Origin of the sequence: Roseovarius marisflavi, assembly GCF_900142625.1 — a bacterium.
GTDB classification, from domain to species: domain Bacteria; phylum Pseudomonadota; class Alphaproteobacteria; order Rhodobacterales; family Rhodobacteraceae; genus Roseovarius; species Roseovarius marisflavi.
On the sequence record NZ_FRBN01000006.1, the window covers coordinates 113,998 to 170,156 of the forward strand.

Here is a 56,159-nt window from a genome sequence, read left to right on the forward strand (position 1 = left end):
GTTTTTTGGGGTGGCGCTTGCCGATCATCCCGAGATGCGAGGGCCCCATGAGGCGGAGCTGGCGATGTATGTGCAGGGCATGACCAGCGGTGATTATCACCTTGCGGCAGAGGGGTTCATCCGGGTCTGGGGCGACGGGCGGGCCTGGTCGGATATACCTGCCGAGGCGCGCGCGGCCATGGCGGTGCAGATGCCGCTTATCGAGGCCGCAGCGCCTGCGCTTTATGATGACGCGGGCGGGATGCTTGCCAGCGGCGCGCTGGAGCGGATCAGCGCCCCGGCGCTCTTGCTGGAAGGCAGCCAGTCACCGGCGATCATCGCGGCGATCAACGAGGGGCTCGCGGCGCGCCTTGGGCGCGTCGAGAGGTCGGTGGTCATCGGCGCCGGGCATATGGGGCCGATGACCCATCCCAAGCAGGTGAGTTCTGAGGTGTTGCGCTTTCTGGCCTGGACCTGAGCGGCGCCTTAGCCGCGCGCGAGGTCGAGGAAGGTCGCGATATGGTCTTCGGTGATCGACCAGTCGCAGACCAGCCGCATCATCAGAGGTTCGTCATCGGGGCCATTGTCAAGCGGACCATCATAGAGACCATAGGCCGCCCCAGCCGCCTTGAGCCGCTGATGGGTGGCGCGGGGCAGGGTGGCGAAGATCATGTTGACCTCTGGTTCGACCACGATCCCGGCCTCTGGCAGATCGCGCAGCCCCGCCACCAGCGTCGCGGCGCGGGCATTGGCGGTGCGCGCCAGATCAAGCCATAGATCGTCCTTGAGGTACTCAAGCATCTGCGCCGACAAGAAGCGGTGCTTGGAGAACAGATGCGCCGAGCGTTTGCGCCGCAGCTCGAACTCCCAGGCGTTTTCGGGGTTGAAAAAGATCACCGCCTCGACCCCGAGACAGCCGTTCTTGGTGCCGCCCATGCTGACCGCGTCAATTCCGGCTTTCCAGGTCATGTCGGCAGGTGTGCACCCAAGCGCGGCCACAGCATTGGCAAAGCGCGCACCGTCAAGGTAGGTCGGCAAGCCGTGATCGCGCGCCACGCGGGTCAGCGCCGCCAGCTCCTCACAGCTATAGATCCGGCCGCGTTCGGTGGCCTGCGTCAGCGCGAGAGGCCCGTGCTGCGCCACATGCACGTCGCCCTTGGGCCACTCGGCAATCGCGGCCCTCAGATCGGCGGGCGTCATCTTGTCGGCCGCGCCTGTCAGGCTAAGCTTGGCGCCGCCTGTAAAGAACTCGGGCGCGTTGCATTCATCGGTGTGGATATGCGCCAGCGGGGTGCAAAACACAGTCTGCCAGGGCTGTGACAGCGTGGCCAGAGCAAGCGCATTGGCCGCCGTGCCGGTCGCCACGAGGTAAACGCTGGCCTGGGGCGCCTCGAACAGGGTGCGGATCTGGTCGCGCACTCGCTCCATCAAGGCATCATCGCCGTAAGAGGGCTGAAACCCGGTGTTGGCCTCGGCCATGGCGGCCATCACCGAAGGGTGTGCAGGGCCGGTATTGTCAGAGCCAAAAAACATCAGCGCGGTTCCTCGATGATATGATCTTCCCAGTCGTCCTCGGAAATCTCGAATTCGGGCAGGGTGCGCGATTGCATCGACACGCGCGCGTCATGCACGCTTTGCGGATCGCCCGAGATCAGCGGGTGCCAGCCGTAAAGCGGCTTACCCTGACGCAACAGCTTGTAGGCGCAGGTTTCGGGCATCCAGTAGAGGTGACTGTCAAGGTTCCTGGGGCTGAGCGAGATGCATTCGGGTACGAATTGATGGCGGATAGGGTATTGCCCGCATTTACAGGTGGTGTCGTCAAACAGCCGACAGGCGATCCGGGTCATGACCACTTCGCCGCTGTCTTCATCCTCAAGCTTGTTCATGCAGCATTTGCCACAACCGTCGCAAAGCGCCTCCCATTCGGGTTGGGTCATCCGCTCAAGCGGGGTGGTTTTCCAGAACTCGGGGCGCAGGCCGCTGCGCTCAATCGGGTCGCTCATAGGGCGGCCAGAATCTGGCGGGCACGCAGGCAATCGGTATCCATCTGGGCGATGAACGCCTCAAGGCCGTCAAAGGTCTCTTCGGGGCGCAGATATTCGACAAGCCCGACCGAGAGATCGGTGCCGTAAAGATCGCCGGAGAAATCGAAGAGGAAGGTTTCCAGATTGGCAATCTCGCCGTTGAACATCGGGCGCACCCCAAGCGAGGCGGCGCCGTGATAGGTGCCCTTGTGCGGCCCATCAAGCACATCAACCAGAACCGCATACACCCCGAATTTCGGCGGGTGTAGCCCGGCAATCGACATATTCGCGGTCGGGTATCCAAGCTCGCGACCGCGTTGCTCGCCGCCTATGACGGGGCCTTCGATACGGTGCCAGTGACCCAGCATATTGGCGGCGCTCTTTGGTTTGCCCTCGGTCAGGGCGCGGCGGATCGCGGTCGATGACACCTGTCCGGCATCGCCTTCCAGAAGCCGGGCGATGGTCACGCCAAAACCCATCTCGGCGCCAAAGGCCTCAAGATCGGCGGCGGTGCCCGCGCGCCCCTTGCCAAAGCAGAAATCGGCACCAACGACCACATGGCGCAGGCCAAGCCCGCCGCTCAGGACCGTGCGGGCAAACCCCTCTGGCGTCAGCGCGCTGAGGGCGGCGTTGAAGTTAAGCTCGTAAAGCCGCTCGACCCCGAGCTTCTCAAGCCGGTGCGCGCGCGCCTCTGGCCCCATCAGGCGAAAGGGCGGCGCGTCGGGCGCAAAATATTCGCGCGGATGCGGCTCGAATGTCAGAATGCCAAGCGGGGCGTTGATTGCTTTCCCCGCCTTGCGGGCGATGTCGATCACCGAACGGTGGCCAAGATGAACGCCATCGAAATTACCGATGGCGGCGCTGGCACCGCGATCGGCCTCGGTGACATATTGGAAATCCCGGATGATACGCATGGCGCTAGGCCTAGCGCCGCCGGGCCGCGCGTGCAAGTCAGAACACGCGTTCAATGCGCCGTGGCGCGCCCGAGGCGATGCGCGATGGCCATGGCGATATAGATCACCATCAAAAGCGCAAATGTTCCGGCCAGAAACAACAGCAGCGCGGCCATCATTGGCGACAGGGTGGCGAGCATCGGCAGGGGCTGCGCGATCGCGCCGGGCAATGCGCCGGTTGCCAGCGTCACGCCCATGGTCGCGCCCAGCCAGGCCAGCATCGCCCCAAGCCCGAGCCAAAGTGTTACCCCAAGTGGCCCGCGCCGCACCTTGAGGCCCCGGCGCAGCGCCGCGATCTGGCGCGCAAGGTCATGTTGCATAGCGATCAGAGCGGGCACCACAAGCAGCACCAGAAGCATGCCAAAGCCAAGCCCATAGACCAGCGTGATCACTGTGGGTTTCAAAAACTGCGCCTGCGTCGAGCGCTCAAACAGCAGCGGCGTAAGGCCCAGAACAGTGGTCAGCGTGGTCAAAAGCACCGGGCGAAGCCGGTCGGCAACCCCGTCGATGATCGCCGGAATAATGCCGCGCTCGCTGGCGTATTCGTCAATCGCCGTCACCAGGACGATGGAATCGTTGATGATGATCCCGGTCATCCCCAACAGGCCGACCACCGTGAACATGCTCAGCGGCACATCCCATTGTGCATGGCCATAGATCGTGCCGACAAGGCCGAAAGGGATGATCGCCATGACCACCAAGGGCCGGGTCCAGCTTGCAAAGACAAGCGACAGTACAAGGTAAATCCCCAGCAATGTCAGGATCAGACCAAGCCGGGCATCGGCCATGAATTCATCCTCTTGTTCCGAGAGGCCGGCCAGGCGCCATTCGACCTGGTATTCGCTGGCCACGGCAGGCAGGATTTCGGTCTTGAGAAGCGCGCCGATCTCGCTGGCGCGGGCCGGGTCATCCTCGGAGATATCGCCGGTGACACTGATCAGGCGCAGACCGTTTTCGCGCCGCACGGTGGAAAAGCCGGTGCGCTGCGTGACACTGACGATATCGGCCAGCAGAACATATTCACCGCCCGGCGTGCGAAGCTGCATCCGCTCGATGAAATCCGCCGTAAGCTCGCCCTCGGGCAGCTCGACGCGCACCTCGGCAGAGCGCGACCCGTCGGGATAGGTCGCCGCCTCAATGCCGCCGACCCGGTGGCGCAGCACGCGGCCAAGATCGTCGATCGCAAAGCCAAGCGCCTGCCCCTGCGGGGTCAGCTCAAGGATCAGCTCTTCCTTGTCATAGGCAAGGTTGTCCTCGACCGCCGACACCTCTGGGAACCGCGTCAGGGCGGTCTTGAGCGCCTCGGCGGCGGATTTGAGGATATCGGCGCTGGCGCCATAAAACTGCACATCAAGCGCGTCACCGCCGGGGCCGGATCGCCCGCCGCGAAAGCTCAGGGTTTCGACCAGCGGGTGACGCTCGACACGGTCCTGAAGGTCGGCGACAAAGGCAAAGCTCGAATAGGGGCGCAGGTCGGCGTCGATCAGCTCGATCGTGATGCCACCCAGCAAATCGGCGTCCTTGCTGTCGGCCCCGGCAAGGCCCCGCCCCGCCGTGCCGCCGATCTGGGCGATCACGTAATCAAGCGGATTGGTGCCGTGCTCGGCCTCGTATTCTGCGCCAAGGGCTTCGGTGGCGCGCTGCATTTCGCGCATCATGGCAAGGGTATTGTCGCGGGTGGCGCCGGGGCTCATGGCGAAATTGCCGCTGACGCTGCCGCGTTCGGGGGCGTTGAAAAAGCGCCATGTGACATCGCCGCGAATGAAGGCCGCCGCCTGAACCGCGAGCAGCAGGATTGTGGCGGCAAGCACCACGTAACGGCCCCGGATCACAAGCGCGATCAGCGGGCGAAAGGCGCGGTCGCGAAACCAGCCAAAGCCGCGATTGACCACCCGGCTTGGCCAGTCATACCAATGCAACTGCCCCGAATGGGCCAGGGCATGCGCCATGTGGTTGGGCAGGATCAGGAAACACTCGATCAGGCTTGCGATCAGCACGGCGATCACCGTGAAGGGGATGTCATAGATCAGATCGCCAAACCGCCCGCCGATCACCGCCAGCCCAAAGAACGCGATCAGCGTGGTCAGCGTGGCGGAAAACACCGGAAGCGCCATGCGTGCCGCGGCGCGCTCGGCCGCGACCATCGGCGGCTCGCCGAGCTTGCGCAGGCGCGCATCGGCATGTTCGCCCACCACGATGGCGTCATCGACCACAATGCCAAGCGTGATGATCAGTGCGAAAAGCGAGATCATGTTGATCGTAAGACCAGCGGCAAACATAAGCGCCATCGCCGCCAAAAGGGCCACGGGAATGCCCGCCGCCACCCAGAATGCGGTGCGCGCGTTGAGGAACAGGAACAACAGCCCGACCACCATCGCCAGCCCGGTCAGGGCGTTGTCGAGCAGCATAGAGATGCGCCCCGAGATCGCCTCGGCGCGGGTGCGGATCAGGCCGATGCTGACACCCTCGGGCAGGGTCTCTGTCATCTGGTCGGCGAGGGTTTGAACCTTGGCCTGAATATCAAGCGCGTCGCCGCGCGCAGAGCGGTCGACGCGCACGGTAATGGCGGGCTTGTCACCGACGAAATAGGCGACATCGCGGGTCACGCCCTTAACGCGCACGCGCGCCACATCGCCCACGGTCAGCGACGAGCCGTCGGGGTTGGAGCGCAGTACCACATCGGCAAGTTGATCGGGGCTTCGCTTTTCGACGCCGGTGCGAATGCGGGTGTTGGCGCCGCTCATGTCGCCCGCCGGATCGGCGGTGATTTCGGCGGCAAGGGCGGCGGCGATCTCGGCCATGGTGATGTCATTGGCGATCAGGCTGGTTGAAGGCACTTCAATGATGGTTTCGGGCGCGGCGACGCCCTGGATCGTGGTGCGGGTAACGCCCTCGTCAAACAGGCGGATCACGAATTCATCCGCCAGAAGCGCAAGTTGCTGCGTGCCGACCGGGCCGGTGATCACCACATCGGTCACCTGATCGCGCCAGACCCCACGCCGCACGACCGGCTCGTCGGCCTCTTCGGGCAGGGTGGTGATGATATCAAGCGCTGCCTGCACCTCGTCCGCGGCGCGCCCCATATCCCAGCCGGGTTCGAATTCGAGGCTGAGTGTGGCACTGTTTTCGCGGCTGCTCGCGCTTGAGCTTTCGACGCCTTCGACCGCCAGAAGGGCGGGTTCGAGAAGCTGGACAATGGCGTTGTCGACATCCTCGGCGCTGGCGCCCTCCCAGGTGACCGAGACGCTTACGTTGTCGATCACCACATCGGGAAAGAACTGCGCGCGCATGCGCGGCAGGGCCATCAGGCCAAGCGCGATCATCACCACAAGCAAGAGGTTCGCCGCCGTGCGATGGCGGGTGAAATAGGACAGGATGCCCTGCAATGGCCCGGCGGGCGCGCCCTGCATGGCTTAGCCTCCGATCCGGCGTTCGAGGCGTTCGACCATGGCGGTGGGCACGCGGGGCTTGTCGAGCTGACCCAGGAGACGCTCTTTCACGGCGGCGGGCATGTCATTGTTTGACTGCACGAAGGACACCAGTCGCGCGCGCCGGTCCGGGGTCAATTCAACCAGATCGGCGGGTTTGGCGGCGGCCTCGTCGCCCCCTTGCGGGACCGCCTCGGGGGAGAGCGTGCGCACCTTGATGCCGGGGCCAAGCACCGGGGTGCGCTGATCAACCACCGCGCGCCCGGCAAGCCCCGGCGCGCGCACCAGGATTTCGTTGCCCTGACGACGCAGGAGCGTCACGGGCAGCGCCTCAAGCCGGTCGTCCTCTGCCAGCACCAGCACCGCGCCATCCGGCCCAAGCGCCGAGGCGGGCAGGGCGATCACGCGTTCAAGCGGCGGCTCGTCGATCTGCACGGTGACGAAATCGCCGGGCTTCATCGCCGGGGCCATATCAAGCGTCGCAAAGATAAGCCGCCCGGTGCGCCCTTCGCCGACGGCGGCGCTATCGCGAGAGATTTCCCCCGTCGCGGAGAGTTCGAGACCGAAGACATCAAGGCTTACCCGTACCGGGGCGCCGATCAGGGCGCCCTGATCGTCCAGAAGCCGGGCATATTGCGGGGTCGAAACGCGAAACGCCACCTCAAGCGAGCTGGCATCGACCAGCTGCGCAAGTTGTTCATTGGCCGAGACAAGCCGCCCTGCCACGACGCTCACATCGCTGAGCGTGCCGCTGAAATCGGCGGTGATGCGGGTCTCGTCAAGGCGGCGCTCGGCCTCGGAGAGCAGCAGTTCGGCGCGCGCCAGATCGGTCGCAGCGCGGTCAATCCGGGCCTCGGCCAGGGCAAGCGCCTGGCGGCTGCCAAGCACCGCTTGGCGGGCCTGTGCGGCGGCAAGCTCGGCGGTCTCGACGATAGCGGTGGTGCCGACGCCGCGCGATTGCAGGTCACGCTGGCGGGTCAGGGCACGCTCTTGCAGTGCGTATTGATCGCGCGCCGCCTCAAGCTCGTCGCGGGCCAGATCAAGGGCACGAGCGGCTTCGCGGGTTTCGGCCTCGGCGTCCATCCGGTCGGCGCGGGCGCGATCACGTGCGGTTTGCGCATCGGCCGGGTCGATGCGCGCCAGAAACTGCCCGGCGCGCACCTGTCCGCCCTCGACGAAATCGGGCGACAGCTCGGTGATGACTCCGCTGGCCTGGGTGCGCAGCTCAAGCGTGCGGCGGCTCTGGACCTGACCAAAGGCGGTCAGGACGGGGGTTATGTCGGCCTCTTGCGCAAGGGTTGTGCGCACCGCAAAGACGCGCTCGCGGCGATCCGGCTGGCGGGGTTCTTTTGCCATGCGCTCTGACACCGCGCTGACCACGGTTTGCCCGGCATAGGCCAAGAGCCCCAAGGTGAGCGATAAAAGGAACAGCCCCGTCAGGCACTGGCGCAAAAACCGCATGAAACGCAACCCTTTGATATGGCCCGAAGCGCGTGTGGACCCCTTGCGAATGTAACCCGGACAGGAAAAATGCCAAGGGTATTGCGCGTTATACGCGGCCCGGCGCTATTTCCGTCGCTGGTGCTCGTCTAGACGCGGCATGATCTCGACGAAGTTGCAGGGGCGGTGGCGGTAATCAAGCTGAAGCTTGAGGATTTCATCCCAGGCATCGCGACAGGCACCGGGGCTTCCGGGCAGGGCAAAGAGGTAGGTGCCGCCCGCAACGCCCCCGGTGGCGCGGCTTTGCACGGCGCTGGTGCCGATCTTGGCCATGCTGACCATGGTAAAGACCGTGCCGAAGGCGTCGATTTCCTTTTCATAGACATCGCGATGCGCCTCGACGGTGACATCGCGCCCGGTCAGGCCGGTGCCGCCGGTCGAGATCACCACGTCAACGTCATCCTGCGCGATCCAGTCACGCAGATGAGCGGCGATCTGATCGCGTTCATCGCGCACGACCATGCGGTCAGCAAGGATGTGACCGGCGGCCTCGATCCGCTCGACAAGGAGTGCGCCGGATTTATCCTCGGTGATATCGCGGGTGTCGCTCACGGTAAGAACGGCAATGCGCACGGGGATGAAGTCTTTGGTGTCGTCAATTCGAGACATAGGGTGTTAACTCCGTTCAAGAAGGGCAAGGCGGGCGGCAAGGGCGGTAAAGATAGCCGCCGATATCGCGCCAAGCCCGCGCGAAAAGCGCGCAGAGGTGGCCATGCGGCGGCCAAGCGAGCCGGCAAAGACGCCCACCGCGCCGTTGATAAAGAACCCGCCAATCGCAAGCACAAGCCCGAAGATCAGGAATTGTGGCAGGATCGCGCCGCGCGCGGGATCAACGAATTGCGGCACAAAGGCCAGCACGAAAAGGATCACCTTGGGGTTGGTGAGGTTGACCAGCATGCCCGCCCGAAAGGCACGCGCGGCGCCAAGCGCGGGGGCATCGGGGCGCAGCGCGCGCGTGCGCAAGGCGCCGACCGCCAGCCACAAAAGATAGGCCACGCCGATCCAGCGGATCACGTCAAACAGCCCCGGCATCGCGGCCACCATGGCACCAAGCCCAAGCCCTGCCAGCGTGACGTGCACGAAGCCACCTGCCGAGATGCCAGCACTTGCCGCCATCGCCGCCCGCGATCCCGAGCGCAGGCCTAGCCCGAGGCAAAACATCATATCCGCCCCCGGTGCCAGGTTGAGGGCAAGCCCCGCCGGGATGAAGGCCAGAAGAACAAGCGGGTCGATGATCATGGGGTGATCTCGAACCAGTTGATGGTCGGGCCAAGGTTGACGACGCGGGTGGCGCCGATCAGGCCGCCTTTGCCCCAGCTGTCATGGATATGGCCGCAAAAGGCATAGGTCGGCTGAAGCCGTTCGATCGCGTCGCGGATCGCGGTCGAGCCGACCGATTGCCCGACCGAGGTGACATCGGCCACGCCCTTGGGGGGCGAATGCAGGATCAGGATATCGGCGGCTGCGCAGGCGGCAAGCATATCGTGCGCGCGCTCTTCGGAAAGGTCACAGGACCAGGCGCCAAAGGGCGTTTCCGGAACGCCATAGCCGAGCCCGAAGAGGCGTGTATTGCCGATCTGCGTGCTGTTGCCGTGCAGGACCGTCATGTTGGGAAGGGCGGCGGCGCGCAGCTCTGGTGCGCTTTCGGCATTGCCGGGCACCACAACCATCGGCGCCGTGATCGCGCGCAAAAGGTCTATCGCCTCGGCGAGCCCCTGGCGCCTGTTACAAAAATCACCGGCGCCGATCACAAGATCAGCCTCTGCGCTGGCCGTGACAAGATCGGCGGCGCGGGCGCGCGCGAGATGCAGGTCGGAAAAGGCGAGGATCTTCATGCCCCGCCCCGAAGCCGCGCCTGAAGCGACAAAAGATCTGCCCAGGCCTCGCGCTTGGCCGAGGGGGTGCGCAAGAGATAGGCCGGATGCACCATCGGCAGCGCCGGTTTGCCATAGGCGGTCGTCCAAGCGCCACGCAGCCGGGTGATGCTGCGTTTTTCAAGGCCCGCATCACAGCTTATGTTGCCCATCAGCACCACGAAATCGGGATTGGCAAGCTCTACATGGCGCGCCACAAAGGGGCGCATCATCGCGATCTCATCCGCTGTGGGGTCACGGTTTTGCGGCGGCCGCCAGGGCAGGACATTGGTGATGTAAATCCCGTCCTCGGGGCGATCCGGGGTGCGGCCAAGGCCGATGGCGGCGAACATCCGGTCCAAAAGCTGACCGGCGCGGCCCACGAAGGGGCGGCCTTCGCGATCCTCGTCACGCCCCGGCGCCTCGCCGATGATCATGACGCGCGCACCCGGCGTGCCGTCGCTGAACACCAGGTTGCGCGCCCCGCGTTGCAGATCGCAATGCGGAAAGGCGGCAAGCGCATCGCGCAGGCTCTCAAGCGAGCCCGCGTTGGCGGCGGCGGATTTGGCGACCGCGACAGGATCTACCGTCGGTTCTGGGCTTGGCGTGACCGAGGGCGCGGCGCGTGCGGGCGTTGTTTCGGCGGCGGGCTTGGCGGATTTATCCGGCAGTTCATAGCGGTTGACCGGCGCATCGCCAATCGCCTCGGTCGCGCCGAGTTCGATTTGCCAGGCCAGAAGCGCCTTTGCGTCATGATATCCGAGGACCGATTCCATGCCTGCAAGCTACCTCGGGCGGGCGCCGCGCGAAAGCCGCGAAAGCTGTTGTTTGAAACCGGCGGGATTTGCGGGTGCGAAAGATGCCCTGCGAGACCGCCACGCAAGGGGCGAATGAGCCGCCCTCAGAGGCGGGTCCAGCTATCCGGGATCAGATCGGGGTTCGAAAGCTTGCCTGTCCCGAACCAGTTTTGCGGCGCGATCACGCGCTTCTCGGCGGAAGGGTTTAGCCAGGCCCCCCACCAGGAAAACGTTGAATTGGCAATCACGTGATGGGCACAGCGCGACATCAGGGCAAGATCGAAATGCCCCCCCTCTTCGTCATTGATATCCACGACGGTCTGATCCTGCCCAAGGTCAAGATTGGCGCGCGCCCAAGCGGGGTCGTTCGAAAAGATAAAGCACGCGGGGGGGTGCCCAAGATCGCGTTCCAGCCGCTCGATCGCCTGGCGATAATAGGCCGAGGTGCAGGCGGCATAGCGTCCGGTGGCAAGGTAATCGCCGCGCCGCACATGCACCGATACCGGCAGTTTTGCCGCCTTGATCCGGGCGGCCATGTCGGCATTGGCGCCCGTCAGCGGGCTGGTCATCACCAGATCATCGCGCAACTGCGTGGCAATCGGGGCGAAATAGCGCTCTGACTGCCAATAGCCATGCAGATAGGTGCCGGGGGCAAGGTTGAAAAACCCCGGTTCAAGCCCAAGGCCCGCTTCGCGGTGAAAGCGCGGGTTTCGCCCGAACGCCCGCCACAGACCATAGCGCAACGCCCCGTCCGACTTGGCCGGTGGCAAGGCAACGTCTCGGGCAAAGCGCGCCGCGCTAAAATGCTCGAAACAATCGTTCCGGGTTTTGCCGCTGTCGACATAGCGGCTGTCAAGCGCCAGATCACAGCCCAGATGATCTGCAAGCGCGCGACCGGCCGCATATTGGAAAAGCTGATTGCCAGCCCCGCCAAACAACCGGCTGATGATCATTCGGCATCCCCCGGTGCAAAACCGCCCTCGGCGGGCGCCCTGCTGTGACGCGAGGCCTTGGCCACGCCCCGGCGATAGCGACAGCGCGCCCATTCGCGACCCAGCTTGGCCAGCGGCGGCCTGGCTGCGCCGCCCTGAATGGTCGAGCCGTCAAGCTGATCCGCGATATCGCTGACCCCCGAGGGCAGGATCGTGGCAGGGCGAAGCCCGGTATGCCAATGGCTTTGCACGAAGGTATCGACAGGCCGGTCAAACCGATCGCTCAGCGCCAAAAGCTGGCGCGCCGCCGCATTGCCTACCATTTGCGCAGTGGTGCGCAGCCCGCCACGTTCGGGCACGCTAAGTGCGCAGGTGCCTGCCATGTCGATCAGCGTCGAAGGGCCTTGCCGGGCGCGCGTCTGAAACTGGATATATCCGAGGGTCTCGATATGCGCGCGCGCAAGGCCAAGGGCGGCGCGATAGACCTCGGGGGTGATGGCGGCGTCATCCTCGATGATCATGGCCGCGGGCAGGTCGCGGCGCACGATCTCGGCCCAGATCTGGCGATGGCTGAGAAAACAGCCGATTTCGCCGCTCTTGAGAGCAAACGGATAGGCAGGGGCGAAAAGCCCCGCGCCGATGGTTGCGGAAAGCTCGGTCGACGACAGTGTCGTGCCGTCGACCGCCTCCCAGATTTCGCCCGGAAGCGCGCAGTTGTCCAGCAGATCGCGCGAGTTGTCCCGACGTGCCGTGGCACGCAAAAGATGCAGGACAAACGCGCGGATCTGCATGGCCTCAGGCGCCCGGCGTCCAGCCCGAGACAGATTTGACCTCGAGGAAATCCTCGATGCCCCATTTGCCGCCTTCGCGTCCGTGGCCCGATTGTTTCATGCCACCAAACGGCGATCCGGCGCCGCGTGACTGGCCGTTCATTTCCACCATGCCAGAGCGCAGCGCGCGCGCGCAGCGGTTGGCGCGGGCCGGATCGCCCGTCTGGACATAATTGGTCAGGCCATAGGGCGTGTCATTGGCAATCGCGATGCCGTCTTCCTCGCTGTCAAACGGGATGATCGCCAGAACCGGCCCGAAGATTTCTTCACGCGCGATGGTCATGTCGTTGTTCACATCGGCAAAGACCGTGGGCTTTACGAAGAACCCGCGGTTAAGCCCGTCGGGGCGTCCGGTGCCCCCGGCGACAAGGCGCGCGCCCTCGTCGATGCCTTTCTGGATCAGGCCCTGGATCTTGTTGAACTGCACCTCGTTGACCACCGGGCCGATATGACGGCCCTCGACGCTTGCCGGGCCGACGGCGATGCTGTTGGCGGCGGCGGCGGCGGTTTCAACGGCGGCGTCATAGATCCCGCGTTGCACAAGCATCCGGGTGGGGGCGTTGCACGATTGACCGGTGTTGTTCATGCAGCGCAGAACACCGCGTTTCACGGCCTTTTCATCGGCATCGGCAAAGATCAGGTTGGCGCCCTTGCCGCCAAGTTCAAGGCTGACGCGCTTGAGGGTGTTGGCGGCGGATTTCGAGATGAGTTTGCCCGCGCGCGACGAGCCGGTAAAGCTGATCATGTCGACATCGGGGTGCGCGGTAAGCTGGCTTCCGACACCCGCGCCATCGCCGTTCACAAGGTTGAAAACCCCCTTGGGAAGACCCGCCGCATCGACGATCTCGGCAAAGATAACGGCGTTCAGCGGCGATTCTTCCGAGGGCTTGAGGATCATGGTGCAGCCCGCGATCAGCCCGGCAATCACCTTGAGCGTGACCTGATTCATCGGCCAGTTCCACGGCGTGATCATGCCGACGACGCCGACGGCCTCGTGGATGATGCGGTCGTTGGGCGCATGATCGCCAAGCGGTTCGTCAAACTGGAAATCGCGCGCGACCTTGAGGAAAGACGAGATATGCCAGCTTCCGGCGCCGACCTGTTGTTCGCGGGCCATGTCGATGGGGGCGCCCATCTCAAGGCTGATTGCCTGCGCCATATCTTCGGCGCGGGCCTTGTAAGCCTCTAGAATCTTTTCACAATAGGCGATCCGTTCGGCGGGCGGGGTTGCCATCCATGCCGGAAAGGCGGCCTTGGCGGCGGCGACGGCCGCATCGGTATCGCCCTGTCCACCAAGCGAGATCACCGCGCAGGGTTCCTCGTTCGAGGGGTTGATTACGGCGTGATCATTGGACACATTGGGGTTGACCCAGGCACCGTTAATATAGAACTGACGTTTCTCGATCATGGTTGACCTCCATAAATTTGGCGGCACTGTGTCAGGGGTAATGCCGACCTGCAAGGTTGGATTCTCAACGGCTCTGGAATTTGATCAAATTTCCGGGCTGGCGGACGACTGAAACACTGGAAAGGATGCACCCTATGGGCCTTCGTATCAATGACACCATCCCCGATCTGAGCGTCGAGACAGATCTTGGCACGTTTTCACTGCATGAATGGATTGGCGACAGCTGGGCAATCCTGTTCTCGCACCCCAAGGATTTTACTCCCGTCTGCACCACCGAATTCGGCGCCGTGGCGCGGCTGGCCGATGAATGGGAAAAGCGCGGCACCAAGGTGATCGGCGTGTCGATCGACGGCGTCGAAGATCACAAGAAATGGAAAGCCGATATCGAGAGCTATGGCGGCGCCAAGCCGACCTTTCCGATCATCGCCGACGAGGGGCTGGCGGTTGCCAAGGCCTTTGATATGCTGCCCGCCGAGGCCTATATGCCCGACGGTCGCACCCCCAACGACAGCGCCACCGTGCGCAGCGTTTTCATCATCGGCCCCGACAAGCAGCTCAAGCTGTCGATGACCTATCCGATGAGCGTGGGGCGCAACTTTGCCGAGGTGCTGCGCGCGCTTGATGCGCTTCAGACCACCACCAGGAACGGTGTGGCCACGCCCGCCGACTGGACCGTCGGTCAGGATGTGATCATCCCGCCCTCGGTCAATAACGAGGATGCCAAGGCCAAGTTCGGCGAATTCGATGCCGTTCTTCCCTATCTGCGCAAAACCAAGCTTCCGGGCTAAGCCCCGATCCTCTGGCGCGGCGGTCTAGCTGTCGCGCCGGAACTCTGCCATCTGGCTTGCGCCGCCAAGATGAGGATGCGCGCCGCCGATATCGCTCAGGCTGACGGTATAGCCGCGCCGTGCCGCGATCCCCTGCGCCCATTGGGAAAACGTCGCGCGCCCCCATTCGAAATGATGGCCCGGATGGCGAAACCGGTGCGCGGGCACGCCAAGAACCGGGTTGAAATCGGCATTCGGCGTGGTGATCAGCGCGGTTTGCGGCCGCATATCGCCAAACAGCGCATTTTCAAGCCGGGGCAGGTCGCCTAGCGGCAGATGCTCGATGGTTTCCACGAGGCAGGCACAGTCATAACCGCGCAGATTTGGATGCGCCTTGGTCATCGAGGCCTGCGCAAGGCTTATTTTGGCGCGGGTGGCGTTGGGCAGCGTGCGCATCTCCGCCTGAAGCGCGGTCAGCGATGGCCTGTGGATATCAAGCCCGGTGATCCGGGTGATCTGATCCAGAGGCGCCAGCCGCAGGATCAGGTCGCCATCGCCACAGCCCAGATCAAGCAGGCTGCGCGCGCCGCTTTGCACCACGGCGGCGATGATCGCGCGCAGGCGATCCTCGTGCAGGGCAGTTGTCATGGCGTTATCCCTGGCATTTGCGGAGCGTCCTTCTGTTGCCCCATTGCCTTAGCCATAGGGGGGGGCGGGATCAAGCGGGGGCTGGCATGGACAGTCGCGCGGTTTTTGCCTATCGCTTGGTGCAAGCAGGACAAACGAGGATAGCATGGACCGGCGCCCCCCCTTCGAGATCAACGGCGAGGTGATCGCCCCCGGCACCCGTCGTACAGTCGATATCCCGGTCAGCACCCTGTCCAACCACACGCCGGTAAACCTGTCGGTGCATGTCATTCACGGCAAGCGGCCGGGGCCGGTTCTGTTCGTGTCGGCGGCCATTCACGGCGACGAGGTGATCGGGGTGGAGATCATGCGTCGCCTGCTGCGCGCCACGCCTCTCAAATCGGTGGCGGGCACGCTTTTGGCGGTGCCGATCGTCAATACCTTCGGGTTTCTCAACCACTCACGCTATTTGCCGGACCGGCGCGATCTCAACCGCTGTTTTCCGGGGGTGTCGGCGGGGTCGATGGCGTCACAGCTGGCGCATATCTTCATGACCGAAGTGGTGCAGCGTGCCGATATCGGGATCGACCTGCATTCGGCGGCGATCCACCGCACCAACCTGCCGCAGATCCGCCTGACGCCGGGCAATCCGCGGCTTGCCGATCTTGGGCAGGCCTTTGGCGCGCCGGTGATGATGGAGTCGCGGCTGCGCGAGGGATCTTTGCGCATGGCCGCCGAGGAGGCTGGCGTCGATGTGCTGCTTTACGAGGGCGGCGAGGGGCTTCGGTTTGACGAATTTGCCGCGCGTTCGGGCCTGAACGGTATTCTGCGCGTCATGCATCAGTTGCAGATGATCGGCGGCAAGGGCGTGCCGCGCACCCGCGGTGTGCCGGTGCGTGCAAGCCGCTCAAGCTGGTATCGTGCGCCGCGTGGCGGGCTTTTCCGGGGCTATCTTGCGGTTGGCGACGCGGTACAGCCGGGCACGGTGCTTGGCGCGATCGCCAATGCCTTTGGCGATGTCGAATCCGAGGTTCTGGCCGAGGTGGCCGGCATCGTGATCGGGCGCACCAACATGCCGGTGGTCTATGAGGGCGACGCCTTGTTCCATGTCGCCGAAACCACGCGCGGCGAGGCGGCCGCCGAAGACATCAGCGCCCATCAGGACGCCGCCCCGCTGTTTGACGAGGATGAGATCATCTGATCCCGCGCGCCGCGCCGGGAGGGATGAAAGGACAACGACATGGCAAAACGGACCACCGATATCAACGACATCGCCTTTGGCGTGATCCGCACGCGGATGCGGCTTCATTTCATGGTGACGCCCAAGGGCGACCGGCAGGCCGTCAAGTATTTCGTGATCGGACACCCGCGCAACGGCACAACCACGATGCACAAGCTGTTTGTGGCCAATGGGCTCAATAGCTTTCACGACTCCCGCGATTGGCAAACCGGGCGTTATGATGCGTTCTCGGATTTCGGGCAGGTGCGCCCCGTCGCGGCCTATGACCGGACCTATCCCAACGCGCGTTTTATCCTGAATTTCCGACCTCTGCGCAAATACCTCAATAGCATCGCGACGCACCACCAAAAGGTGTTCAGCGTGCAGAATTTCATCAACGAGGCCTATCGCCGTGCCGAATATTTCGCCTGGGTGCTTGAGCATTTCCAGGGTAGCGGCGATTTTATCGCCGTCAATATCGAGGCCCCCGGCGCGGTCAAGGCGGTCGCGGATTTCTGTGGTTTTGCCGTGCAGGAACCACCCGCCGGGGCGGTGAACAACATCTCGAACCGCCCGAAACTGGCGCAAAATACCGCCAATATCGAGGCTGCGCTGGAGGCGCTTGATCTTGTGGAAGAGGCAGGTCGCGGCTGTCTTGTGTCAAAACTTCACGGCGCGCGGCAAGCAGCGCTATCGGCGACCCGCGACACACTCCGCTATGTTGAATAGACCCTGATGCCTGACGCGACCTGCGCCCCTAGCTGCTGCGCCGATAGCGAAATACGCCGGTGGCGGTGGCGATAAGCGCGCCGCTGTCATCGCGAATTTCACCCTTGGCGAAATAGCTGGTCTTGCCGCCCCCGGTGCGCCAGCCTTCCGCAATCAGAACCGCGCCTTTCGCCTGGGCCAGATAATTCACTGTCATCGACAGCGTAAGCGCCATCTGCGACCGCTCGGGATCGCCGGTATAACAGCCCGCAAACCCCATCGCGGTATCAAGCAGCGTGGCATGGATGCCGCCGTGCGGCAGGCCCTGACGATTCATCAGGTAGGGGTGCAGCGGCAGCTCAATCCGCGCATAATCGCGCGACCATCCGGTCATTGAGAACCCAAGGTGGGTTTGCAGGGCCGAGGGCGCCTCGATCAGGGCGGGGTCAACGTCTTGGGTCATCAAACTCCTTTCGCCGCCTCAAGCCCCTGACGGGCGAATGCGGGCACATATTGGCCAAGTTGCAACCCGCGTTCAGGGTCGGAGGCATTGCCATCAAGGGCGCGTTTTTTCACACCTTGCAGAATGGCCGCCATGCGGAAATAGCAAAACGCCAGATAAAACCCGAAATTGTCGATGCCGTCCAATCCGCGCCGCGCGCAATAGCGGTCGATGAACTGCTGATCGCTCCAGAGGCCAAGCGCGGCGCGATCCACCCCGGCCAAGCCGCGCCCTTCGCGGGTGGCGGGCATCGACCATTGCATGATCACAGCGGCCAGATCGGCGTAGGGGTGGCCGATGGTCGACAGCTCCCAATCGAGCACCGCAAGACAGCGCGCGCTGTCCTTGGCGAACAAAAGGTTATCAAGGCGGTAATCGCCATGCACCAACGTCCGCTGTCCGTCATCTGCCGGGATATTGCCATCAAGCCAGTCGATAAGCGCGCTCATATCCGGCAGATCGTCGGTCTGGGTCGCGCTATATTGCTTGGACCAGCGGTCAACCTGACGGCGGTAATAATTGCCCGACGGCCCATAATCCGACAGGCCGACGGCGGTGATATCGACATCGTGGATCGCTGCCAGAACCCGGTTCATCTCGTCGATCAGCGCGCCGCGCTCTGGCGCGCTCATGTCGGGCAGGCTCGGGCTGTCGAAATTGCGGCCCTGCACCTCGTCCATGATGTAGAAGGGCGAGCCGATCACGGTTTCGTCCTCACACAGGATATGCATTTTGGCGACCGGCACGTCGCTGCCTTCAAGGGCGCGCTGCACGCGGAATTCGCGCTCGACTGCATGGGCGGACTTGAGCAGGACGCCGGGCGGTTTGCGCCGCAGTACATAATTGCGCGCAGGGGTCTTCAACAGGTAGGTCGGGTTCGATTGCCCGCCGCTGAATTTCGTCGCACTCACCAGCCCGGCAAAGCCCGGAAGATGCGCGCCAAGCCATGCGGCAACGGCGGTGGTGTCAAGCTCGGCGCTCATGTGCTGGCCTCTCGCAGGTCGGGTAAAACATAGTTGCCAAACCGCTCCCGAAGGGTAAGTTTCGACACCTTTCCGGTGGCGGTCAGCGGCAGGTCCTCGACCCAGAGCAGGTCATCGGGCAATTGCCAGCGGGCGAAATGTGCCGCCATATGGGCGTGCAGATCGGCCAGCGTCGGGCGCTCCTCGCCTGTCGGCACGGCGATCAGAACCGGGCGTTCATCCCATTTGGGATGGGGCACGGCAATCACCGCACAGGCGGCAATGGCGGGATGCGCGATGGCGGCGTTTTCAAGGTCGATCGAGCTTATCCATTCGCCGCCCGATTTCACCAGATCCTTGGCGCGATCCCGGATCACCAGCATCCCGTCGGGCGCAACCGAGGCCACATCGCCGGTGCCGAACCAGCCCTCAGCATCCATCGCGGCGCGGCTCGCGATATCGTTGTTGAAATAGCCGCTGATCACGGTATTGCCGCGCACGTATAGCTCGCCGCTGGCCTTGCCGTCATGCGGCTGGGGCACGCCGTCGTCATCGACGATCTTGAATTCGACCCCGAAAATTTTGCGCCCGGCACTGGCCTTGGCGGTGATCCTGTCGGCCTCTGGCGCCGCTTGCAGGGCGGGGGGCAAAACGCCGTGGGTGCCAATCGGGCTCATCTCGGTCATGCCCCAGGCCTGACAGACAGTGACGCCGCGCGCCTCATACTCCTCGATCATCACACGCGGCGCGGCAGACCCGCCGACAACGAGATCGCCAAAGCCTTGCGGCGCGCGCCTCTGCGCCTTGATCTCGGCCAAAAGCCCGGCCCAGACCGTGGGCACGCCCCAGGCGGAATAGACCGCCTCGCTGTCCATCAGGCGAAACAGGCTTGCGCCGTCAAGCGCCCCGCCGGGCATCACCATGGTCATGCCCATAAGCGGCGCGGTATAGGGCAGGCCCCAGGCGTTGACGTGAAACAGCGGCACCACCGGCATGACCCGCGCCCCGGCGCGAAAGCTGCTGGTTTGCGAGAGCGGCACCATCATCGCATGCAGCAATGTCGAGCGATGCGAATAAAGCGCGCCCTTGGGGTCGCCGGTCGTGCCCGATGTATAACACAGCGCCGAGGCGGTCTCTTCGGGGAATTCGGGCCAGTCATAGGTTTGCGGCTGTCCGTCAAGCAGCTCTTCGTAACAAAGCGCCTCAAGCGTGGTCTCGGGCATATGCGCGCGGTCGCTCAGGATGACAAAGCGCAGGTCTTGAGGAAGCTGATCGCGCACCGCCTCGATCAGCGGCACAAAGGTGGTGTCGATGAACAGGATGCGATCTTCGGCATGGTTGACGATATAGACAAGCTGTTCCTGCGAGAGGCGCGGATTGATTGTGTGACACACCGCCCCGATGGATGAGATCCCATAATAAAGCTCGAAATGGCGATAGCCGTTCCAGGCCAGCGTCGCGATCCGGTCGCCGAAATTCACCCCGAGCGCGTCAAGCGCATGGGCAAGCTGCGCCACCCGCGCAAGGGTTTGCGGATAGGTGGCGCGGTGAATATCGCCACTCGTGCGCACCGAGATGATCCCCTGATCGCCAAAAGCTGCGGCGGCATGGGTCAGGATGTCAATAATCCTGAGCGGGCGGTGCATCATCTGTGCCTGCATGGGGCGTTGTCCTGTTATTTCCTGCGTTCGGGGCGACGGTGGCATGAAACCCGGCAAGGATCAATTGCCGGCGGGGGTCTTGACCTCTGGCCGCGTCGGGCGCATGTGCAAAGCATCCCAACCTGCGCAAAGAGGCCCGCCCATGAGCTTTGATCGTTCCATCAAAATCGCCCCGTCGATCCTATCGGCGGATTTTGCCAATTTCGGCCAGGAAATTCAGGCAATCGAGGCCGAGGGCGCCGATTGGGTGCATGTCGATGTGATGGACGGGCATTTCGTGCCCAACCTTACCTTTGGCCCGCCGCTCTGCGCCGCGATCCGCCCGCATATCAAGACGGTGATGGACGTGCATCTGATGATCTCGCCGGTGGATGCCTATATTGACGCTTTCGCCGGGGCGGGCGCCGATATCCTGACCGCGCATCTTGAGGCTGGCCCGCATACCCACCGCACGCTTCAGGCCATTCGCGGCGCGGGTTGCAAGGCGGGTCTGGCGCTTAATCCCGGTACCGGGATCGAGGATCTCGATTACCTTCTGGATATGGTTGATCTGATCTGCGTGATGACGGTGAACCCCGGTTTTGGCGGGCAGAAATTCATTCACAGCCAGATCGACAAGGTCCGCCGCCTGCGCGCGATGATCGGCGACCGGCCCATTCATATCGAGATTGACGGCGGCATTACCCCGGAAACCGCGCCGCTCATGGCGGCTGCGGGGGCCGATGTTCTGGTGGCCGGCTCTGCGGTTTTCAAGGGTGGCAGCGTCGCCAATCCCGCGCCTTATGGCGAGAACATCCGCAGCATCCGCGCCGCCGCCGAGGCCGCCACAGCGACCATGGCATGACCCGCGCCGTCATCTTTGATCTTGACGGCACCCTGATCGACAGCGCGCCCGACATTCACGCCGCTGCCAACCGGCTTATGGCGGCGCATGGCTTTGCGGGTTTCGCCCCCGAAGAGACGCGGGCCTTTATCGGCCATGGCGTGCCGCATTTCATCGCCTGCTGCCTGCGCACACGCGGGGCCGAGGCGACGGGTGATCTGCACCGTCAATTGGTCGGCGAATTCGAGGCCGGTTATAAGACTGCCGTAGGCCTCACAGAGGTTTATCCCGGTGTGGCCGACGCGCTTGAGCGGCTTGCGGGCATGGGTTTTGCGCTTGGCATCTGCACCAACAAGCCGGTCGCACCCGCGCGTGCGGTGCTGGCGCATCTTGGCCTTGATGGGCATTTCCCCGTTGTGATCGGCGGCGACAGTTGCCCGGCGCGCAAACCCGATCCCGCCCCCTTGCAGGCGGCGGTCGCGGGCCTCGGCGCGACCCGCGTGCTGTACGTGGGCGATAGCGAGATCGACGCCGAAACCTCGGTGCGCGCGGGCCTGCCCTTCGCGCTTTATACCCAAGGCTATCGCAAGACCCCGGTCACCGAAATCCCGCATCAAACGGCGTTTTCGAATTTCGCCGCACTTCCTGATTTCGCCGCTGGCCTCTTGCCCTAAGGCGCGATGAGCGCGCATAGTCGGGCAATGAAAACACGTCTGACCGAGGCTTTTGACCTCACCCACCCGATCCTGTCCGCGCCGATGGCCTTTGCCGCCGGCGGCAGGCTGGCCGCCGCCGTTAGCCACGCGGGCGGGCTTGGCCTGATTGGTGGCGGCTATGGCAATGCCGACTGGCTTGCGCAGGAATTTGGCGCGGCGGGGAATGCGGCGGTGGGCTGTGGCTTTATCACCTGGAAAATGGCGGAAAATCCGGGCGTTCTTGGCCTTGTGCTCGATCGCAAACCTGCGGCGCTTGTGCTGTCGTTTGGCGACCCCGCGCCTTTCGCCCCAAGGATCGCCGAGGCCGGTGTGCCGCTGATCTGCCAGGTGCAAACCCTGCGCGATGCCCAAGCCGCTGCCGAGTGTGGCGCAACAGCTATTGTGGCGCAGGGGGCCGAGGCCGGCGGGCACGGCGAGCGGCGCGCCACCTTTACCTTGGTGCCCGAAGTGGCCGATTGGCTGGCGCGCACCGCGCCGGATGTTTTGTTGCTGGCGGCTGGCGGGATTGCCGATGGGCGCGGCCTTGCGGCGGCTCTGATGCTTGGGGCCGACGGGGTTCTGGTCGGCTCGCGGCTCTGGGCCTCGGCCGAGGCAAATGTATCGGCGGCCATGACCGACGCGGCGATTGCGGCGACGGGCGACACGACGATCCGCTCAACGGTGATGGATGCGGCGCGCGGGCTGACATGGCCCAAGCGCTATAGCGCGCGGGTTTTGAAGAATGCGGTGACAGAGCGTTGGCATGATGACCCCGACGGCCTGCGCGCCAATCCCGCCGCGCAACAAGACTGGGCCGAGGGCTGGGACGCGGGCGATCCGGCGCGCGCCAATACCTTTGTCGGCGAGGCGACGGGCCTTATCCATGACCGCCCGCCGGTGGCACAGATCATTCAAAGCATGGTGGAGGAGGCCGAGGCTTTGCTGACCCGCGCGCCCCGTTGGGTGGGCTCATGAGCCTGAACGCGCGCCTGATAGAGGAGGTCGCGGCGCGGCGTGATGATCTGGTGCGCCTCACGCAGGACCTGATCGCGATCCCGACGCTCAACCCGCCGGGCGATAATTACCTTGAGATTTGCGAATACCTTGAGCGGCGCCTGTCCGGCGCAGGCTTCGAGACCCAGATGATCCGCGCCCATGGTGCGCCGGGCGATAGCGACAAATACCCCCGCTGGAACATTGTGGCCCGCCGCGAGGGCCGCGCCGCGCACCCTTGCGTGCATTTCAACAGCCATATCGACGTGGTCGAGGTCGGTCACGGCTGGAGCGTCGATCCCTTTGCCGGGGTGGTCAAGGAGGACCGGGTCTATGGCCGCGGGGCCTGTGACATGAAGGGCGGCATGGCGGCCTCGATCATCGCCGCCGAGGCGTTCATCGCGGTCTGCCCGGATTTTGTCGGCGCGATTGAAATCTCGGGCACGGCGGATGAGGAATCCGGCGGGTTTGGCGGTGTCGCCTATCTGGCCGAGCGCGGGTTTTTCAGCCCCGAGCGCGTCGATCACGTGATCATCCCCGAGCCTCTGAACAAGGATCGAATCTGTCTGGGGCATCGCGGGGTCTGGTGGGCCGAGATTGAAACCAAGGGCGAGATCGCGCATGGCTCGATGCCGTTTCTGGGCGATTGCGCGGTGCGCCATATGGGGGCCGTCATGGCCGAAATGGAAACGAGCCTTTTCCCCACCCTCGCCGCGCGGTGCACCGAGATGCCGGTGGTGCCCGATGGCGCACGCGCCTCGACGCTCAATATCAACTCGATCCATGGCGGCGAGCCGGAACAGGCCAAGGATTACACCGGCCTGCCAAGCCCCTGCGTGCCGGATCGCTGTCGCATGGTGATTGATCGCCGCTTTCTCATCGAAGAGGATATCGGCGAGGTCGAAACCGAAATCCGTGACCTTCTGGAAACCGTGCGCAGCGGGCGACCCGGCTTTGATTATGACATCCGCGAATTGCACCGCGTCTTGCCCACGATGACCGACCGCAGCGCGCCGGTTGTGGGGGCGGTGGCACAGGCCGTGCAACAGGTATTCGGGCGCGCCGCCGAGTATGTTGTCAGCCCCGGAACCTATGACCAGAAACATATCGACCGGATCGGACGGCTGGAAAACTGTATTGCTTACGGTCCGGGCATTCTCGATCTGGCCCATAAGCCCGATGAATATGTCGGCATTCACGACATGGAGCAATCCGCGCAGGTCATGGCTCTCGCGCTGGTCGATCTTTTGGGCGCGCCGCCTGGTTCTTCTTGCTGAAAATATCCCCGCCGGAGGCATCCCCCGTCGGCCACGGGCGCCTCCGGCGGGAGTATTTATGGAAAGATGAAACGGGGGCTCAGGCCTCGACCGCGATGTTGTCGATCAGGCGCACCCCGGCAAGCCAGGCGGCCGCCAAAAGGCGCGCGGGGCGGGTTGGGGTGTCCAGGAGGCTGAGGTCGTCATTGGCGCGCATTTCAAGGTATTCAACCTTGGTAAATCCAGCCAGTTCCAATCGTTTGACAGCGGCCTCCTGCAGGGGGGCGAACGGCGCGCCGTCGAGGATTGCGGCGGTCATGGTTTCCATTTCTTCGTGCAGGCGCGGGGCGGTAACGCGGGCGCGATCCGACAGCAACAGGTTGCGCGATGACATTGCAAGCCCGTCAATCTCGCGGATGGTCGGGCAGCCATGCACGATGGTCGGAATATCAAGATCGCGTGCCATGCGGCGCACGATCTGAAGCTGCTGAAAGTCTTTCTCGCCAAAGAAGGCATCGCTGGCCGAGGTTTGTAGGAACAGCTTGGCCACCACCGTGGCGACCCCGTCAAAATGCCCCGGTCGATGCGCGCCGCATAGCACATCGGTCAGGCCCGTCACCGTGACCTTGCTGGAAAAGCCGTCGGGGTACATTTGCGGCCCGTCGGGCACGTAAAGCGCGTCGATGTTGAAGCGTTCAAGCTTGCGCGCGTCGTCATGTTCGGTGCGCGGATAGTTTTCAAGGTCTTCGGGGTTGTTGAACTGCATCGGGTTGACGAAAATCGTCACGATCACCCGGTCACAGGCCGCCTTGGCCGCCTCGACCAGCGACAGGTGCCCGTCATGCAGTGCGCCCATCGTGGGCACGACGCCGATTGTCTCACCGGCAAGGCGCCAGGGCAGGGTGGTGTCGCGCAGCACGTCAAGCTGGCGCAGAATGGGGGCTGGCATCAGGTCGGGGCCTTATCTGCAAAGCTATGTTCGGGGCCGGGAAAGGCGCGCGCGCGCACCTCTTCGGCAAAACTCGCAATCGCCGCTTCGCCATCGCTGCCCAGAGCCGCGTAGCGTTTCACGAATTTCGGCTTGAACGCCGTGAACAGGCCGAGCATGTCATCGACCACCAGAATTTGTCCATCACAGTTCACAGAGGCTCCGATGCCAATGGTCGGAATGGCAATCTCTGCGGTGATCTGATCGGCGAGGGCTGCGGGGACTTTTTCAAGCACCACGGAAAAGGCGCCCGCGTCACTCACCGCGCGGGCATCGGCCATAAGCGCGGCGGCGGCGGCACCGCGCCCCTGAACCTTGTAGCCGCCAAGGGTGTTGATCGACTGCGGAGTCAGGCCAATATGCGCCATCACCGGCACGCCGCGCGCCACCAAAAAGGCGATTGTTTCGGCCATGTGGCGACCGCCCTCAAGCTTGACCGCGCCGGCGCCGGTCTCGGCCATCAGGTCGGCAGCGTTGCGAAACGCCTGTGCAGGCGATTCCTCGTAAGAGCCGAAGGGCATATCCACGACCATCATCGATTGTTTCAGGCCGCGCGCCACCGCCTTGCCGTGCAGGATCATCATCTCCATCGTCACGCCAAGCGTCGAGGGCATCCCGTGCAGCACCATGCCGACGCTGTCGCCGACAAGCACGAAATCGCAATGCGCGTCCATCATCTGGGCCATCGGCGTGGTATAGGCGGTCAGGCTGACAATCGGGGTGCCGCCTTTCATCGCCCGGATATCGTCGGGCATGGGGGCGGCTTTTCGGGCGGTTGCACTCATGATCTTGTCCGGTTTGTTTCTGCAATGCAGCAGAGGCTAGCAATTGCGGGTGGTGAAATCTACTGTTCTGTTGCTATTCAGTATATTGATTTCACAGCGATTTAGATAGCAAAAGGACAAAGGGCAATGCCAAGGCGGCCAGTTTGCGGATTTGTGCGGGTATGAGCGCGCTTGAGATTTCGAATCGCGAGGCGCGTCGGCTTTGGCTTTCGGTCAACGGGCTTGGCGCGGCGCCGATGACGGGGCTGCCGGATGTGGCGGTGATGATACGGTCGCTTGGCTTTGTGCAGATCGACACGATCCGCAATGTGACCCGCGCCCATCACCACATTTTATGGAGCCGTGCGCCGCGCTATCGCGAAACGATGCTCTGGCCGCTCTTGGGGCAAAAGCGGGTGTTGTTTGAACATTTCACTCATGACGCCTCGCTTATCCCGATGGAATTTCTGCCGCATTGGCAGGAACAGTTTCGCCGTCTTGGGCAAAGGGCGGCCAATAGCGATTGGTATCGCTCGGGCCTCGCCAGGGATGAAATCCGCGCCATTCGCGGCCGGATCGAGGCCGAAGGGCCGCTGTCGACCCATGCCTTTGACAGCCGCGCCACCAGCCGCGAAATGTGGGCGCGCCCGCCGCACAAGAAGGTGCTTGATCAGATGTGGTATGCGGGTGACCTCGCCACCAGCCACCGCGAGAAGTTCATCAAGTTCTATGATCTGGGCGAGCGGGTTTTTCCCGACGTCGCGCATGATTGCCCGCCTGCGCAGGATCAGCTGAGCTGGCTTTGCGATCAGGCGCTTGAGCGGTTGGTGATCGCGACCCCCGGCGAGGTACAGCGGTTCTGGGGCGTGGCAAGCGCGCCCGAGGTACGCGATTGGCTGGCGCGGCGGCGTCTTGTCGAGGTGGCGGTGAGCGGTGCAGATGGCACGCGGCAAAGGGCCTTGGCCCTGCCCGATATCGAGGCGCGTCTGGCCGCCTGCGCACCCGTCGCGCGACGCCTGCGCATTCTCAACCCGTTTGATCCGGCAATCCGGGATCGCAACCGGCTTTTGCGGCTGTTCGGGTTTCACTATCGCAACGAGATGTTCGTGCCGCAAAGCCAGCGGATCTGGGGCTATTACGTCTATCCGCTGCTTGAGGGGGACGGATTTATCGGCCGGATCGAGCTTAAGGCGGATCGCGCGGCGAACTGGATGGCGGTCACCGGGTTCTGGCCCGAGCCGGGTGCGAGGTGGGGGAGCGGCCGGTTGGAACGGCTTGATCAGGAGTTGCGCCGCTTTGCCCGGCTTGCCGGGATCACCGAAATCCGCTGGGAAACAGCGCGCCCGGCCTGAGCGCGCTAGGGGCGATATCCGTCGCGGCCTTCGGCGCAGTCATAGGGCGATCCATCCGGCAGCCTGCACAGGCGTTTGAAAAATCCGGGGGCAATCTTGTTGTACTGCGGCAGCGACTTTGTGCTGTCTTGCCGGTCCAGATAAGAGCTGCAGGAGGCGCGATAGTAGTTTTCCCGCCGCCAGGGCGATGCATACCATTGCGCGAATGCGGCGGTCGTCGCCTTGCGCGGGTCGCCACTTGCGCCAAGTTCGCTTGCAAAGGCCGCCGCGATGTCCTTGTGGGTTGGCCAGGCCGCAAGCGCCGCCCAGGTCTCGGGCTGCCCGGCGTCTTTGAGGGCATTGGCGATGAACAGGCTTGTGGCACTGGCGTCGGCCTCAAGGGCGAGGGTGGCCCGTGCATTCTCTGACATCGCGAGGCGATCGGTCGGGCAGTTGCCGGTTGCATATTGCTCAAGGTGGCGCAATTCGTGGATCAGAATTGCGACCTGCACGGCGCGGGGCAGATCGCTTTGCAGGATGATGACGTTGTCTTCGGGGCTGAAATAGCCGCGTGCGTCGTGCAGGCTTGCCGAGAGGCAGACGTCAGTGGCCTGGGTGGTAAGACGATCACGGTAGGTCGGAAACGCCTCAAAAACCGGCGCCATGCCACCCATCAGGGCCAGAAGCGCCGCCTGCGCGCCGGTGCGGCGTTCGTCGGTGGAGCTGAGGCAAACAAGATCTGTCGGCTGTGCCGGTGCCGGGCCAGTGACCGCCAAAACGGCCATCAGACAAATGAGGATGCGGCGCATCATGTGCTTAATCGGGCCCTTGGTGCGTTGGCCGTCGTAAGGGGGCAAGCAGGATCATGCCGCCAATCTAGCAGAGACTTCTTTGCACGCAATTCATTCAGGTCGAATTTTTCAAAAGGCGAGACGGGAGATTGCGGGCAATGATGCCTCTGACCTCTGATAAATCGGGAAGCGTCGGTTTTGCGCACTCTTGTGTCGGCTGGGCTGTGCGCGGTTGTGCAGGATTGATAAACATCGGGCAACGCATGCACCAAGGGAGTCGCAGCTTATGAAAACCAATGTCAAAGCCCTGGTCGTCGGCGGTGGTGCCGTCGGAACCTCGATTGCCTATCATCTGGCCAAGGCGGGGTGGGACGATGTCATGCTGCTCGAGCGCGACGAGCTGACCAGCGGCTCGACCTGGCATGCCGCCGGTCTTCTGCCGCTGTTCAACATGTCCTATGCGACGACCCATATCCACAAATACTCGGTTGATTTCTACAAGACTCTCGAGGAAGAGACCGGCCTTAACGCCGGTTTTGCCGTGGTCGGCAACCTGCGCATGGCCCAGACCAAAGAGCGGATGGACGAGTATATGCTTTATGCCTCGACCGCCGAAACCTGTGGTGTGCCCTATGAATGGCTGACCCCCGACGAGATCAAGGCGCGCTGGCCGCTGATCAATACCGAAGACCTTGAAGGTGCGATTTACCACAACACCGACGGCTATATTAACCCCGCCGATGTCACGCAAGCGATGGCCAAGGGCGCGCGCCAGCGTGGTGTCATGATCGAGCGCAAATGGCAGGCGGACGCGTTTCACTGGAACGGCACCCATTGGGAGGTGACCTGTACCAAAATGATCGAGAAGGGCGGCAACCTTGTGCCCGGCGACGAACAGATCGTCATCACCGCCGAGCATGTTGTCACCGCCTCTGGCAACCACGCTCAGACCACGGCGAAAAAGCTTGGCATCAAGATCCCCGCGATCCCGGTCGAGCATCAGTTCATCGTGATGGACAAGGACCCGGCATTGGTCGAGTATCGCGCCAATGGTGGCCAGGAGCACCCGGTCGTGCGCGATGCCGATGCGCAATCCTACGTGCGCGAAGAGCGTGGCGGCTGGATTCTGGGTGTCTATGAGAAAAACGCCCCGGCCTGCTTTGAATACGGCGTGCCCGACAGCTTCCGCGCCGACCTCTTTCCGCTCGACCTTGAGCGGATCGAAGAGCAGTACATGGCGATGATCCACCGGGTGCCCTCCTGTGAGGAATCCGGCCTCAAGGACGATTTCAACGGGCCGATCTGTTACACGCCCGACGGCAACCCGCTGGTTGGCCCGGCGCCGGGTCTGCGCAACATGTGGCTGGCCGAGGGCTTTAGCTTCGGTATTACTGCGGCGGGTGGCACCGGCTATTACCTTGCGCAGCTGATGGTCGATGGCGAGGCCGAGATCGACATGGCGTCGCTTGATCCCAAGCGCTATTCGCAGAGCTGGATGACCACCGAGTTTGCCGCGCGCAAGAACGAAGAATGCTATGATCACGTCTATATCCTGCACCACCCGGACGAAGAGCGCCCGGCTTGCCGCCCGCTTCGCACGGTGCCGGCCTATGAGCGTCAAAAGGCACGCGGCGCGCAGTTCGGCTTTGTGAATGGCTGGGAACGTCCGAACTATTTCGGCCCGCTCGATGCGCCCGAGAATTTCGACCACGATGCCCGCAGCTTCCGTCGCGGTGGCTGGTGGCAACATGCGGTGGAAGAGGCCAAAGCGATCCGCGAGGGCGTTGGCCTGATTGATGCCTCGGCCTTTACCAAGCACGTGGTCAAGGGCCCCGGCGCGACGGCGTTCCTCGAATGGTTCACCTGCAACAAGCTGCCGAAAGTGGGCCGCATCAACCTGACCTATGCGCTGACCAGTAATGGCACCACGCGCACCGAATACACCATCGTGCGCAATGGCGAGGACAACTATTACCTCGTCTCGGCTGGTGCCTGGACAGAATATGACGCCGATTTCCTGCGCAAGTCGGCCGAGGATAAAGCGGCTGAATTCGGCTATATCGAAATTCAGGATGTGACCACGCAATGGGGTGTTTTCGCCATTGCGGGCCCGAAATCGCGCGATGTCCTGAAAGAGGTGATCAAGGATGCAGACCCGGATACGGCGCTGTCCAACAAGCGTTTCCCTTGGCTGACCGCGCGCAAGATTGAGCTGGGCATGTGCCCGGTCAACGCGATCCGCGTGGCCTATACCGGCGAGTTGGGCTGGGAATTGCATCATCCGATCGAAATGCAGACCTACCTGTTCGATCTACTCGAAAAGGCTGGCGAAAAGCACGGGATGAAACTGGTCGGCGCACGCGCTCAAAACTGGCTCCGGCAGGAGAAGAGCTATCGCGCCTTTGGCAACGAGCTTGGCCGCGACGCAACCCCGCTCGAGGCCGATCTGCCGCGCTTCGTCGACCTTGAGAAAGAGTTTCACGGCAAGGACAAGCTGGTCGAGACCGGCATTCGCTCGAAGTGCTGCACGCTTTTGATCGACGGGCCGGACGATGCCGATCCCTGGGGCCGCGAAGTGCTCTATACGCCCGAGGGTGTGCGTGTTGGTCGTCTGACATCGGGCGGCTATTCGGTGGCCTTCGGGAAATCCATCGGCATGGGCTATGTCAAACCCGAACACGCCGAGCCTGGCACCAAACTCAAGGTCAAAATGCTTGATCAGCTTTGGGATGCCGAGGTGACCGTCGACAGCCCCTATGACCCCAAGAACGAGACCATCCGCAAGGACGGTTGATCAGACTAAAGATGACAAAGACGGGGCCGGGGATAACCTCCGGCCCCGTTTTCTTCTTGCCCCAAATATCCTCGGGGAGTTTGAGGGGTGAAACCCCTCATGAAAAACAGGAAATGCGCGGCGCAGCCGCTCCGTTTCGAAAAGCGCATTCAGCGGCGGTGCGACTCCAGCCATTTTTGCCAGTCCTCGCCGCTGCCGTTGAAGACATTGACATCCACGCCGCCAGTTACACCGGGCACGGCGCCGGTGCCGGTGTATTGCCAGAATTTCCAATGCTGGCCGGGATAGGCGTGCTCCAGCGACTTCGCGGTAGAGCGCAGCCAAAACTCAACACCCGGCAGCTTGCCCATCTGGTTTTGACGGTAGAATTCCGGCGTGGTATAGATGATCGGGCGCAGGCCGTAGTGCTTTTCAACCATGGTCAGGAAAATCCGGGCCTGGTGGCGAACCTCTTTGGCCGCAGGGCGTTTGATGCAGGTTGGCGAATGGGGGTTCCATTCCATATCGAGCACCGGCGGCAGGGTGCCACGGCGACGCGGGACATTTTGAATGAACCATGCCGCCTGTTCCTTGGCCGGGCGGCAGAAATAATAAAAATGATAGGCACCGCGCGGGATGCCTGCGCGGCGCGCGCCGCTCCAGTGGGCGTCAAACATCGGGTCAAAGAAATCAACGCCCTCGGTGGCCTTGATAAAGGCAAATTCCACGCCCGCGCGCCTGGCCTCGCGCCAGTCGATCCGGTCCTGAAAACGGGCGACGTCAAGCCCGTGCACCGCATAGCTGTCGGGCGTGCGCCCTGTCCAAACCACCGGGGCATGGTCCTCAAACCGATAGCCCGCCTGTCCGGGCAGCGCGAGCGTAAGAAAAAACAGGCTGAGCAAGAACGCGCGGATCATGGGACACTCCGTTTGCGGCAAATCGGCAGGTCCAGCCTAGCGCAAACGGGCCGCGCGGGGCAGCCCGTTTGTCGGGTCACACGCTTTCAGGCGACTGCTTCAGGCAAGTTTCAGCTCAAACCGCGCAAAACACGTAGGGTGGGTGAAACCCACGGCCCTGCGCCTTGTGGGGGCGGTCAGAGCGTGGGTTTCACCCACCCTACAGGCGGCGGCCACGTCAGCGCGTGAATTTGGCCATGACGTCATCCAAGATCGAGCCATCGCCGTCGGCATCCAGCATCGCGGTCAGCATCGACAGATCAGGCCCGCCTTGCGCGCCCGGATGGCCGCCGCCCAAAAGCCCGCTGACCATGCCCATAAGACCACCGCCCTGACCACCACCGGAAAACGCCTGCATCATCCCGTCGATCGAGCTGTCGGGCATCTGTTTTTGCAAGCCGCCCTGCGCCATCGCGGCAAGCGCCGCAAGGAACTGCGCCACGGTGCTTTGATCGACACCGACGCGGCTTGCGGCCTCGCTGGCAAGGCCCTGCGCTTGTTGCTGATCCCCCATCAGGCTTTCGAGAAAGGCCATGCCCTGTTGCTGACCGGCAGGGCTTGCGGCGACACTGGCATCCTCGAACATCTGCGCCTGTTCTTCGCCGCGCAGCGCGCCGAGCACGCTTTCAAGGCCACCACTTTCGGCGCGCTGTTTCGCCGCTGAGCCGATGACTTGGGCAAGCAGTCCGGCAAGCTGACTTGCTTTCGCCTCGTCAAGGACAAGCTGTGCGGCCAGTTGGGCAATGCCCTGACCGCCCTGGGCCTGTTGCAGAAGCTTCATGATCGACATCGGCTGCTCCCTCTCTACTGATACCGAGTGGGCACCAGCCAAACATCAAAGCCACGGTTCACAAAGGGGAATTCCCCCCGTGTCACCGCAGGACGCGGATGATCACGCGGATGTGCTCAACTCGTCATAACAGGCGAGGGCCTTGGCGGCATACATCATCGCCGGGCCGCCGCCCATCTGAATGCACATGCCCATCACATCGCCGATTTCCTCGCGCGTCGCGCCCGCCTTGATCAGCGCCTCGATATGCAGCGCGATGCAGGGCTGGCACTTGGTGGCGACCGCGATGCCGAGGGCGACGAATTCCTTGGTCTTGAAATCCAGCATGCCGCCCTCCTTGACCGCCTTGCCAAGCCCGCCAAAGGCGCGGGCGGTGTCGGGGATCAGGGCGTTGAGGGCGCGTAGATCGCTGCGCGTGTCGCTCAGGGTGTCGGACCAGGTCATGCTGTTGCCTTTTGCCAGGGTGTTCGCCGTGTTCTAGACCTGCGCGTGCGCCGCTGGCCTTGATCCAGATCAGGCGCGCCGCTCGACCACCAGCAGGATGTTATTTGCGGGCATCTCAAGGGTTTCGAACGGATCAAGCCCCGCTGCGGCGAGCCACTCCGTGACCTCGGCGAGGTCCTTATAGCCGATATCGGGGTCCTGTGCGCAGAGGCTCGCGTGAAACCGGGCGTCGCCCTCAGAGGTGGCTTTGCCCTCGCGCAAAAACGGCCCGTAGAGCGCGAAGCGACCCCTTGGCGCGAGCGCGCGGGCTGCTTGCCCAATCACGGTTTGCGCCTCGGGCGCGCTGATCAGGTGCAAGAGGTTGATCAGCACGATCAGATCCTGACCGCCATGGCGCGCGCCCCAACCGGTTTCGGTCGCATCAAGCGCTATCGCGGCACGCAGGTTGGGCAGCGCGGCATCCTGCGCATAGGCGTCGATGCTGGTGCGCCGCGCCGCGTCAATCTCGGTCGGTTGCCAGATCAGACCGGGCATCGCGCGCGCAAAACCGACCACATGCTGACCGGTGCCGCTGGCGATTTCAAGGGCCTTCCCCGAGGGCGGTGCGATGTCCTGCAAGGCCTGCGTGATCGCGGGCGCGTTGCGCTCTGCCGCTGGCGCAGACAGGCGCGCGCCACTCACCGGATGCGCGACCGATGCGGTATCGGGCAGGGGGCGGCGCGCCGTCATCCTCCGGCCTCTTCAAGCCGGTCGGTGGCGGGCGGCGGTGCCGGGCTGAGCGCGCAGAGGCGCGCGTAAAGCGCGTCGTCCATCTCGAATCCGGTCGCGGCCAATGACGGCGCAAGCTGATCTGCCGAGCGCGCCGAGAGGATCGGCATCGGCGCGGCCGGGTGGCGCGCGGCCCATGCGGCGGCCAGCGTGGCCGGGTGCAGGCCCATCTCACCCGCCATCGCCGCCAGATCACGCGCGGCATCGTGCATCCAGCCAAGCCCGTAGCGGGCCGCGTAGCGGTCATTGTCGATCAGGCGTCCGGTGCCGCCACTGGCATATTTTCCGGTCAAAAGCCCGCCAGCGAGGGGCGAATAGGGCGCCACGGCAATGCCTTCGGCGGCGCACATCGGCAAAATCTCAACCTCGGCCTGGCGTTTCACGAGGTTGTACATCGGCTGCAGGATCGAGATTCGCAGATCAAACCTGGCGGCGGTACAGACGGCCTTCATCACCTGCCATGCGGCAAAATTCGACAGGCCGACATGGCTGATCTGGCCGCGTGATTTCAAAAGCGCGAAGGTTTCCAGCGTCTCGTTGAGGTCGGTGGCCTCGTCAAAGACATGCAGATAGAGGATATCGACATGATCGAGCCCAAGCCGACGCCGCGAAATGTCGAACTGCGCCAATAGGTTGTCGCGCCCCGCGCCGCCGGTATAGCCCGCCTTGGTGGCAATGATCAGCCGCTCGCGATGTGGGGGGATGAACTTGCCCAACAGGGTTTCCGATGCGCCGTCATTATAAAGATGGGCGGTGTCGAAATGGGTGATGCCGGCGGCAAGGCTGGCCTCGAACATGGCGCGGCTCTCGGCCTCGTCGGCGAGACCGCCAAATTGCATGGTACCAAAGGCAAAGCGGCTGGCCGGGGTTGCGTCGGGGGATGTGAGCGTATTTGTCATGGCGCGGAGAGTGCCACGGTGCATATGCAAAGGGAAGATGCTACCTTGATGCTTGAAACTCTGGCTCAGGCGGCTTAGGCGAAGGAAACGCCGTCCTATCCCCGCAAGGAGCATGCACGCCATGAAAATGCACGAGACCTTTATCAAGCCGATGCACCCCGAGGGGCGCAAGTTCGTGGCGATCTTTGCCGCGATCACGCTGGTGCTGTTCATGATCTGGAACGTGTTGGGCTGGATCGGTCTTGGGCTTACCGTTTGGTGCTATTATTTCTTTCGCGACCCCGAGCGCGTGACGCCCGAGCGCCCCAATCTGATCATTAGTCCGGCGGATGGCATGGTGTCGCTGGTCGAACCGGCGGTGCCGCCCGCAGAGCTTGGCCTTCCCGATACCCCGCTGACGCGGGTGAGCGTGTTCATGAGCGTGTTCAACTGTCATATCAACCGCGCGCCGGTGGCGGGGCGGGTGCATGCGGTGGCCTATCGGCCTGGCAAGTTTCTCAACGCCTCGCTGGACAAGGCGAGCGCGGATAATGAGCGCAACGGTGTGGTGATCGAGATGGCCGACGGGCGGCTTTTGCCGGTGGTTCAGATCGCCGGCCTCGTGGCGCGCCGGATCGTCTGTTTTGTCGACAAGGGCGCCCCGCTCAAGCGCGGCGAGCGGTTCGGCCTGATCCGCTTTGGCTCGCGGCTTGATGTCTATCTGCCCGAAGGGGTTCAGCCGCAGGTGCGCGTCGGCCAGACCATGATCGCCGGCGAAACCGTGATCGCAGAGCTGGGCGCGCCCAAAGGACCCGCAAAATGACCACGCCCCCCGACGCCCCGCGCAAAGAGGTCACCCTCGCACAGCTTTTGCCGAATATGCTTACGGTGGCGGCGATTTGTGCCGGCATCACCGCCATTCGGCTTGGGGTGCAGGGCGATTTCGTGCGCGCGGTGCAGCTTTTGCTGATCGCGGGGGTTCTTGATGGGCTTGACGGGCGGTTGGCGCGGCTGTTGCGCAGCAGCAGCGCGATGGGCGCCGAGCTTGACTCGCTTGCCGACTTTCTCAACTTCGGCGTCGCGGCGCCGCTGGTGGTCTATTACTGGGGCCTTCAGGATGTCTCCCGTCAGGCGGGGTGGATCGCGGTGCTGTTCTTTGCGGTGTGCTGCGTGATGCGGCTGGCGCGGTTCAACGTCTCGGCCAAATCCGACGAGACCAAGGGCGGATCGGGGGCCTATTTTGAGGGACTGCCCTCGCCTGCGGGCGCGCTTTTGGCAATGCTGCCGATGTTCGTGACCTTTGCGATTCCGGGCATGTCGACACCGCCCGCGACGCTGATCGGGCTTTACATGGCCGGGGTCGGCCTGTTGATGATCTCGCCGGTGCCGGTCTGGTCGTTCAAGAAAACCAAGATTTCGCGCGAGAACGTCAAATTCTTCCTGCTCGGCTTTGCCTGCGCGGCGGCGGCGCTGGTGATTTTTACCTGGACCGCTCTGATCGTGATGTGCCTCGCTTATGTGGGCATGGTGATCTGGGCCGCTTTGGTCTGGTACCCTAACGAGGGTTAATCGAGATAGGCGTCGGCCCTTTGGCCCGCGCGCTCGTGATGGATCGGCAAGGTGCGCCCGTAAAGCTGTTGACAGCGTTCGGGCGTGCCCACCATCCCCGGCTCTTCCACATAGGACAGGATGCCGACATAACGCGGGGTCTTGCCGCGCAGCGGCGCCACCCGGTGCAGCGAATAGCGGCCCCGGAAAATCTGAAGATCACCAGGCTCAAGCACAAGTGTCCTGACCTTGTCAGAGGTGCCATCCAGCACCTTTTCGACCTCGGCAAAATTCTCGTCCCCAACGCGGATATTGGGCGCATATTCAAACGCGCCGCCCTCGTCAGCGTTCTGAATGGCGATGGTGACGGTGAAATTGTTGGTGTCGAAATGCCAGGGAAATCCGTTGCCCTCATCCGCGGCATTGATGATCACATCGGCCAGCGGGTCGGCATAGGGATAAAAATTCTCTTCCTCAAGACAGTCCTGAATGAAGGCGCTCATCGCCGGGTATTCATAAATCGCGCGCAGGGGGCTTGCGGGCGGAAAGTTATCCGCCGGGATAAAGCTGTTGGAGCGCTCGAAAAACCGCCGCCGCGGATCGCTGGCGGGCAGGGTCGGGTCGTCCCTGGTGAAATAGGGGTTGGTGCGATTGAAGGATCGAAAGGCCTTGTCGGCAACGCCATCGGCCTGGGTCTTTAGCGCCTCGATACCCTCGGGGGTGATGAAGCGCTTGAGCACCGCACAGCCATCACGGCCAAGATCGGCGCGGATTCGCGTGAGGATATCGTCGCGCGCGCCCCCCATCTGGTGGATAGGGTAGCGGTCAAGATCAATCAGGGTTTCGGGCGTGTCCATGGCCAATCTCCTCGCGGTGCATTTGCGAAAAGTTTACGGCGCAGGGTGCTTGGGTCTGTTCTGAAACCGACCGGCGATTAATTTGCTCAAACCGCCTTTGGCAGACAAAAGAAAACAGCCGCCAGTTTCCCGGCGGCTGTCGTTTTTGGCCCTCGGTGTGGGGCTTAGTTCGGAATGTCGCCGGTGATGCCTTGGACATAGAAATTCATCCCCAGAAGCGTGCCGTCATCGGCGGTCTCGCCTGTCGCCAGCCAATCGCTGCCGTCCTGCTTTTTCAGCGGGCCGGTAAAAGGGTGATAGCTTCCGTCGGCAAGCGCGGCCTTGAGGGCAAGCGCCTCGGCCTTGACATCCTCGGGCACGGCGTTGCTGATCTCGCCGATGCCGACCATGCCGGCGCCGATGCCATCCCATGTCTGAACGCTTTCCCATGTGCCATCCATCACCGCCTGTGTGCGGGCGATGTAATAGGGGGCCCAGTTGTCGATGATCGAGCTGACGCGCGGCATCGGGGCATATTCCCCCATATCCGAGGCCTGCCCAAAGGTGATGACAGTGCCGGCCTTCTCGGCAGCGGCCTGCGGCGCGGTTGAATCGGTGTGCTGCAGGATCACGTCAGCGCCCTGTTCGATAAGCGCGGTGGCGGCGTCGGCCTCTTTGGCGGGATCAAACCAAGTGTAGGCCCAGATGATCTTGAACTCGACATCGGGGTTGACCTTCTTGGCATGAATATAGGCCGAGTTGATGCCGCGAATGACCTCGGGGATCGGGAAAGAGGCGATATAGCCGACGATATTCGACTTGGTCATCTTGCCCGCGATATGGCCCTGCACGGCGCGCCCCTCGTAAAAGCGGGCCGAATAGGTCGCGAGGTTGGGCGCGGTCTTGAACCCGGTGGCGTGCTCGAATTTCACGTTCGGGAATTTACCTGCCACGGCAAGGGTCGGCTCCATATAGCCAAAAGAGGTGGTAAAGATAAGGTCTGCCCCCTGAAGCGCCATCTGCGTGATCGCGCGTTCGGCATCGGCGCCTTCGGGCACGCTTTCCTGATAGACGGTTTCAACCTTGTCGCCGAAATGTTCCTCGACTGCGAGGCGGCCCTTATCATGCTCATAGGTCCAGCCGCCATCGCCGATCGGGCCGACATAGATAAAGCCGACCTTGGTCTTGTCCTGCGCCATCGCGGTGGTCGCAAGCCCAAGCGCCAAAGCGGCGGTTGCAAGCAGTTTTGTAAGGTTCATATGTGGAGTCTCCCTGTTTTTATGGTTGTGGCAGCGCCTCATTGCGAGGCATGGAAAATGCGGCCCAAAGAGGCCGGCGCGCGCGAGCGATCCGCGGACATGATGACCAGCACGAGGATCGTGATGAGATAGGGCGACATCGACAAGTATTCGACGGGAATTGCAATCCCGGCCGCCTGAAGATTGAGCTGAAGCACCGTTACACCGCCGAAAATCCAGGCACCAAGCAACACCCGCCCGGCCTTCCAGCTTGCGAAAACGACAAGCGCAAGCGCGATCCAACCGGCCCCGGCGGTCATGCCTTCGGTCCATTGCGGCACACGAATGAGGCTGATGTAGGCGCCGCCAAGCCCGGCGCAGGCACCCCCGAACAGGATCGCCAGAACCCGGATGCGCACCACCTTATAGCCAAGCGCATGGGCGGCATCGTGGTTTTCCCCCACCGCCCTCAGGACAAGCCCGAGGCGGGTGTATTTCAGCACCGCCCAGACCGCGACCACAAGGCCAAGGCCGACATAGACCATCACGTCATGTGCAAACAGAACCGGCCCCAGATAGGGGATATCGCTCAACAGCGGGATATCAAGCTTGCCGATGGGCGGCGGTTTGATCCCCACGTACCCCTGCCCCAAAAGCGCGCTCAGTCCCAGCCCGAACAGCGTTAACGCCAGCCCCGAGGCGACCTGATTGGCGAGGGCAAACTGGGTCAGCAGGGCAAATAATAGCGACAAAAGCGCCCCGCCGCCCGCCGCCGCGACAAAGCCCAGAACCGGCGATCCGGTATTCACCGCCACCGCAAAGCCACAGATCGCGCCGATGATCATCATGCCCTCGACCCCGAGGTTGAGAACGCCTGCGCGCTCGACCACCAATTCGCCAAGCGCCGCCAGCAGGATCGGCGTCGCGGCCACCATCAAAGAGGCCAGCAACAGCACCGGGTTTATTGATCCGAACTCCATCACACCACCTCCGGTCTGCTCAGGCGAATGCGGTAATTGGTCAGCACATCCACCGCCAGAAGAAAGAACAACAGCATGCCCTGGAATAGCTGGATCGCGGCGGCAGGCAGGCCAAGGTTGGATTGCGCCAGCTCGCCGCCAATATACGTGAGCGCCATCAACAGCCCCGCAAGCAATATGCCAACCGGGTGCAATCGGCCCAGAAAGGCGACGATGATCGCGGTAAAGCCATATCCGACGTTGAAATCAATGCTCACCTGCCCGGCGGGGCCCGCCACCTCGAACATCCCCGCAAGCCCGGCAAGCGCGCCCGAGGTGCCAAGACAAAACAGCACAAGCCGCGCCGGGTTCACCCCGGCAAACCGCGCCGCGCGCGGCGCCTGACCGGTCAGGCGGATGTGATAGCCAAGGATATGCCGGTTGAGCAGGATATAGGCAAAGATCACCGCGATCATCGCCGCCACCACGCCCCAATGCATGCCCGATCCGGTGATAAGCTCGGCGTTATGCGCGCTTTCATACTGGCGCAGATTGCGCGAGCCGGGAAAGCCCATGCCCTCGGGATTTTTCATCAGCCCAAGCGCCATCGCCGCCAACAGTTTTTCCGCCACATAGACCAGCATCAGCGACACCAGAATTTCATTGGTCCCAAAGCGCAGCTTCAAAATCGCCGGGATCATTGCCCAGATCCACCCGCCAAGCGCCCCCGCCAAAACCATCAGCGGAAAGATCACCCAGCTTTCCATCGGGTAAAACGCAAGGCCGACACCGGCCCCGGTCAGCGCGCCGATGATATATTGCCCCTCGGCGCCGATATTCCAGATGCCTGCGCGAAACCCAAGGCTAAGACCGATGGCGATCAGCACCAGCGGCGCGCCCTTGATCAAAAGCTGCGGGCGATAATAAAACGCGAATTCACCAAACAGCGGTTCCCAGAAAATCGTCGTGATCGCCGCAATCGGGTCTTTGCCCAGAGCCGCAAAAAGCGCGCCACCGGCAATCATCGTGATCACCACCGCCAAAAGCGGGGTCAGATAGGTCCAGAGCTTTGAGGGCTGCGGTCGCTTCTCAAGCCTCAGCATGATGCCCGCCCGCTCTTCTTCTTGGCAAAAATACTCAAATCCGACGGCTCAGACATGCGCCACCTCCATGCCATGCGCGCCACCCATCATCAGGCCGATTTCTTCCACACCCAACCCCTCGGCGGGCTTGATGTCCGACAGGCGCCCCTCGTTGAGCGCACAAAACCGGTCCGAGATTTCCATCAGCTCGTCAAGGTCCTGGCTGATACAGATCACCGCCGCGCCATTCGCCGCCAGATCAAGCAGGGCCTGACGGATCGCGGCCGCGGCTGCGGCATCCACGCCCCATGTCGGTTGATTGACCACCAGAACCTCGGGGCGTTGCAAAACCTCGCGGCCAATCACGAATTTTTGCAGATTCCCCCCCGACAAGGCGCGCGCGGCGGTGCCGGGGCCGGGGGTGCGCACGTCAAAGGCGGTGATGATCTTGCGGGTAAAGGCCTCGGCGGCGCCCCATTTCAAAAACCCGTTCCGCATCAGGTTCTCGCGCGCCGCGGCGGTCAGAACCGTGTTCTCGATCAGGCTCATATCCGGCGCGGCGGCATGGCCAAGCCGCTCTTCCGGCGCGGTCAAAAGCCCGCGCGCGCGCCGCTCTGATGGCCCAGTCCGCCCGATCCCCTCCCCCTTAAGGCGGATCGCCTCGGTCCCGGCAAGCGCCTCGCCCGAGAGCGCGGCAAGCAATTCATCCTGCCCGTTCCCTGCTACTCCACCAATGCCAAGCACCTCGCCTGCCTGCACGGCAAAGCTGATGTTTTTCAGCGCGGTGCCAAATTGGCCGGGGGCTGACATGGACAGGTTGCTCACTTCAATCGCCACCGCCCCAAGATCGCGGCCAACCCGCTTGGGCGCCGCAAAGGCCGAGCCCACCATCATCTCGGCCATGGCCCGCGCCGAGGTGTCGCGCGGGATGCAGGTGCCCACCGTCTTGCCCAATCGCAGGATCGTGGCGTGATCGCAAAGCGCGCGGATTTCCTCAAGCTTGTGCGAGATATAAAGGATCGCCACGCCCTCGGCGGTCAGTTTGCGCAGCGTCGTGAACAGGATATCTACTTCCTGCGGGGTCAGCACGCTGGTCGGCTCGTCCATGATCAAAAGCCTGGGGTCCTGCAACAGACAGCGGATGATCTCGACGCGCTGCCGCTCTCCGGCCGAGAGATCGCCCACCGTGCGGTCAGGATCAAGCGGCAGGCCATAGGTCTCCGAGACATCCCGGATACGGGTGGCGAGGTCGCGCAGGGCGGGGGGGTGTTCCATGCCAAGGGCAACATTCTCGGCCACGCTCATCGCGTCAAACAGCGAGAAATGTTGAAACACCATCGCCACCCCGGCGGCGCGGGCCGCGCGCGGTTCGGCCGGGGCATAGGGCGCGCCATGCAGGGTCATGGTTCCGCTATCGGGGGTGACAAGCCCATAGATCATCTTGACCAGCGTCGATTTCCCGGCGCCGTTTTCGCCCAACAGGGCGTGCACCTCGCCTTCGCGGATCGCAAAAGACACCGCGTCATTGGCGACAACCCCGGGGTAGGCCTTGGTCAGACCTTCGACATTCAGAAGCTCCCCTGTCACGCGGCTCTCTCCCCTGGATGTTCTTGTCTGGGCATTTTCGCCATGATTGGCCCCTCTGCCCCGGTCAAGACTTTGATTATCTGTAGGGAAATCACCCCTGCGTTGGCAAGTCTCTCTGGGCTTTCAAGTTTCATGCGAAGCTGCTTTTGTTCTTTGTGCCTTCATCCGGGGCAGGGTTCAAAATCTCTGCCGCCACGCCAATGGCAATCATCTGCGGATGCTTGCCAAGCTCGGGTTTTCCAATCGGGCAGGTGATGCGCGCGATCTGATCCGGCACGTGCCCAAGCCCCGCAAGCCGCTTGCGGAACCGCGCCCATTTCGTGGCCGATCCGATCAGCCCCGCACTGGCAAAGCCATGGGCCAGCAAGCCGTAGCAAAGCTCAAGATCAAGCGCATGCGAATAGGTCAGGACAAGGTGATCAGCCTCCCTCGGCGCATGCCCGATCAGCCTTGCCGGATCTTGCGCGGGCAGCACCGAAACCCCCTCCGGGATATCCTCGGGAAAGCGGTCCGCGCCGGTATCAACCCAGGTGATATGCAGCCCCGGCACCGGCGCGAGCACCTGCACGAGCGCGCGCCCGACATGGCCCGCGCCCCAGATCCAGAGCGCGCGGGTGGGCCGCGCGACCGGTTCCACCAACCAGCCGCCAATCATCTGGGGCTCTGGCATGATGCCCTGCGCGCGTGCGCGCGTCATCAGGCGTTTGACGGCGAGGGGCATCGCGCAACCGGGCGCACCTGCGCGGGCAATGACGGTCTGATCGGCGAGCGCCTCGACGTCGGCGGCGTCATAGATCTCGCTCAGAACTTCAACCGCCCCGCCACAGCACTGGCCCATCTCGGGTCCAAGCGCATGGCGGCTCAACCGGCGCGGCGCGGTTTGCCTGCGCGCCAGCCGGGCCAGTTCATATTCAAGCTTACCGCCCCCGATGGTGCCCGATTGCCCGCCCTCCCAGACAAGCATCGCCGCGCCAACCTCGCGCGGGGTCGAGCCATGGGTGGCGGCAATCACGACGCGGCTCACACGCCCATGCCGCGCCACTGCGGCGCGCAAGCCGATCAGATCAAACGCCATTCTTTTGCCTCTGGATTGCGGCAAAGACCTGCTCTGCGGTGGCGGGTGCGTCAAGGGCCGGATAGCTCTCACCACAGGCCGCAATCGCATCGCTGAGGGCCAGAAATGCCGAAATTCCAAGCATGAAGGGCGGCTCACCGACCGCCTTCGAGCGATAAATCGTATCCTCGCGGTTTTGCGCATCCCATAGCGCGACGTTGAATATATCGGGCCGGTCGCTACAGGCCGGAATCTTGTAGGTCGAGGGCGCATGGGTACTCAGACGCCCGGCCTTGTCCCAGACCAATTCTTCGGTGGTGAGCCAACCGGCCCCCTGCACATAGCCGCCCTCGACCTGGCCGATATCAAGCGCCGGATTAAGGCTCGCGCCCGCGTCATGCAGGATATCGGCGCGCAGAATGCGGTTCTCACCGCTCAGCCGGTCAATCACCACCTCGGTCACCGCCACGCCATAGGCGAAATAGAAAAACGGCCGCCCCGCGCCCTTGACCCGGTCCCAGGCCAGCTTGGGCGTCTTGTAAAAGCCGGTGCTGCTCAGGCTGATGCGATGCTCATAGGCAAGCTTGGCGGCCGCCTCAAAGCTCAGCGAATGCGCGCCAAGGCGGACCTGACCGCCCTCAAAGATTACCTCGTCGGCGGGGTGTTGATAATACTCGGACAGAAACCATTCCATACGCTCTCGTATGGTATCGCAGGCCGCCTTGACCGCCATCCCGTTCAGATCACTGCCCGAACTGGCGGCGGTGGCCGAAGTATTGGGCACCTTTGCGGTATCCGTTGCGGTGATCCGGATCGCCTCTGTCTCCAGGCCAAATCGGGCCGCGGCCACCTGTGCCACCTTCTGAAACAGGCCTTGCCCCATCTCGGTGCCGCCATGGTTAAGATGAACCGAGCCATCCTGATAGACATGCACCAAGGCCCCGGCCTGATTGAGGTGGGTCAGGGTAAAGGAAATCCCGAACTTCACCGGCGTGAGGGCGATCCCCTTTTTAAGCACCGGGTTGGCGGCATTCCACTTCGCCACCGCTTCGCCCCGCGCGTGATAATCGCTCGAGGCCACAAGCGCCTCGGTCATCTCGTGCAGAATGAAATCCTCGACCTGCTGACCATAGGGTGTGGTCTGATATTTCTTCTTGCCCGAAGTATCCTCGGGGGGGGCCGAAGGCCGGGGGGCAGACAGCCCCCCTCTCTCACTCGCCGCATAGAAATTCCGCTGCCGGATCACAAGCGGGTCTGCCCCAAGGTGATGCGCGATATGATCAAGCACCCGCTCGATGCCCAACATGCCTTGCGGGCCGCCAAAGCCGCGAAAGGCGGTGGCGCTTGCGGTATTGGTGCGCAGGCGGTGCGATTCAATCCGTGCGGCGGGCAGGTGATAGGCATTATCGGCATGTAGCATCGCGCGATCAGCCACCGGAAGCGACAGATCCTGGCTCCAGCCGCAGCGGGTATACTGCACGAACTCGACGCCGCTGATGCGCCCCTCGCCGTCAAACCCGGCGCGATAGGTGATGCGGAAATCATGGCGCTTGCCGGTGATCGCCATGTCGTCATCGCGATCATAGCGCATCTTGCAGGGGCGCCCCAGCATATCCGCCGCAACCGCGCAGGCGATGGCGGGCACGTTGGCCTGACTTTCCTTGCCGCCAAAGGCGCCGCCCATGCGCCGGGTTTCCACCCGCACCGCATGCATCGGGCGCCCAAGGGCGTGGGCGACCTTGTGTTGCACCTCGCTCGGGTGCTGGGTCGAGGCATGCACGACCATATCGCCGTCCTCTTGCGGCAGTGCGAGCGCGGCCTGACCTTCAAGATAGAAATGTTCCTGACCGCCGATTTCGATTTGGCCCTCGACCCGGTGTGCGGCCCCGGCGATGGCGGCGGCGGCATCGCCCTTGGCATGGACGCGCGGGCCTTCTTCAAAGCGGGCATCGGCGGCGAGCGCCTCTTCGATGCTCAGGATCGGGGTTTCTTCGGCATAGCTGATCTCGGCCATGCGCGCGGCGCGCCGCGCCAGAAGGTGCGAGGTGGCGATCACGAGAAAGACCGGCTGGCCGTGAAAATGCACGCTGCCGTCACTCAACAGCGGCTCGTCATGGGCCGAAGGCGAGGTGTCGGCGTCGCGCGCAAGGTCGCTTGCGGCCAGCACCGCGACCACGTCGGGCGCGGCGCGCACCGGGGCAAGATCCATCGCGGTGATGTGCCCACGCGCGATTCGCGCCAGACCAAAGGCCAGGTGCAGCGTGCCCGCAGGCGTCGGGATGTCATCGACATAGCGTGCGCGCCCGGTCACATGCAGGGCGGCGGCGTCATGGGGCAGGGGGGCGCTGACGGTCATGCCGTCACCTCATGCAGGCAAACGCCGGCGCCCCTGTCCTCAAGAAAATAGCGCATCAGCATGTTGCGCGCAGCACTCAGGCGATAGCCACCCGAAGCGCGCATGTCGCTGAGCGGTTGAAAATCCTGCGCCCAGGCGGGAGCGGCGGCTCTGACGGTCGCCTCACCCCAGTCCTGACCGATCAGGGCGGCCTCGACATGGGATGCGTGTTTGGGGGTGCCGGCCATGCCGCCAAAGGCAATGCGGGCGCTGGCGACCTTGCCGCCTTCCACCGTGATGTTGAAACAGCCGCAAACCGCCGAGATATCCTGATCAAACCGCTTGCTGAGCTTGTAACAGCGCAGCCGGTCGGGCGCGCGCGGGATGCTCACCGCCTCGACGAATTCACCGGGCGCGCGATCCTGTTTTCCATACTCTAGAAAGAACGCCTCAAGGGGAATGGCGCGCTGGGTCTCGCCGCGGCGCAGATGCAGCGTCGCGCCAAGCGCGATCAGGGCCGGTGGGTTGTCCCCGATCGGCGAGCCATTGGCGATATTGCCGCCAAGGGTGGCGGCATTGCGCACCTGCTCGGAGCCATAGCGCCGGATCATCGCGGCGTAGGAGGGGTGGTGATCGCGCATGAGATCATGCATCCGGCTCATGGTGACCCCTGCGCCGATGCGGATGTGATCTTTGTTGATGTTGATCTGTTGCAGATCGGTGCAGTCGGCGAGAAAGACCGGCTTGGCGATATCGCGCAGACCCTTGGTGACCCAAAGCCCGATATCGGTTGCGCCCGCTATCAGCGCAGCATCTGGGTTTTGCGCATAATAGCACGCCAATTCATCGGTGGTTTTGGGGCGCAGGGGCGAAGGGGGGCTGTCTGCCCCCCGGCCTTTGGCCCCCCCCGAGGATATTTCCGGCAAGAAGAAATCAGGATCATTGAGCATCTGGCGGTCCTGCATCATCCAACCCGGCACCGGGGCCTTTTCGGCGGCTTTGGCGGCGCGGATGATCGGCGCGTAGCCGGTGCAGCGGCAGAGGTTGCCCGCGAGCGTGCGGTCATGATCGGTCTCGCAATTGAGGTGCGCGGCGGCCATCGAGGCGATGAAGCCCGGCGTGCAAAACCCACATTGCGAGCCGTGATGCTCGATCATCGCGCTTTGGACCGGGTGCAGGGCGCCGTCGGGGCCGCTTATCCCCTCGACGGTGCGCAGAGCGCGGCCGTGCAGCTGCGGCAGAAAGAGAATGCAGGCGTTGAGCGCGCGGGTGCCATTCTTGTCGGTCACCAGAACCGTGCAGGCACCGCAATCGCCCTCGTTGCAGCCTTCCTTGGTGCCGGTCAGCCCGCGTGTTTCGCGCAGCCAGTCAAGCAGGGTTTGGGTGGGCGCTGCGTCTTGCAGGGCCACAGTCTCTCCGTTGAGAAGAAACGTGATGTTCATTGTGAAAACCTGCCGCGTTACCCATGGCTGCCCTGAACGTGTCTGACCTTCGATGCGGCGTAGAAGGCGACGGGCTTGATTGATGTAAGGTCATGAAAGCGGCGAAAATGGGCTTTGGCAAGTCTTTTGTTTACCGCGCGCCAAGGCTAGTGTCACGAGTATGACATCTGATCCCCGATTCATTCATCTGCGCGTTCACACCGAGTATTCCTTGTTGGAAGGCGCTGTGCGGCTCAAGAAACTTGCCGGTCTTTGCGCCGATGCGGGCATGCCCGCCGTTGCGGTGACCGACACCAACAACATGTTTGCGGCACTGGAATTTTCGGTGACCGCCAGCGGGGCGGGCATTCAGCCGATCATGGGCTGTCAGGTCGATCTGGCCTATATCACGGCGGCGCCGGGTGAGCGGGCCAAGCCCCCCGCACCGGTGGTCTTGCTGGCGCAGAATGAGCGCGGCTATGAGAACCTGATGAAGCTCAATTCCTGCCTTTACCTGCGCGGCGACGGGGAATTGCCGCATGTGACGGTCAGTGATCTTGGCGAGCACGGCGAAGGGGTGATTTGCCTGACCGGCGGGCCGGATGGGCCGGTGGGGCGGCTTTTGCGCGGTGCGCAGCGCCCGGCGGCCGAGGCCCTGATGCGCCAGTTCAAGGAAATCTATGGCGACCGGCTTTATGTGGAATTGCAACGCCATCCCGGTGAGGGCGGCGCGCCCGAGGCCGAGCGGTTATCAGAGCGCGGGTTGATTGAAATGGCCTATGCCATGGATATCCCGCTTGTGGCGACCAATGATGTCTATTTCCCCAAATCCGAGATGTACGAGGCGCATGATGCGATGCTTTGCGTGGCCGACGGGGCCTATGTGGATCAGAGCCAGCCGCGCCGCCGCCTGACGCCGCAGCATTATTTCAAAACGCCGCAGGAAATGGTGACGCTGTTCGCCGATCTGCCCGAGGCGTTGGAAAATACCATCGAGATTGCCAAACGCTGTGCCTTTGGCACCTATCGGCGCGATCCGATCCTGCCGAAGTTCGCCGATAACGAGGTGGCAGAGCTGCGCCGTCAGGCGATTGCCGGGCTTGAGGCGCGCCTTGCGGTGATCCCGCATGCGGCGCCGGTAGAGGATTATGAGGCGCGGCTCGAATTCGAGCTTGGCATTATCGAGGGTATGGGCTTTCCGGGGTATTTCCTGATCGTTGCCGATTTCATCAAATGGGCCAAGGATAACGACATTCCGGTGGGGCCGGGGCGTGGCTCGGGCGCAGGCAGCCTTGTGGCCTATGCCCTGACGATCACCGATCTTGATCCGCTGCGCTATAGCCTTCTGTTCGAGCGGTTTTTGAACCCCGAGCGGGTGTCGATGCCCGACTTTGACATCGATTTCTGCATGGATCGCCGCGAAGAGGTGATCCAATACGTGCAGGCGAAATACGGGCGCGACAAGGTGGGGCAAATCATCACCTTTGGGGCGCTTTTGTCCAAGGCGGCGGTGCGCGATATCGGGCGGGTGTTGCAGATGCCCTATGGCCAGGTGGACCGGATTTCCAAGATGATCCCGGTAGAAGGCGTAAAACCCGTCAGCATCGAACAGGCGCTGGCGCAGGAAGAGCGGCTTCGCGACGAGGCCAAGAACGAAGAGGTCGTCGACCGCCTGTTGAAATACGGCATGCAGGTCGAGGGGCTGTTGCGCAATGCCTCGACCCATGCGGCGGGTGTGGTGATCGGCGACCGGCCGTTGGATGCGCTGGTGCCGCTTTACCGCGATCCGCGATCCGATATGCCCGCGACGCAGTTCAACATGAAATGGGTGGAACAGGCCGGCCTCGTCAAGTTCGACTTTCTGGGCCTGAAAACCCTGACCGTCATTCAGAACGCGATTCAGCAGATACACTCGGGCGGGCGCGATCTTCATGTCGCCGCCGATGGCAGCACGCTTTACGAACCCATCGAGGGCGCGGAAAACGATATCGGGCAAATCCCGCTCGACGACGAAAAGACCTATGATCTTTATGCGCGGGCCAAGACGGTTGCGGTGTTCCAGGTTGAAAGCTCGGGGATGATGGATGCCCTCAAGCGGATGAAACCCACCTGCATCGAGGATATCGTGGCGCTTGTGGCGCTCTATCGTCCCGGCCCGATGGAAAATATCCCGACCTATTGCGAGGTCAAGAACGGGCTGCGCGAGATTGAATCGGTTCACCCTCTGATCGACAGCATCCTTGAAGAAACCCAAGGCATCATCGTTTACCAGGAACAGGTGATGCAGATCGCCCAGGTCATGGCCGGCTATAGCCTTGGCGGCGCCGACCTGTTGCGTCGCGCGATGGGTAAGAAGATCAAAGAGGCGATGGATGCCGAACGGCCCAAATTCGAAAAGGGCGCCGGTGAAAATGGGGTCGAGAAAAAGAAGGCGAGCGAGGTTTTCGACCTTCTGGAGAAATTCGCCAACTACGGTTTCAACAAATCACACGCCGCCGCCTATGCCGTGGTCAGCTATCAGACTGCCTGGCTCAAGGCCAATCACCCGGTCGAATTCATGGCCGGGGTGATGAATTGCGATATTCATCTGACTGACAAGTTGGCGGTCTATTTTGAAGAGGTCAAAAAGGGCCTGCGGCTTGACTGGGTGCCGCCCTGTGTCAACCGCTCCGAGGCGACCTTTGTGGTGCGCGAGGGCGCGTTGCATTATGCGCTGGGCGGGCTCAAGAATGTCGGCGTCGAGGCGATGAAATTGATCGTGCAGGGGCGCGAGGACAAACCCTTTGCCACGCTGTACGATTTTGCCCGCCGGGTTGATCTCAAGCGGATCGGCAAGCGCCCGCTTGAAATGCTGGCGCGGGCGGGGGCGTTTGATGCGCTTGATCGCAACCGCCGCCGGGTGTTCGATAGCCTTGAGGGCTTGATGAATTACTCCGCCGCGATCCATGATCAGAAAAACTCCAATCAGGTGTCGCTGTTTGGCGAGGCGGGTGATGATCTGCCCGAACCAAGGATGAGCCCGCTTGAAGATTGGCTGCCCGCAGAGCGCTTGACCGAAGAGTTCAAGGCGGTCGGCTTTTACCTCTCGGGGCACCCGCTTGACGACTATATGACCGTGCTCAAGCGCAAGGATGTCAAAACCCTCGACGAGGTGATGGCGCGCGCCCAAGGCGGGCCGTTTCTTGCCAAGATGGCGGGTGTCGTGGCCGGGCGGCAGGAACGCAAATCGGCGCGCGGCAACCGCTTTGCCTTTGCGCAGCTGTCGGATACCACCGGCGGCTACGAGGTGACGCTGTTTTCAGAAGCGCTTGAAAAATCGCGCGAATTTCTGGAAACTGGCGCGCAGGTGGTGATCACCGCCGAGGCGACGCTGGAATCCGACCAACTCAAGCTTTTGTGCCGCAGCGTTCAGCCGATTGACGGGATGGTCGCCGATGCGGGCGCCGTCGGGTTGCGGATTTTCATTGATCAGCCGGGGGTGATCGCCTCGGTCGCCTCGGTGCTTGATAGCTCCGCGCGCACCGTCAAGGCCGGCGGGCGCGGCCCGATCCATTTCTGCCTGATGGGACAGGGATTGCCCGGAGAGGTCGAGGTGGATAGCGGTCAGGAATACCCGGTCACCCCGCAAATCAAGGGCGCGATCAAGAGCCTGAGCGGCGTTGTCACGGTCGAGGAAATCTGAGGTCGCGGCGATTCCGGCCCGGCCATAAAGGGCCGATTGTGGGGTGGGCGCGTCTGGGTGCTGGACCGGCGCGCGCGCAATCGGTTAAGACGCGGTGTAGGGTTGACGGGGGAACGCGGCTTATGCGGCAGGCGGTATATCTGGCATTTTGCCTTCTGGCGGTGGCCTGTAGTGATCCGCTCGATCAAATCCCCCGGTTAAGCGGCGAAGACCTTGCTGATGATCCGCCTCAGGTCGGCCTTGTCCAAAGGCCAGATGTGGGCACCGGCGGCGGCTTTCTTGCGCGGCTGTTGCGGGGCGACGAAGACGACACGGCGAGCGCCGCAGCCGAGGTGACAGAGGCCGCGCCTGCCCCGGACAGAGAGGCGCAGTTTGCATCCCTTGAAGGCGATGAGGCGATGCATGATGCCGCGCCGATCCCCGAGCAAGCGGTCGCGCCCGAGCGACAGCCAAAGCCCGACACACGGATTGCCCTCGCAGAGACCTTGAAGCCGGAAACGCCCAAAGGAGGCGGTTTCCTGAGTTTCCTGCGCCCCGCGACCCCCACTGCGGCAGCATCCACCTCGGACAGCGAGATCGCCCCCGGTACGGTTCTGCCCTATGGGCAGGCGGCGCGGATTTGTGGCCTTGCGCCGCGCGACATGGGCAAGCGGGTGCAGCAATACCCCGAAAAACGCCCGGTCTACGCGCTTTATGACAGCGATCCGCGCGATGCCGGCCCGCATAGCTTTTACATCACCGGCTTTGACGATGGCTGTGCACAGCAATTCACCGCGTCACTTGTGATGTTCGGTTCGGTCGGCCTGCATGAACAGTTGCGTTATGGTCTGCCCGCCAAGGTGCAGCCCTATAGCGACACCGACAAGGCCTATGAAACCATCAAATCAAAGGTCTGCCGCGTCGGGCGCAAGACACCGTGCGGCGCGTCGCTGTCACGGCTTGAGCGCAACACCGTGTTTATCACCATCTACAAGAATTTCGGCGGCAATACTGAGTGGTCCGAGATGCTTTTGCATGACCGCAAGATGATCGCGCTTAGCCATAAGGGCGGCTAGCGCATCAGTAATGCGGCGGGCGTTCGTCGCCGAGATAGATGCCACCATCGCTGTCGGGGGTGCGGGCCGCCTCGCGTTCGATCATGATCTGAAGCCGGGCGGCAAGGGTCGCGATCTCGCGGTCCTGGCGGGCGACAACGTCCGACAGGTCATCAACGGCGCGCGTCAGATGCGCGATTTTTTCTTCAAGGTCTGTCATTCCCCCGCTCTATCGGCGCGCGCGCGTCCGGTCAACTCTCTACGCCCCGCTTGCCCCCGCGCGGCCCTTGGGCTAGACCGCGCCACGACAGAACCCGCAAGGACCAGAGCCATGGCCAAGCCCAAGAAACAGCCCCGCCCCAAGGCCGAAACGCCCAAAGGCTTTCGTGATTATTTCGGCGCAGAAGTAAGCCAGCGTGCCGCCATGCTGCGCCAGATTGCCGGGGTCTATCATCGCTATGGGTTTGACGCGCTTGAAAGCAGCGCGGTGGAAACGGTCGAGGCGCTTGGCAAGTTTCTGCCCGATGTGGACCGCCCCAATGAGGGCGTCTTTGCCTGGCAGGAAGCGGATGAGACCGGCAATGGCGACTGGCTTGCGCTGCGCTATGATCTGACGGCGCCGCTGGCGCGGGTTTACGCGCAACACCGCAACGATTTGCCAACGCCCTATCGGCGCTATGCGATGGGGCCGGTCTGGCGCAATGAAAAGCCGGGACCGGGGCGGTTTCGCCAGTTTTATCAATGCGATGCCGATACGGTTGGCGCGCCAAGCGTCGCCGCCGACGCCGAGATTTGCGCCATGCTGGCCGATTGCCTTGAAGAGGTCGGCATCCCGCGTGGCGACTATGTGGTGCGGGTGAATAACCGGAAGGTTTTGAACGGTGTGCTTCAGATTATGGAGGCCAATGTCCAGCCAAGTTGGGCTGAAGGCGAAACCAATTCGGAACTGCGCGGTTTTGACATCGAAGCGGCCGTGCTCCGGACAATGGACAAGTACGACAAAGTTGGTGCTGAAGGTGTGCGACAATTGCTCGGTAAGGGTCGGCTGGACGAGTCAGGCGCGTTTATCGAAGGAGTAGGACTCGCTGAAGATCAAATTTCAGCCGTAGTTGATTTCCTCAAATCACGATCCGACTCTAACGAGAACACTCTCGACAATCTTTGGTCAGTGGTTGCTGGACGTTCCGAAGTTGGAATGACTGGTGTAACGGAGTTGAGGGAGATTTCAGACTTGCTCTTAGCTCAAGGCTACGGCCCCGACCGCATCGTGATCGACCCTTCGGTCGTGCGCGGGCTTGGCTATTACACCGGGCCGGTGTTCGAGGCCGAACTGACCTTTGAAATTCTCGACGAAAAGGGCCGCAAGCGCCAGTTCGGCAGTGTTGCGGGTGGCGGGCGCTATGACGATCTGGTCAAGCGTTTCACCGGTCAGGAAGTGCCGGCGACGGGGGTCAGCATCGGCGTTGACCGCCTGTTGGCGGCGCTGCACGCCAAGGGGCGGATGCAGTCGCATGATACCGGGCCGGTGGTCGTGACCGTGATGGATCGCGAGCGGATGGCCGATTATCAGGCCATGGTCGGCGAATTGCGCGCGGCGGGCATTCGCGCCGAGGTCTATCTTGGCAACCCGAAGAATTTCGGCAACCAGTTGAAATATGCCGACAAGCGCAACAGCCCGGTTGCGGTGATCGAGGGCGGCGATGAAAAGGTCAGGGGCGTGGTGCAGATCAAGGATCTGATCCTTGGCGCGCAGATCGCGGAAAACGCCACGCTGGAAGAATGGAAAGAGCGGCCAAGCCAGTTCGAGGTGCCGCGCGCGCAGCTTGTTGAAAAGGTGCGCGAAATTCTGGGCGGGCAGGGGTGATGCCAAACCGTGCCGCGATCCGCGCCGAGGCCGAGCGCCTGCGCCGCCTGTTCGAGGCGGCGGGTGCCTTGCCGGTTGAAACCTCGGTTTTGCAACCCGCCGAAGTGCTGCTTGACCTTTACGGCGAAGACATCCGCGCGCGCGCCTATGTGACTTCGGATGCGCTTCGGGGCGAGCAGATGTTGCGCCCGGATTTCACCGTGCCGGTGGTTCAGATGCATATGGAGCACGGCGCAGAGCCCGCGCGCTATACCTATTCCGGCGCGGTGTTTCGCCGCCAGGAAGACGACGCATCGCGCAGCAATGAATATACCCAAGTGGGATTTGAGATATTCGAGCGGGCCGCGCCCGAGGCCTCGGATGCCGAGGTCTTCGCGCTGTTCTACGACATTCTGCGCCCGCTTGGTTTGCGCGCTGCGACCGGCGATATCGGTATCCTGATGGCGGCGGTTGACGGGCTGCGGACCACCGAGCGGCGCAAGGCGGCGCTTCGCCGTCATATCTGGCGGCCCCGGCGGTTTCGCGCGCTGATTGATCGCTATAGCGGGCGCGCGCCGGTGCCCGAGGCCCGCAAGGCGCTTTTGGCGGCGGGCGATCCGATGGCCAATGCAGGCGCGATGATCGGGTTGCGCGGACCGGATGAAATTGCCGCGCGGATCAGGGCGCTGCGCGAAGACGAGGCAACCCAGCCCCTGTCGGGCGTCGAAGTGGGCCTGATCGATGCCATTCTGGCGGTGCGCGAAACCAGCGACAACGCGCTTGAGCGGCTGCGCGATATCGCGGTCGACATGCCCGCGATCCTGCCGGCGGTTGATCGGCTTGCCGCCCGGCTTGACGCGATGGAGGCCCGCGGGATCGACGTGAAAACGCTTGACTTCGAGGCCAGCTATGGCCGCACGCAGATGGAATATTACGACGGCTTCGTGTTTGGCTTTTCCGCCGAGGGCCGCCCCGACCTGCCGCTTGTGGCCAGTGGCGGGCGCTATGATGCGCTGACCCGGCAGTTGGGGCGTGGCCGCGAGATACCGGCGGTGGGCGGGGTGATCCGCCCCGGTCTGGTGCTTGGTCTGGAGGATGGTCAATGAGCCTTAAACTTGGGGTGCCGTCCAAGGGGCGGCTGATGGAAAAGACCTTTGAGTGGTTCGCCAGGGGCGGCATCACCTTGGGTCGTTCCGGCTCGGACCGCGAATATGCGGGCTATGTTCAGGGCATCGACAATGTCGAGCTTGTGCTGCTCTCGGCGGGCGAAATCCCGCGAGAGCTTGCGGCCGGGCGCATTCATCTTGGGGTGACCGGTACCGATCTTGTGCGCGAAAAGCTTGGCGCATGGGAAAACCGCGTCAAGGAGCTTGCCGAGCTTGGCTTTGGGCAGGCCGATCTTGTGCTGGCGGTGCCGGCCTGTTGGGTGGATGTCAGCACGCTTGACGATCTTGATGCGGCGGCGGCGGCGTTCCGGCTCAAGCATGGGTTCCGGATGCGGATTGCCACCAAGTATCACCGGCTTGTGCGCGATTTCCTGCGCGACAATGGCGTTGCCGATTATCAGTTGATGGATAGTCAGGGCGCGACCGAGGGCACCGTCAAGAACGAAACCGCCGAGGCGATTGCCGATATCACCTCGAGTGGCGACACGCTTCGCGCGAACCACCTCAAGATTCTGGATGACGGCTTGATGCTCAAGTCACAGGCAACGCTGTTCAAATCGCGCGTGGCCCCGATGGAGGCCGAGGATCGCCGCACACTTGAGGCGCTCAAGGCAAAGCTTGGCCTCGATTGATCCGGCTCCAGAGGCTTTGACACCGAAAAACGGGCGACCCTTGGGCCGCCCGTTGTCGTTTTTTCCGGAGGGTTGATCAGATCAGAAGCGGAAGCTGGCGCGGACTTGCGCAGTTGTCCCGTCAAGATCAACGCCGGAATTGTTGAAGCTGCCATAGTCGTGATAGAGTACTTCACCACCAATCGACATGTTCGGGGCGATCATGTGCTCGTAACCGCCACCGACGACATAGCCGTCATCGGTGCCCGCGGTGGCCGTATTGGCCATTGTATAGCCACCGGTTGCATAGGCCAGACCATTGCCGATCTTGTAACCGCCACGCAGTTTCGCGCGGAAGACTTCGTCAACGTTGTTGTTGTCGGCAAAGTCATAATCCAGGCCGCCACCGACAACGAAGCCGTTGCCGATATCATAGTCATAGCCAAGGATCGCACCGCCGATGACACCATCATCGCTGGGGCCGGGGGTGAGGTCGAAATTGCCATAGCCGATCTCGGCACCGGCAAAGAAACCGGTCCAGTTCGGGCTTGCGGGAGCAGGGACCGCGACCGGCGCGATATTGGGCTCGGGCTCGGGCTGGGCCAGAGAGCCGGCAAAGGCGGGGGCGGCCATAAGGGCGGTCATTGTGGCCAGCACTGTGGTTGTCTTGAACATGGAATGCTCCTTTACAGATGTGTTGTTTGCAGCGGGCGTTTCATTCGGGGAGGAGATATGCCCGGGGCACGGCGATACCGTACAGCGAGGATATCGGGTGTTTGGGTGCATCGGACAAGGGCCTTGGATGCTATCTTAGGTCACTACCGCGTGAGTGGCCAATAAATGCTTAAATCAGGCGATAACTGGCGGTTTTCCGCAGATAACTGTGCTGAAATTGCAACCCGCGGCTGAAATTCAGGGCGGTTCCCTTGTCGGGAAAGCAGGCGGGCATGCTGGAGGACACGCCCGCCTTTTCAACGCCGAACCGAGGTTAAAAGCGGTAGGTGGCGCGAACCTGAAGGGTCGTGGCCTCAATATCCGTGCCGGAATTGTTGAAGCTGTCGAACTCGTGATAGAGGACCTCGGTGCCGAGCGAAAACTGATCGCTGATCATGTACTCATAGCCGCCACCGATGAACCAACCGTCGTCGCTGCCTGCGGTATCGGTATTGGCAATCGCATAGCCGCCAGTCCCGTAGAGCAGGCCCCGGTCGATCTTGTATCCGCCGCGCGCCTTGACGCGAAAGATTTCCTCAATCGCGTTGTTGGGCCCCGCGTCAATATCGGCAAAGTCGTAATCGAGCGCACCACCAAGCACCCACTGGCCGAAATCGTGGTCATACCCGAGGGTGAAGCCGCCCATGAT

The 56,159-nt window shown here is 62.9% G+C and carries 52 protein-coding genes (2 of these 52 only partly in view); 17 read left to right on the plus strand and 35 right to left on the minus strand.

Annotation, left to right across the window (positions count from 1 at the left end):
• Positions 1–457 carry the 3' portion of an alpha/beta fold hydrolase gene (locus BUB78_RS07850; RefSeq protein ID WP_073196810.1) on the plus strand. It extends 350 nt beyond the left edge of the window, so the window shows 457 of its 807 coding nt (coding positions 351–807); its start codon lies beyond the left edge, outside the window; it ends in the stop codon at positions 455–457.
• Between the two features lie 8 nt (positions 458–465).
• On the opposite strand, the gene BUB78_RS07855 is transcribed toward BUB78_RS07850, so the two are convergent.
• The 12 genes from BUB78_RS07855 to BUB78_RS07910 form a co-directional block, all read right to left on the minus strand.
• Positions 466–1,512 (minus strand): threonine aldolase family protein, encoded by a 1,047-nt coding sequence (locus BUB78_RS07855; RefSeq protein WP_073196812.1) that lies wholly within the window; start codon positions 1,510–1,512, stop codon positions 466–468.
• Positions 1,512–1,982: a YcgN family cysteine cluster protein gene (locus tag BUB78_RS07860; protein ID WP_073196814.1), complete on the minus strand. Its 471-nt coding sequence runs from the start codon at positions 1,980–1,982 to the stop codon at positions 1,512–1,514. The genes BUB78_RS07855 and BUB78_RS07860 overlap by 1 nt, the downstream gene beginning before the upstream one ends.
• Positions 1,979–2,917: a bifunctional riboflavin kinase/FAD synthetase gene (locus BUB78_RS07865; RefSeq protein ID WP_073196816.1), complete on the minus strand. Its 939-nt coding sequence runs from the start codon at positions 2,915–2,917 to the stop codon at positions 1,979–1,981. Before BUB78_RS07865 ends, BUB78_RS07860 begins: the two co-directional genes overlap by 4 nt.
• A 50-nt stretch (positions 2,918–2,967) precedes the next feature.
• Positions 2,968–6,366, minus strand: coding sequence for an efflux RND transporter permease subunit (locus tag BUB78_RS07870; RefSeq protein WP_073196818.1), 3,399 nt, complete (start codon positions 6,364–6,366; stop codon positions 2,968–2,970).
• A gap of 3 nt (positions 6,367–6,369) precedes the next feature.
• Positions 6,370–7,845, minus strand: a complete 1,476-nt coding sequence (locus tag BUB78_RS07875) for an efflux RND transporter periplasmic adaptor subunit (RefSeq protein WP_073196820.1) — start codon at positions 7,843–7,845, stop codon at positions 6,370–6,372.
• Between the two features lie 105 nt (positions 7,846–7,950).
• Entirely contained in the window at positions 7,951–8,493 is a 543-nt protein-coding gene (gene moaB / locus BUB78_RS07880; protein ID WP_073196823.1) for a molybdenum cofactor biosynthesis protein B, read from the minus strand.
• 6 nt (positions 8,494–8,499) lie between these two features.
• The gene (locus tag BUB78_RS07885; protein ID WP_073196825.1) at positions 8,500–9,123 is read right to left on the minus strand and encodes a LysE family translocator; all 624 of its coding nucleotides are present in this window, start codon (positions 9,121–9,123) and stop codon (positions 8,500–8,502) included.
• Positions 9,120–9,719, minus strand: coding sequence for a metallophosphoesterase family protein (locus tag BUB78_RS07890; protein WP_073196827.1), 600 nt, complete (start codon positions 9,717–9,719; stop codon positions 9,120–9,122). The genes BUB78_RS07885 and BUB78_RS07890 overlap by 4 nt, the downstream gene beginning before the upstream one ends.
• Entirely contained in the window at positions 9,716–10,513 is a 798-nt protein-coding gene (locus tag BUB78_RS07895) for a uracil-DNA glycosylase (protein ID WP_073196829.1), read from the minus strand. The genes BUB78_RS07890 and BUB78_RS07895 overlap by 4 nt, the downstream gene beginning before the upstream one ends.
• 125 nt (positions 10,514–10,638) lie before the next feature.
• The gene (locus BUB78_RS07900; protein WP_073196830.1) at positions 10,639–11,487 is read right to left on the minus strand and encodes an alpha-1,2-fucosyltransferase; all 849 of its coding nucleotides are present in this window, start codon (positions 11,485–11,487) and stop codon (positions 10,639–10,641) included.
• Positions 11,484–12,257, minus strand: coding sequence for a glycosyltransferase family 25 protein (locus BUB78_RS07905; protein ID WP_073196832.1), 774 nt, complete (start codon positions 12,255–12,257; stop codon positions 11,484–11,486). The genes BUB78_RS07900 and BUB78_RS07905 overlap by 4 nt, the downstream gene beginning before the upstream one ends.
• Positions 12,258–12,261: 4 nt before the next feature.
• Positions 12,262–13,704: an aldehyde dehydrogenase family protein gene (locus BUB78_RS07910; protein ID WP_073196834.1), complete on the minus strand. Its 1,443-nt coding sequence runs from the start codon at positions 13,702–13,704 to the stop codon at positions 12,262–12,264.
• A 134-nt stretch (positions 13,705–13,838) separates the two neighbouring features.
• On the opposite strand from BUB78_RS07910, the gene BUB78_RS07915 reads away from it, so the two are divergent.
• A complete protein-coding gene (locus tag BUB78_RS07915; RefSeq protein ID WP_073196836.1) occupies positions 13,839–14,492 on the plus strand; it encodes a peroxiredoxin in 654 nt (217 codons plus the stop codon).
• Between the two features lie 24 nt (positions 14,493–14,516).
• Here the strand turns inward: BUB78_RS07915 and BUB78_RS07920 are convergent, their stop codons facing one another.
• Positions 14,517–15,119, minus strand: a complete 603-nt coding sequence (locus BUB78_RS07920) for a methyltransferase (RefSeq protein ID WP_073196838.1) — start codon at positions 15,117–15,119, stop codon at positions 14,517–14,519.
• Between the two features lie 145 nt (positions 15,120–15,264).
• On the opposite strand from BUB78_RS07920, the gene BUB78_RS07925 reads away from it, so the two are divergent.
• A complete protein-coding gene (locus BUB78_RS07925; protein ID WP_073196840.1) occupies positions 15,265–16,299 on the plus strand; it encodes a succinylglutamate desuccinylase/aspartoacylase family protein in 1,035 nt (344 codons plus the stop codon).
• A gap of 39 nt (positions 16,300–16,338) precedes the next feature.
• On the plus strand, positions 16,339–17,046 hold the full coding sequence (locus tag BUB78_RS07930; protein ID WP_073196842.1) for a sulfotransferase family protein: 708 nt from the start codon (positions 16,339–16,341) through the stop codon (positions 17,044–17,046).
• Between the two features lie 28 nt (positions 17,047–17,074).
• Here BUB78_RS07930 and BUB78_RS07935 read toward each other — a convergent pair whose 3' ends face one another.
• From BUB78_RS07935 to BUB78_RS07945, 3 genes are read right to left on the minus strand one after another with little or no spacing between them, the layout of a single operon-like run.
• Positions 17,075–17,488, minus strand: coding sequence for a PaaI family thioesterase (locus BUB78_RS07935; RefSeq protein WP_073196844.1), 414 nt, complete (start codon positions 17,486–17,488; stop codon positions 17,075–17,077).
• Positions 17,488–18,510, minus strand: a complete 1,023-nt coding sequence (locus BUB78_RS07940; protein WP_073196846.1) for a phosphotransferase family protein — start codon at positions 18,508–18,510, stop codon at positions 17,488–17,490. The genes BUB78_RS07935 and BUB78_RS07940 overlap by 1 nt, the downstream gene beginning before the upstream one ends.
• A complete protein-coding gene (locus BUB78_RS07945) occupies positions 18,507–20,150 on the minus strand; it encodes a long-chain fatty acid--CoA ligase (RefSeq protein ID WP_073196848.1) in 1,644 nt (547 codons plus the stop codon). Before BUB78_RS07945 ends, BUB78_RS07940 begins: the two co-directional genes overlap by 4 nt.
• 142 nt (positions 20,151–20,292) lie before the next feature.
• Here BUB78_RS07945 and rpe point away from each other — a divergent pair, with 142 nt between their 5' ends.
• The 4 genes from rpe to BUB78_RS07965 are packed head-to-tail and all read left to right on the plus strand — an operon-like array spanning position 20,293 to position 23,938.
• Entirely contained in the window at positions 20,293–20,994 is a 702-nt protein-coding gene (rpe, locus tag BUB78_RS07950) for a ribulose-phosphate 3-epimerase (protein WP_073196942.1), read from the plus strand.
• The gene (gene gph, locus BUB78_RS07955) at positions 20,991–21,647 is read left to right on the plus strand and encodes a phosphoglycolate phosphatase (protein WP_073196850.1); all 657 of its coding nucleotides are present in this window, start codon (positions 20,991–20,993) and stop codon (positions 21,645–21,647) included. Before rpe ends, gph begins: the two co-directional genes overlap by 4 nt.
• Positions 21,648–21,674: 27 nt before the next feature.
• Positions 21,675–22,643 (plus strand): NAD(P)H-dependent flavin oxidoreductase, encoded by a 969-nt coding sequence (locus tag BUB78_RS07960; protein ID WP_073196852.1) that lies wholly within the window; start codon positions 21,675–21,677, stop codon positions 22,641–22,643.
• Positions 22,640–23,938 carry an acetylornithine deacetylase/succinyl-diaminopimelate desuccinylase family protein gene (locus tag BUB78_RS07965; protein ID WP_073196854.1) on the plus strand — a complete coding sequence of 433 codons (1,299 nt, stop codon included), beginning with the start codon at positions 22,640–22,642 and terminating at the stop codon, positions 23,936–23,938. Before BUB78_RS07960 ends, BUB78_RS07965 begins: the two co-directional genes overlap by 4 nt.
• Before the next feature lie 79 nt (positions 23,939–24,017).
• Here BUB78_RS07965 and panC read toward each other — a convergent pair whose 3' ends face one another.
• The gene (gene panC / locus BUB78_RS07970; RefSeq protein WP_073196856.1) at positions 24,018–24,866 is read right to left on the minus strand and encodes a pantoate--beta-alanine ligase; all 849 of its coding nucleotides are present in this window, start codon (positions 24,864–24,866) and stop codon (positions 24,018–24,020) included.
• Positions 24,866–25,690, minus strand: a complete 825-nt coding sequence (gene panB, locus BUB78_RS07975; protein ID WP_073196858.1) for a 3-methyl-2-oxobutanoate hydroxymethyltransferase — start codon at positions 25,688–25,690, stop codon at positions 24,866–24,868. Before panB ends, panC begins: the two co-directional genes overlap by 1 nt.
• Before the next feature lie 161 nt (positions 25,691–25,851).
• Here panB and BUB78_RS07980 point away from each other — a divergent pair, with 161 nt between their 5' ends.
• On the plus strand, positions 25,852–27,021 hold the full coding sequence (locus BUB78_RS07980; RefSeq protein WP_073196860.1) for a winged helix-turn-helix domain-containing protein: 1,170 nt from the start codon (positions 25,852–25,854) through the stop codon (positions 27,019–27,021).
• Positions 27,022–27,026: 5 nt separating this feature from the next.
• Here the strand turns inward: BUB78_RS07980 and BUB78_RS07985 are convergent, their stop codons facing one another.
• Positions 27,027–27,812: a DUF6782 family putative metallopeptidase gene (locus BUB78_RS07985; protein WP_139279283.1), complete on the minus strand. Its 786-nt coding sequence runs from the start codon at positions 27,810–27,812 to the stop codon at positions 27,027–27,029.
• 265 nt (positions 27,813–28,077) lie between these two features.
• Here BUB78_RS07985 and BUB78_RS07990 point away from each other — a divergent pair, with 265 nt between their 5' ends.
• On the plus strand, positions 28,078–30,585 hold the full coding sequence (locus tag BUB78_RS07990; protein ID WP_073196864.1) for a GcvT family protein: 2,508 nt from the start codon (positions 28,078–28,080) through the stop codon (positions 30,583–30,585).
• Positions 30,586–30,734: 149 nt separating this feature from the next.
• Here BUB78_RS07990 and BUB78_RS07995 read toward each other — a convergent pair whose 3' ends face one another.
• The 5 genes from BUB78_RS07995 to BUB78_RS08015 all read right to left on the minus strand — a co-directional run bounded on the left by BUB78_RS07995 (position 30,735) and on the right by BUB78_RS08015 (position 34,421).
• On the minus strand, positions 30,735–31,481 hold the full coding sequence (locus tag BUB78_RS07995; protein ID WP_073196867.1) for a glycoside hydrolase family 25 protein: 747 nt from the start codon (positions 31,479–31,481) through the stop codon (positions 30,735–30,737).
• A gap of 217 nt (positions 31,482–31,698) precedes the next feature.
• A complete protein-coding gene (locus tag BUB78_RS08000; RefSeq protein WP_073196869.1) occupies positions 31,699–32,310 on the minus strand; it encodes a DUF937 domain-containing protein in 612 nt (203 codons plus the stop codon).
• Between the two features lie 102 nt (positions 32,311–32,412).
• Positions 32,413–32,754 (minus strand): carboxymuconolactone decarboxylase family protein, encoded by a 342-nt coding sequence (locus BUB78_RS08005; protein WP_073196870.1) that lies wholly within the window; start codon positions 32,752–32,754, stop codon positions 32,413–32,415.
• Positions 32,755–32,823: 69 nt separating this feature from the next.
• The gene (locus BUB78_RS08010) at positions 32,824–33,483 is read right to left on the minus strand and encodes a DUF938 domain-containing protein (protein ID WP_073196872.1); all 660 of its coding nucleotides are present in this window, start codon (positions 33,481–33,483) and stop codon (positions 32,824–32,826) included.
• Positions 33,480–34,421 (minus strand): aldo/keto reductase, encoded by a 942-nt coding sequence (locus tag BUB78_RS08015; RefSeq protein WP_073196874.1) that lies wholly within the window; start codon positions 34,419–34,421, stop codon positions 33,480–33,482. The genes BUB78_RS08010 and BUB78_RS08015 overlap by 4 nt, the downstream gene beginning before the upstream one ends.
• 52 nt (positions 34,422–34,473) lie before the next feature.
• Between BUB78_RS08015 and BUB78_RS08020 the strand changes: the two genes are divergently transcribed.
• Both BUB78_RS08020 and BUB78_RS08025 read left to right on the plus strand, forming a co-directional pair.
• Positions 34,474–35,223, plus strand: a complete 750-nt coding sequence (locus tag BUB78_RS08020) for a phosphatidylserine decarboxylase (RefSeq protein WP_281248850.1) — start codon at positions 34,474–34,476, stop codon at positions 35,221–35,223.
• The gene (locus BUB78_RS08025; RefSeq protein WP_073196877.1) at positions 35,220–35,969 is read left to right on the plus strand and encodes a CDP-alcohol phosphatidyltransferase family protein; all 750 of its coding nucleotides are present in this window, start codon (positions 35,220–35,222) and stop codon (positions 35,967–35,969) included. Before BUB78_RS08020 ends, BUB78_RS08025 begins: the two co-directional genes overlap by 4 nt.
• Here BUB78_RS08025 and BUB78_RS08030 read toward each other — a convergent pair.
• From BUB78_RS08030 to xdhA, 8 genes are all read right to left on the minus strand, one after another.
• Positions 35,966–36,805: a HalD/BesD family halogenase gene (locus BUB78_RS08030; protein ID WP_073196879.1), complete on the minus strand. Its 840-nt coding sequence runs from the start codon at positions 36,803–36,805 to the stop codon at positions 35,966–35,968. The two genes, BUB78_RS08025 and BUB78_RS08030, sit on opposite strands and share 4 nt — an antisense overlap.
• Positions 36,806–36,969: 164 nt before the next feature.
• Positions 36,970–38,043 carry a BMP family ABC transporter substrate-binding protein gene (locus tag BUB78_RS08035; RefSeq protein WP_073196881.1) on the minus strand — a complete coding sequence of 358 codons (1,074 nt, stop codon included), beginning with the start codon at positions 38,041–38,043 and terminating at the stop codon, positions 36,970–36,972.
• Positions 38,044–38,081: 38 nt separating this feature from the next.
• The gene (locus BUB78_RS08040; protein ID WP_073196883.1) at positions 38,082–39,002 is read right to left on the minus strand and encodes an ABC transporter permease; all 921 of its coding nucleotides are present in this window, start codon (positions 39,000–39,002) and stop codon (positions 38,082–38,084) included.
• Entirely contained in the window at positions 39,002–40,084 is a 1,083-nt protein-coding gene (locus tag BUB78_RS08045) for an ABC transporter permease (RefSeq protein ID WP_073196885.1), read from the minus strand. The genes BUB78_RS08040 and BUB78_RS08045 overlap by 1 nt, the downstream gene beginning before the upstream one ends.
• 48 nt (positions 40,085–40,132) lie before the next feature.
• The gene (locus tag BUB78_RS08050; protein ID WP_073196886.1) at positions 40,133–41,650 is read right to left on the minus strand and encodes an ABC transporter ATP-binding protein; all 1,518 of its coding nucleotides are present in this window, start codon (positions 41,648–41,650) and stop codon (positions 40,133–40,135) included.
• 130 nt (positions 41,651–41,780) lie between these two features.
• Positions 41,781–42,725, minus strand: coding sequence for a xanthine dehydrogenase accessory protein XdhC (gene xdhC / locus BUB78_RS08055; RefSeq protein ID WP_073196888.1), 945 nt, complete (start codon positions 42,723–42,725; stop codon positions 41,781–41,783).
• Positions 42,715–45,060, minus strand: coding sequence for a xanthine dehydrogenase molybdopterin binding subunit (gene xdhB, locus BUB78_RS08060; RefSeq protein WP_073196890.1), 2,346 nt, complete (start codon positions 45,058–45,060; stop codon positions 42,715–42,717). Before xdhB ends, xdhC begins: the two co-directional genes overlap by 11 nt.
• Complete coding sequence (gene xdhA / locus BUB78_RS08065; protein WP_073196892.1) at positions 45,057–46,481, minus strand: xanthine dehydrogenase small subunit; 1,425 nt, start codon at positions 46,479–46,481, stop codon at positions 45,057–45,059. The genes xdhB and xdhA overlap by 4 nt, the downstream gene beginning before the upstream one ends.
• Before the next feature lie 160 nt (positions 46,482–46,641).
• On the opposite strand from xdhA, the gene dnaE reads away from it, so the two are divergent.
• A complete protein-coding gene (gene dnaE / locus BUB78_RS08070) occupies positions 46,642–50,142 on the plus strand; it encodes a DNA polymerase III subunit alpha (RefSeq protein WP_073196894.1) in 3,501 nt (1,166 codons plus the stop codon).
• Positions 50,143–50,264: 122 nt separating this feature from the next.
• Entirely contained in the window at positions 50,265–51,197 is a 933-nt protein-coding gene (locus tag BUB78_RS08075) for a hypothetical protein (protein WP_073196896.1), read from the plus strand.
• A 4-nt stretch (positions 51,198–51,201) separates the two neighbouring features.
• Here the strand turns inward: BUB78_RS08075 and BUB78_RS08080 are convergent, their stop codons facing one another.
• Positions 51,202–51,396, minus strand: coding sequence for a SlyX family protein (locus BUB78_RS08080; RefSeq protein ID WP_073196898.1), 195 nt, complete (start codon positions 51,394–51,396; stop codon positions 51,202–51,204).
• A 111-nt stretch (positions 51,397–51,507) separates the two neighbouring features.
• Here BUB78_RS08080 and hisS point away from each other — a divergent pair, with 111 nt between their 5' ends.
• From hisS to hisG, 3 genes are read left to right on the plus strand one after another with little or no spacing between them, the layout of a single operon-like run.
• Entirely contained in the window at positions 51,508–53,040 is a 1,533-nt protein-coding gene (gene hisS, locus BUB78_RS08085; RefSeq protein WP_073196900.1) for a histidine--tRNA ligase, read from the plus strand.
• Positions 53,040–54,125, plus strand: a complete 1,086-nt coding sequence (locus BUB78_RS08090) for an ATP phosphoribosyltransferase regulatory subunit (protein ID WP_073196902.1) — start codon at positions 53,040–53,042, stop codon at positions 54,123–54,125. The genes hisS and BUB78_RS08090 overlap by 1 nt, the downstream gene beginning before the upstream one ends.
• Positions 54,122–54,817 (plus strand): ATP phosphoribosyltransferase, encoded by a 696-nt coding sequence (gene hisG / locus BUB78_RS08095; RefSeq protein WP_073196904.1) that lies wholly within the window; start codon positions 54,122–54,124, stop codon positions 54,815–54,817. Before BUB78_RS08090 ends, hisG begins: the two co-directional genes overlap by 4 nt.
• An 81-nt stretch (positions 54,818–54,898) precedes the next feature.
• Here the strand turns inward: hisG and BUB78_RS08100 are convergent, their stop codons facing one another.
• Complete coding sequence (locus BUB78_RS08100) at positions 54,899–55,471, minus strand: outer membrane protein (protein WP_073196906.1); 573 nt, start codon at positions 55,469–55,471, stop codon at positions 54,899–54,901.
• Positions 55,472–55,784: 313 nt separating this feature from the next.
• Positions 55,785–56,159 carry the 3' portion of an outer membrane protein gene (locus BUB78_RS08105; protein ID WP_073196909.1) on the minus strand. The gene runs 270 nt beyond the window's last position, so only the last 375 of its 645 coding nucleotides appear in the window; its start codon lies beyond the right edge, outside the window; it ends in the stop codon at positions 55,785–55,787.

Excerpts from the sequence above, each read along its gene's own strand:
- BUB78_RS07935 (WP_073196844.1), bottom strand. The coding sequence starts at position 17,488 with ATGACCCAAGACGTTGACCCCGCCCTGATCGAGGCGCCCTCGGCCCTG.
- BUB78_RS07985 (WP_139279283.1), bottom strand. The coding sequence starts at position 27,812 with ATGATGCGCCGCATCCTCATTTGTCTGATGGCCGTTTTGGCGGTCACT.
- BUB78_RS07870 (WP_073196818.1), bottom strand. The coding sequence starts at position 6,366 with ATGCAGGGCGCGCCCGCCGGGCCATTGCAGGGCATCCTGTCCTATTTC.
- rpe (WP_073196942.1), top strand. The coding sequence starts at position 20,293 with ATGAGCTTTGATCGTTCCATCAAAATCGCCCCGTCGATCCTATCGGCG.
- BUB78_RS07995 (WP_073196867.1), bottom strand. The coding sequence starts at position 31,481 with ATGATCCGCGCGTTCTTGCTCAGCCTGTTTTTTCTTACGCTCGCGCTG.
- dnaE (WP_073196894.1), top strand. The coding sequence starts at position 46,642 with ATGACATCTGATCCCCGATTCATTCATCTGCGCGTTCACACCGAGTAT.
- BUB78_RS08035 (WP_073196881.1), bottom strand. The coding sequence starts at position 38,043 with ATGAACCTTACAAAACTGCTTGCAACCGCCGCTTTGGCGCTTGGGCTT.
- moaB (WP_073196823.1), bottom strand. The coding sequence starts at position 8,493 with ATGTCTCGAATTGACGACACCAAAGACTTCATCCCCGTGCGCATTGCC.
- BUB78_RS07895 (WP_073196829.1), bottom strand. The coding sequence starts at position 10,513 with ATGGAATCGGTCCTCGGATATCATGACGCAAAGGCGCTTCTGGCCTGG.
- BUB78_RS08040 (WP_073196883.1), bottom strand. The coding sequence starts at position 39,002 with ATGGAGTTCGGATCAATAAACCCGGTGCTGTTGCTGGCCTCTTTGATG.
- BUB78_RS07865 (WP_073196816.1), bottom strand. The coding sequence starts at position 2,917 with ATGCGTATCATCCGGGATTTCCAATATGTCACCGAGGCCGATCGCGGT.
- BUB78_RS07885 (WP_073196825.1), bottom strand. The coding sequence starts at position 9,123 with ATGATCATCGACCCGCTTGTTCTTCTGGCCTTCATCCCGGCGGGGCTT.
- xdhC (WP_073196888.1), bottom strand. The coding sequence starts at position 42,725 with ATGGCGTTTGATCTGATCGGCTTGCGCGCCGCAGTGGCGCGGCATGGG.
- BUB78_RS07925 (WP_073196840.1), top strand. The coding sequence starts at position 15,265 with ATGGACCGGCGCCCCCCCTTCGAGATCAACGGCGAGGTGATCGCCCCC.
- BUB78_RS07860 (WP_073196814.1), bottom strand. The coding sequence starts at position 1,982 with ATGAGCGACCCGATTGAGCGCAGCGGCCTGCGCCCCGAGTTCTGGAAA.
- xdhB (WP_073196890.1), bottom strand. The coding sequence starts at position 45,060 with ATGACCGTCAGCGCCCCCCTGCCCCATGACGCCGCCGCCCTGCATGTG.
- BUB78_RS07980 (WP_073196860.1), top strand. The coding sequence starts at position 25,852 with ATGAGCGCGCTTGAGATTTCGAATCGCGAGGCGCGTCGGCTTTGGCTT.
- xdhA (WP_073196892.1), bottom strand. The coding sequence starts at position 46,481 with ATGAACATCACGTTTCTTCTCAACGGAGAGACTGTGGCCCTGCAAGAC.
- BUB78_RS07990 (WP_073196864.1), top strand. The coding sequence starts at position 28,078 with ATGAAAACCAATGTCAAAGCCCTGGTCGTCGGCGGTGGTGCCGTCGGA.
- BUB78_RS08090 (WP_073196902.1), top strand. The coding sequence starts at position 53,040 with ATGCCAAACCGTGCCGCGATCCGCGCCGAGGCCGAGCGCCTGCGCCGC.
- BUB78_RS07905 (WP_073196832.1), bottom strand. The coding sequence starts at position 12,257 with ATGCAGATCCGCGCGTTTGTCCTGCATCTTTTGCGTGCCACGGCACGT.
- BUB78_RS08080 (WP_073196898.1), bottom strand. The coding sequence starts at position 51,396 with ATGACAGACCTTGAAGAAAAAATCGCGCATCTGACGCGCGCCGTTGAT.
- BUB78_RS08030 (WP_073196879.1), bottom strand. The coding sequence starts at position 36,805 with ATGGACACGCCCGAAACCCTGATTGATCTTGACCGCTACCCTATCCAC.
- panB (WP_073196858.1), bottom strand. The coding sequence starts at position 25,690 with ATGAGTGCAACCGCCCGAAAAGCCGCCCCCATGCCCGACGATATCCGG.
- BUB78_RS08005 (WP_073196870.1), bottom strand. The coding sequence starts at position 32,754 with ATGACCTGGTCCGACACCCTGAGCGACACGCGCAGCGATCTACGCGCC.
- BUB78_RS07945 (WP_073196848.1), bottom strand. The coding sequence starts at position 20,150 with ATGCAGGCACAGATGATGCACCGCCCGCTCAGGATTATTGACATCCTG.
- BUB78_RS07910 (WP_073196834.1), bottom strand. The coding sequence starts at position 13,704 with ATGATCGAGAAACGTCAGTTCTATATTAACGGTGCCTGGGTCAACCCC.
- BUB78_RS07875 (WP_073196820.1), bottom strand. The coding sequence starts at position 7,845 with ATGCGGTTTTTGCGCCAGTGCCTGACGGGGCTGTTCCTTTTATCGCTC.
- BUB78_RS07930 (WP_073196842.1), top strand. The coding sequence starts at position 16,339 with ATGGCAAAACGGACCACCGATATCAACGACATCGCCTTTGGCGTGATC.
- BUB78_RS08015 (WP_073196874.1), bottom strand. The coding sequence starts at position 34,421 with ATGACAAATACGCTCACATCCCCCGACGCAACCCCGGCCAGCCGCTTT.
- hisS (WP_073196900.1), top strand. The coding sequence starts at position 51,508 with ATGGCCAAGCCCAAGAAACAGCCCCGCCCCAAGGCCGAAACGCCCAAA.
- hisG (WP_073196904.1), top strand. The coding sequence starts at position 54,122 with ATGAGCCTTAAACTTGGGGTGCCGTCCAAGGGGCGGCTGATGGAAAAG.
- BUB78_RS07965 (WP_073196854.1), top strand. The coding sequence starts at position 22,640 with ATGAGCCTGAACGCGCGCCTGATAGAGGAGGTCGCGGCGCGGCGTGAT.
- BUB78_RS07855 (WP_073196812.1), bottom strand. The coding sequence starts at position 1,512 with ATGTTTTTTGGCTCTGACAATACCGGCCCTGCACACCCTTCGGTGATG.
- BUB78_RS08075 (WP_073196896.1), top strand. The coding sequence starts at position 50,265 with ATGCGGCAGGCGGTATATCTGGCATTTTGCCTTCTGGCGGTGGCCTGT.
- gph (WP_073196850.1), top strand. The coding sequence starts at position 20,991 with ATGACCCGCGCCGTCATCTTTGATCTTGACGGCACCCTGATCGACAGC.
- BUB78_RS07915 (WP_073196836.1), top strand. The coding sequence starts at position 13,839 with ATGGGCCTTCGTATCAATGACACCATCCCCGATCTGAGCGTCGAGACA.
- BUB78_RS08025 (WP_073196877.1), top strand. The coding sequence starts at position 35,220 with ATGACCACGCCCCCCGACGCCCCGCGCAAAGAGGTCACCCTCGCACAG.
- BUB78_RS08100 (WP_073196906.1), bottom strand. The coding sequence starts at position 55,471 with ATGTTCAAGACAACCACAGTGCTGGCCACAATGACCGCCCTTATGGCC.
- BUB78_RS07920 (WP_073196838.1), bottom strand. The coding sequence starts at position 15,119 with ATGACAACTGCCCTGCACGAGGATCGCCTGCGCGCGATCATCGCCGCC.
- BUB78_RS08045 (WP_073196885.1), bottom strand. The coding sequence starts at position 40,084 with ATGCTGAGGCTTGAGAAGCGACCGCAGCCCTCAAAGCTCTGGACCTAT.
- BUB78_RS07900 (WP_073196830.1), bottom strand. The coding sequence starts at position 11,487 with ATGATCATCAGCCGGTTGTTTGGCGGGGCTGGCAATCAGCTTTTCCAA.
- BUB78_RS08010 (WP_073196872.1), bottom strand. The coding sequence starts at position 33,483 with ATGACGGCGCGCCGCCCCCTGCCCGATACCGCATCGGTCGCGCATCCG.
- BUB78_RS07940 (WP_073196846.1), bottom strand. The coding sequence starts at position 18,510 with ATGAGCGCCGAGCTTGACACCACCGCCGTTGCCGCATGGCTTGGCGCG.
- panC (WP_073196856.1), bottom strand. The coding sequence starts at position 24,866 with ATGCCAGCCCCCATTCTGCGCCAGCTTGACGTGCTGCGCGACACCACC.
- BUB78_RS07890 (WP_073196827.1), bottom strand. The coding sequence starts at position 9,719 with ATGAAGATCCTCGCCTTTTCCGACCTGCATCTCGCGCGCGCCCGCGCC.
- BUB78_RS08000 (WP_073196869.1), bottom strand. The coding sequence starts at position 32,310 with ATGTCGATCATGAAGCTTCTGCAACAGGCCCAGGGCGGTCAGGGCATT.
- BUB78_RS07960 (WP_073196852.1), top strand. The coding sequence starts at position 21,675 with ATGAAAACACGTCTGACCGAGGCTTTTGACCTCACCCACCCGATCCTG.